General features: G+C 28.9%; 58 protein-coding genes and 2 tRNA genes (2 of these 60 only partly in view). 25 read left to right on the top strand and 35 right to left on the bottom strand.

The annotated features are described in order from the left end of the window. Positions 1–978 carry the 5' end (the start) of a pyruvate dehydrogenase (acetyl-transferring), homodimeric type gene (gene aceE / locus ACTTAS_RS07145; RefSeq protein ID WP_440678886.1) on the bottom strand. 2,064 nt of this gene lie to the left of the window's left edge, so the window shows 978 of its 3,042 coding nt (coding positions 1–978); its start codon is at positions 976–978; the stop codon falls past the left edge of the window. Positions 979–1,125: 147 nt separating this feature from the next. Between aceE and ACTTAS_RS07140 the strand changes: the two genes are divergently transcribed. Beyond that, positions 1,126–1,202 (top strand) — tRNA-Arg (locus ACTTAS_RS07140). A gap of 117 nt (positions 1,203–1,319) precedes the next feature. After that, the gene (locus ACTTAS_RS07135) at positions 1,320–1,745 is read left to right on the top strand and encodes a PaaI family thioesterase (protein ID WP_440653399.1); all 426 of its coding nucleotides are present in this window, start codon (positions 1,320–1,322) and stop codon (positions 1,743–1,745) included. Position 1,746: 1 nt separating this feature from the next. On the opposite strand, the gene ACTTAS_RS07130 is transcribed toward ACTTAS_RS07135, so the two are convergent. The 4 genes from ACTTAS_RS07130 to ACTTAS_RS07115 all read right to left on the bottom strand — a co-directional run bounded on the left by ACTTAS_RS07130 (position 1,747) and on the right by ACTTAS_RS07115 (position 8,418). Beyond that, positions 1,747–4,068, bottom strand: a complete 2,322-nt coding sequence (locus tag ACTTAS_RS07130; protein ID WP_440678885.1) for a TRAP transporter permease — start codon at positions 4,066–4,068, stop codon at positions 1,747–1,749. Between the two features lie 72 nt (positions 4,069–4,140). Further along, the gene (locus ACTTAS_RS07125) at positions 4,141–5,145 is read right to left on the bottom strand and encodes a TAXI family TRAP transporter solute-binding subunit (RefSeq protein ID WP_440678884.1); all 1,005 of its coding nucleotides are present in this window, start codon (positions 5,143–5,145) and stop codon (positions 4,141–4,143) included. An 84-nt stretch (positions 5,146–5,229) separates the two neighbouring features. Beyond that, positions 5,230–6,456 (bottom strand): pyridoxal phosphate-dependent aminotransferase, encoded by a 1,227-nt coding sequence (locus ACTTAS_RS07120; RefSeq protein ID WP_440678883.1) that lies wholly within the window; start codon positions 6,454–6,456, stop codon positions 5,230–5,232. Next, entirely contained in the window at positions 6,457–8,418 is a 1,962-nt protein-coding gene (locus ACTTAS_RS07115; RefSeq protein ID WP_440678882.1) for an acetoacetate--CoA ligase, read from the bottom strand. It abuts the gene before it with no gap. Between the two features lie 174 nt (positions 8,419–8,592). On the opposite strand from ACTTAS_RS07115, the gene ACTTAS_RS07110 reads away from it, so the two are divergent. Genes ACTTAS_RS07110 through ACTTAS_RS07095 form a run of 4 tightly spaced genes read left to right on the top strand, consistent with a single transcriptional unit; the run spans position 8,593 to position 12,676 of the window. After that, positions 8,593–11,070 carry a helicase-related protein gene (locus ACTTAS_RS07110; RefSeq protein WP_440678881.1) on the top strand — a complete coding sequence of 826 codons (2,478 nt, stop codon included), beginning with the start codon at positions 8,593–8,595 and terminating at the stop codon, positions 11,068–11,070. A 4-nt stretch (positions 11,071–11,074) separates the two neighbouring features. Beyond that, the gene (locus ACTTAS_RS07105) at positions 11,075–11,491 is read left to right on the top strand and encodes a TerB family tellurite resistance protein (protein WP_440678880.1); all 417 of its coding nucleotides are present in this window, start codon (positions 11,075–11,077) and stop codon (positions 11,489–11,491) included. After that, the gene (gene fdxA / locus ACTTAS_RS07100; RefSeq protein ID WP_075484280.1) at positions 11,488–11,814 is read left to right on the top strand and encodes a ferredoxin FdxA; all 327 of its coding nucleotides are present in this window, start codon (positions 11,488–11,490) and stop codon (positions 11,812–11,814) included. The genes ACTTAS_RS07105 and fdxA overlap by 4 nt, the downstream gene beginning before the upstream one ends. Then, positions 11,771–12,676: a CarD family transcriptional regulator gene (locus tag ACTTAS_RS07095; RefSeq protein ID WP_440678879.1), complete on the top strand. Its 906-nt coding sequence runs from the start codon at positions 11,771–11,773 to the stop codon at positions 12,674–12,676. Before fdxA ends, ACTTAS_RS07095 begins: the two co-directional genes overlap by 44 nt. Before the next feature lie 359 nt (positions 12,677–13,035). On the opposite strand, the gene ACTTAS_RS07090 is transcribed toward ACTTAS_RS07095, so the two are convergent. Together ACTTAS_RS07090 and ACTTAS_RS07085 are read right to left on the bottom strand one after the other, a co-directional pair. Next, entirely contained in the window at positions 13,036–14,733 is a 1,698-nt protein-coding gene (locus ACTTAS_RS07090) for an AMP-dependent synthetase/ligase (RefSeq protein WP_440678878.1), read from the bottom strand. Between the two features lie 6 nt (positions 14,734–14,739). Beyond that, positions 14,740–14,824: transfer RNA gene (locus tag ACTTAS_RS07085), tRNA-Leu, on the bottom strand. Positions 14,825–14,881: 57 nt separating this feature from the next. Between ACTTAS_RS07085 and ACTTAS_RS07080 the strand changes: the two genes are divergently transcribed. Genes ACTTAS_RS07080 through ACTTAS_RS07070 form a run of 3 tightly spaced genes read left to right on the top strand, consistent with a single transcriptional unit; the run spans position 14,882 to position 16,479 of the window. Continuing rightward, complete coding sequence (locus ACTTAS_RS07080) at positions 14,882–15,487, top strand: YqaA family protein (RefSeq protein WP_440678877.1); 606 nt, start codon at positions 14,882–14,884, stop codon at positions 15,485–15,487. Next, positions 15,480–15,962 carry a disulfide bond formation protein B gene (locus tag ACTTAS_RS07075; RefSeq protein WP_440678876.1) on the top strand — a complete coding sequence of 161 codons (483 nt, stop codon included), beginning with the start codon at positions 15,480–15,482 and terminating at the stop codon, positions 15,960–15,962. Before ACTTAS_RS07080 ends, ACTTAS_RS07075 begins: the two co-directional genes overlap by 8 nt. After that, a complete protein-coding gene (locus ACTTAS_RS07070; protein WP_262590095.1) occupies positions 15,946–16,479 on the top strand; it encodes a demethoxyubiquinone hydroxylase family protein in 534 nt (177 codons plus the stop codon). Before ACTTAS_RS07075 ends, ACTTAS_RS07070 begins: the two co-directional genes overlap by 17 nt. Here the strand turns inward: ACTTAS_RS07070 and ACTTAS_RS07065 are convergent. After that, complete coding sequence (locus ACTTAS_RS07065; RefSeq protein ID WP_262590094.1) at positions 16,476–17,045, bottom strand: HNH endonuclease; 570 nt, start codon at positions 17,043–17,045, stop codon at positions 16,476–16,478. The genes ACTTAS_RS07070 and ACTTAS_RS07065 overlap by 4 nt on opposite strands. Positions 17,046–17,092: 47 nt before the next feature. Then, positions 17,093–17,743: an alpha/beta hydrolase gene (locus ACTTAS_RS07060; protein WP_440655733.1), complete on the bottom strand. Its 651-nt coding sequence runs from the start codon at positions 17,741–17,743 to the stop codon at positions 17,093–17,095. Between the two features lie 49 nt (positions 17,744–17,792). Between ACTTAS_RS07060 and ACTTAS_RS07055 the strand changes: the two genes are divergently transcribed. Next, on the top strand, positions 17,793–17,996 hold the full coding sequence (locus ACTTAS_RS07055; RefSeq protein ID WP_262590092.1) for a twin transmembrane helix small protein: 204 nt from the start codon (positions 17,793–17,795) through the stop codon (positions 17,994–17,996). On the opposite strand, the gene ACTTAS_RS07050 is transcribed toward ACTTAS_RS07055, so the two are convergent. After that, on the bottom strand, positions 17,993–18,502 hold the full coding sequence (locus ACTTAS_RS07050; protein WP_440633243.1) for a TlpA family protein disulfide reductase: 510 nt from the start codon (positions 18,500–18,502) through the stop codon (positions 17,993–17,995). The two genes, ACTTAS_RS07055 and ACTTAS_RS07050, sit on opposite strands and share 4 nt — an antisense overlap. A 24-nt stretch (positions 18,503–18,526) precedes the next feature. Here ACTTAS_RS07050 and argH point away from each other — a divergent pair, with 24 nt between their 5' ends. The 4 genes from argH to ACTTAS_RS07030 are packed head-to-tail and all read left to right on the top strand — an operon-like array spanning position 18,527 to position 21,973. Further along, positions 18,527–19,918: an argininosuccinate lyase gene (gene argH, locus ACTTAS_RS07045; RefSeq protein WP_440678875.1), complete on the top strand. Its 1,392-nt coding sequence runs from the start codon at positions 18,527–18,529 to the stop codon at positions 19,916–19,918. Continuing rightward, entirely contained in the window at positions 19,915–20,046 is a 132-nt protein-coding gene (locus ACTTAS_RS07040; RefSeq protein WP_440633241.1) for a hypothetical protein, read from the top strand. The genes argH and ACTTAS_RS07040 overlap by 4 nt, the downstream gene beginning before the upstream one ends. Beyond that, positions 20,046–21,260 carry a diaminopimelate decarboxylase gene (gene lysA, locus ACTTAS_RS07035; protein WP_440678874.1) on the top strand — a complete coding sequence of 405 codons (1,215 nt, stop codon included), beginning with the start codon at positions 20,046–20,048 and terminating at the stop codon, positions 21,258–21,260. The genes ACTTAS_RS07040 and lysA overlap by 1 nt, the downstream gene beginning before the upstream one ends. A gap of 11 nt (positions 21,261–21,271) precedes the next feature. After that, positions 21,272–21,973 carry a lysophospholipid acyltransferase family protein gene (locus ACTTAS_RS07030; RefSeq protein WP_440678873.1) on the top strand — a complete coding sequence of 234 codons (702 nt, stop codon included), beginning with the start codon at positions 21,272–21,274 and terminating at the stop codon, positions 21,971–21,973. Here the strand turns inward: ACTTAS_RS07030 and dnaN are convergent. The 4 genes from dnaN to mutM form a co-directional block, all read right to left on the bottom strand. Further along, positions 21,970–23,082, bottom strand: a complete 1,113-nt coding sequence (dnaN, locus tag ACTTAS_RS07025) for a DNA polymerase III subunit beta (RefSeq protein ID WP_440648217.1) — start codon at positions 23,080–23,082, stop codon at positions 21,970–21,972. The genes ACTTAS_RS07030 and dnaN overlap by 4 nt on opposite strands. Then, entirely contained in the window at positions 23,072–24,490 is a 1,419-nt protein-coding gene (gene dnaA, locus ACTTAS_RS07020; protein WP_440678872.1) for a chromosomal replication initiator protein DnaA, read from the bottom strand. The genes dnaN and dnaA overlap by 11 nt, the downstream gene beginning before the upstream one ends. A 316-nt stretch (positions 24,491–24,806) precedes the next feature. Beyond that, a complete protein-coding gene (rpsT, locus tag ACTTAS_RS07015) occupies positions 24,807–25,067 on the bottom strand; it encodes a 30S ribosomal protein S20 (protein ID WP_262590084.1) in 261 nt (86 codons plus the stop codon). 48 nt (positions 25,068–25,115) lie between these two features. Then, positions 25,116–25,979 carry a bifunctional DNA-formamidopyrimidine glycosylase/DNA-(apurinic or apyrimidinic site) lyase gene (gene mutM / locus ACTTAS_RS07010; RefSeq protein WP_440678871.1) on the bottom strand — a complete coding sequence of 288 codons (864 nt, stop codon included), beginning with the start codon at positions 25,977–25,979 and terminating at the stop codon, positions 25,116–25,118. Between the two features lie 29 nt (positions 25,980–26,008). Here mutM and ubiE point away from each other — a divergent pair, with 29 nt between their 5' ends. The 6 genes from ubiE to ACTTAS_RS06980 are packed head-to-tail and all read left to right on the top strand — an operon-like array spanning position 26,009 to position 31,115. Continuing rightward, positions 26,009–26,713 carry a bifunctional demethylmenaquinone methyltransferase/2-methoxy-6-polyprenyl-1,4-benzoquinol methylase UbiE gene (gene ubiE, locus ACTTAS_RS07005; RefSeq protein WP_440635127.1) on the top strand — a complete coding sequence of 235 codons (705 nt, stop codon included), beginning with the start codon at positions 26,009–26,011 and terminating at the stop codon, positions 26,711–26,713. Beyond that, positions 26,713–28,281, top strand: coding sequence for a 2-polyprenylphenol 6-hydroxylase (gene ubiB, locus ACTTAS_RS07000; protein ID WP_440678870.1), 1,569 nt, complete (start codon positions 26,713–26,715; stop codon positions 28,279–28,281). Before ubiE ends, ubiB begins: the two co-directional genes overlap by 1 nt. An 8-nt stretch (positions 28,282–28,289) precedes the next feature. Beyond that, entirely contained in the window at positions 28,290–29,495 is a 1,206-nt protein-coding gene (coaBC, locus tag ACTTAS_RS06995; RefSeq protein ID WP_440678869.1) for a bifunctional phosphopantothenoylcysteine decarboxylase/phosphopantothenate--cysteine ligase CoaBC, read from the top strand. After that, a complete protein-coding gene (gene dut, locus ACTTAS_RS06990) occupies positions 29,495–29,932 on the top strand; it encodes a dUTP diphosphatase (protein ID WP_440678868.1) in 438 nt (145 codons plus the stop codon). The genes coaBC and dut overlap by 1 nt, the downstream gene beginning before the upstream one ends. Then, positions 29,929–30,684, top strand: a complete 756-nt coding sequence (locus ACTTAS_RS06985) for a HesA/MoeB/ThiF family protein (protein ID WP_440678867.1) — start codon at positions 29,929–29,931, stop codon at positions 30,682–30,684. Before dut ends, ACTTAS_RS06985 begins: the two co-directional genes overlap by 4 nt. Further along, the gene (locus tag ACTTAS_RS06980; RefSeq protein WP_440613543.1) at positions 30,675–31,115 is read left to right on the top strand and encodes an SH3 domain-containing protein; all 441 of its coding nucleotides are present in this window, start codon (positions 30,675–30,677) and stop codon (positions 31,113–31,115) included. Before ACTTAS_RS06985 ends, ACTTAS_RS06980 begins: the two co-directional genes overlap by 10 nt. Here the strand turns inward: ACTTAS_RS06980 and ACTTAS_RS06975 are convergent. From ACTTAS_RS06975 to ACTTAS_RS06960, 4 genes are all read right to left on the bottom strand, one after another. After that, positions 31,112–31,705, bottom strand: coding sequence for a DUF3501 family protein (locus ACTTAS_RS06975; RefSeq protein WP_440613544.1), 594 nt, complete (start codon positions 31,703–31,705; stop codon positions 31,112–31,114). The genes ACTTAS_RS06980 and ACTTAS_RS06975 overlap by 4 nt on opposite strands. Before the next feature lie 2 nt (positions 31,706–31,707). After that, positions 31,708–33,039, bottom strand: coding sequence for a (Fe-S)-binding protein (locus ACTTAS_RS06970; protein WP_440678866.1), 1,332 nt, complete (start codon positions 33,037–33,039; stop codon positions 31,708–31,710). Positions 33,040–33,199: 160 nt separating this feature from the next. Next, complete coding sequence (locus ACTTAS_RS06965; protein ID WP_262590070.1) at positions 33,200–33,616, bottom strand: rubrerythrin family protein; 417 nt, start codon at positions 33,614–33,616, stop codon at positions 33,200–33,202. Positions 33,617–33,722: 106 nt separating this feature from the next. Beyond that, positions 33,723–34,151, bottom strand: a complete 429-nt coding sequence (locus tag ACTTAS_RS06960) for a Fur family transcriptional regulator (protein WP_262590069.1) — start codon at positions 34,149–34,151, stop codon at positions 33,723–33,725. Positions 34,152–34,245: 94 nt separating this feature from the next. Between ACTTAS_RS06960 and fabA the strand changes: the two genes are divergently transcribed. Genes fabA through ACTTAS_RS06945 form a run of 3 tightly spaced genes read left to right on the top strand, consistent with a single transcriptional unit; the run spans position 34,246 to position 36,746 of the window. Further along, positions 34,246–34,746, top strand: a complete 501-nt coding sequence (gene fabA, locus ACTTAS_RS06955) for a bifunctional 3-hydroxydecanoyl-ACP dehydratase/trans-2-decenoyl-ACP isomerase (protein WP_440678865.1) — start codon at positions 34,246–34,248, stop codon at positions 34,744–34,746. Then, positions 34,746–35,957, top strand: coding sequence for a beta-ketoacyl-ACP synthase I (gene fabB / locus ACTTAS_RS06950; RefSeq protein ID WP_440678864.1), 1,212 nt, complete (start codon positions 34,746–34,748; stop codon positions 35,955–35,957). Before fabA ends, fabB begins: the two co-directional genes overlap by 1 nt. Before the next feature lie 3 nt (positions 35,958–35,960). Beyond that, entirely contained in the window at positions 35,961–36,746 is a 786-nt protein-coding gene (locus ACTTAS_RS06945; protein WP_262590066.1) for an enoyl-ACP reductase FabI, read from the top strand. A gap of 76 nt (positions 36,747–36,822) precedes the next feature. Here ACTTAS_RS06945 and pnp read toward each other — a convergent pair whose 3' ends face one another. The 12 genes from pnp to ACTTAS_RS06885 form a co-directional block, all read right to left on the bottom strand. Further along, the gene (pnp, locus tag ACTTAS_RS06940) at positions 36,823–38,895 is read right to left on the bottom strand and encodes a polyribonucleotide nucleotidyltransferase (protein ID WP_440678863.1); all 2,073 of its coding nucleotides are present in this window, start codon (positions 38,893–38,895) and stop codon (positions 36,823–36,825) included. 57 nt (positions 38,896–38,952) lie between these two features. After that, complete coding sequence (gene rpsO / locus ACTTAS_RS06935; protein ID WP_075485648.1) at positions 38,953–39,201, bottom strand: 30S ribosomal protein S15; 249 nt, start codon at positions 39,199–39,201, stop codon at positions 38,953–38,955. Positions 39,202–39,213: 12 nt separating this feature from the next. Further along, positions 39,214–39,582 carry a 30S ribosome-binding factor RbfA gene (gene rbfA, locus ACTTAS_RS06930; protein WP_075485631.1) on the bottom strand — a complete coding sequence of 123 codons (369 nt, stop codon included), beginning with the start codon at positions 39,580–39,582 and terminating at the stop codon, positions 39,214–39,216. Next, a complete protein-coding gene (gene infB / locus ACTTAS_RS06925) occupies positions 39,582–41,798 on the bottom strand; it encodes a translation initiation factor IF-2 (RefSeq protein WP_440678862.1) in 2,217 nt (738 codons plus the stop codon). The genes rbfA and infB overlap by 1 nt, the downstream gene beginning before the upstream one ends. A 10-nt stretch (positions 41,799–41,808) precedes the next feature. Beyond that, positions 41,809–43,362, bottom strand: coding sequence for a transcription termination factor NusA (nusA, locus tag ACTTAS_RS06920; protein WP_440678861.1), 1,554 nt, complete (start codon positions 43,360–43,362; stop codon positions 41,809–41,811). Between the two features lie 97 nt (positions 43,363–43,459). Next, complete coding sequence (gene metK / locus ACTTAS_RS06915) at positions 43,460–44,629, bottom strand: methionine adenosyltransferase (protein WP_440678860.1); 1,170 nt, start codon at positions 44,627–44,629, stop codon at positions 43,460–43,462. Beyond that, the gene (gene lnt / locus ACTTAS_RS06910) at positions 44,622–46,160 is read right to left on the bottom strand and encodes an apolipoprotein N-acyltransferase (RefSeq protein ID WP_440678859.1); all 1,539 of its coding nucleotides are present in this window, start codon (positions 46,158–46,160) and stop codon (positions 44,622–44,624) included. The genes metK and lnt overlap by 8 nt, the downstream gene beginning before the upstream one ends. Before the next feature lies 1 nt (position 46,161). Next, positions 46,162–46,623, bottom strand: coding sequence for an rRNA maturation RNase YbeY (ybeY, locus tag ACTTAS_RS06905; protein WP_440678858.1), 462 nt, complete (start codon positions 46,621–46,623; stop codon positions 46,162–46,164). After that, positions 46,616–47,611 (bottom strand): PhoH family protein, encoded by a 996-nt coding sequence (locus ACTTAS_RS06900; RefSeq protein WP_262590057.1) that lies wholly within the window; start codon positions 47,609–47,611, stop codon positions 46,616–46,618. Before ACTTAS_RS06900 ends, ybeY begins: the two co-directional genes overlap by 8 nt. A 3-nt stretch (positions 47,612–47,614) precedes the next feature. Further along, positions 47,615–48,940, bottom strand: a complete 1,326-nt coding sequence (gene miaB / locus ACTTAS_RS06895; protein ID WP_440678857.1) for a tRNA (N6-isopentenyl adenosine(37)-C2)-methylthiotransferase MiaB — start codon at positions 48,938–48,940, stop codon at positions 47,615–47,617. 6 nt (positions 48,941–48,946) lie between these two features. Further along, a complete protein-coding gene (locus tag ACTTAS_RS06890; protein ID WP_262590055.1) occupies positions 48,947–49,357 on the bottom strand; it encodes a Fur family transcriptional regulator in 411 nt (136 codons plus the stop codon). A gap of 9 nt (positions 49,358–49,366) precedes the next feature. Continuing rightward, a complete protein-coding gene (locus ACTTAS_RS06885; protein ID WP_440678856.1) occupies positions 49,367–49,753 on the bottom strand; it encodes a peptidase M22 in 387 nt (128 codons plus the stop codon). 7 nt (positions 49,754–49,760) lie between these two features. On the opposite strand from ACTTAS_RS06885, the gene ACTTAS_RS06880 reads away from it, so the two are divergent. Then, positions 49,761–50,762 carry a polysaccharide deacetylase family protein gene (locus ACTTAS_RS06880; RefSeq protein WP_440678855.1) on the top strand — a complete coding sequence of 334 codons (1,002 nt, stop codon included), beginning with the start codon at positions 49,761–49,763 and terminating at the stop codon, positions 50,760–50,762. Here the strand turns inward: ACTTAS_RS06880 and ACTTAS_RS06875 are convergent. Genes ACTTAS_RS06875 through murJ form a run of 4 tightly spaced genes read right to left on the bottom strand, consistent with a single transcriptional unit; the run spans position 50,759 to position 54,964 of the window. Beyond that, positions 50,759–51,826, bottom strand: coding sequence for a glucosaminidase domain-containing protein (locus tag ACTTAS_RS06875; RefSeq protein ID WP_440678854.1), 1,068 nt, complete (start codon positions 51,824–51,826; stop codon positions 50,759–50,761). The two genes, ACTTAS_RS06880 and ACTTAS_RS06875, sit on opposite strands and share 4 nt — an antisense overlap. A gap of 6 nt (positions 51,827–51,832) precedes the next feature. After that, positions 51,833–52,372, bottom strand: a complete 540-nt coding sequence (locus ACTTAS_RS06870) for a NifU family protein (protein WP_440678853.1) — start codon at positions 52,370–52,372, stop codon at positions 51,833–51,835. A 56-nt stretch (positions 52,373–52,428) separates the two neighbouring features. Beyond that, positions 52,429–53,430, bottom strand: coding sequence for a tryptophan--tRNA ligase (trpS, locus tag ACTTAS_RS06865; protein WP_440678852.1), 1,002 nt, complete (start codon positions 53,428–53,430; stop codon positions 52,429–52,431). Positions 53,431–53,434: 4 nt separating this feature from the next. Then, positions 53,435–54,964 carry a murein biosynthesis integral membrane protein MurJ gene (gene murJ, locus ACTTAS_RS06860; protein ID WP_440678851.1) on the bottom strand — a complete coding sequence of 510 codons (1,530 nt, stop codon included), beginning with the start codon at positions 54,962–54,964 and terminating at the stop codon, positions 53,435–53,437. A 118-nt stretch (positions 54,965–55,082) separates the two neighbouring features. Between murJ and ACTTAS_RS06855 the strand changes: the two genes are divergently transcribed. Beyond that, positions 55,083–57,371 (top strand): NADP-dependent malic enzyme, encoded by a 2,289-nt coding sequence (locus ACTTAS_RS06855; RefSeq protein WP_440678850.1) that lies wholly within the window; start codon positions 55,083–55,085, stop codon positions 57,369–57,371. On the opposite strand, the gene ACTTAS_RS06850 is transcribed toward ACTTAS_RS06855, so the two are convergent. Continuing rightward, a protein-coding gene (locus ACTTAS_RS06850) for a BON domain-containing protein (RefSeq protein ID WP_440678849.1) crosses the window boundary here: on the bottom strand, positions 57,368–57,671 show its 3' portion. The gene runs 293 nt beyond the window's last position; the window shows 304 of its 597 coding nt (coding positions 294–597); its start codon lies beyond the right edge, outside the window; the stop codon is at positions 57,368–57,370. The genes ACTTAS_RS06855 and ACTTAS_RS06850 overlap by 4 nt on opposite strands.

The raw sequence follows: 57,671 nt of genomic DNA, 5'->3' as shown, positions 1-57,671 counted from the left end.
ATAAATTGCAAGCATTGGTCCTAACCCCATTGAAACAGTAGGAAATTGCCAAAAATTTGGCATTAGCCAAGGGTGAGGGTATGAAGATAATCCTCCAGGTTTTACTTCCTGTCTAAAACTATCTAATTGTTTCTCAGTTAATCTACCCTCTAAAAATGCTCTAGCATACATTCCAGGTGCGCTGTGTCCCTGAAAATATACTAGATCACCTCCAAATTTATTGTTTTTTGCTCTCCAAAAATGATTCATTCCAACATCATATAAAGTTGCAGCAGATGCAAAGGTTCCTATGTGTCCACCTAATTCTGGAAATTTTTTGTTAGCTCTTACTACCATTGCAGCTGCATTCCATCTGATCAGAGATCTTATTCTTCTCTCAATATTTTGATCTCCATTTGACTTTATTTCAGCCTCAGGAGGAATGGTATTTATATACGGAGTATTTTGGGTGTAAGGAATATTTGCTCCTTCACGATAGGCTTTGTTAATTAATTCCTTAATTAAAAAATGAGCTCTTTGATTTCCATCTTTTGAAATTACTGCAGATAAAGACTCTAGCCAATCTTGAGTTTCTAAAGGATCTGTATCTAATCCATTTGTAACTTGAATTATAGATTGTTTTTTTTCTTTAGCTGGCTCTGAAACATTCACCGGCTCCTCTTTATTTACAGCCATTGCTTCCTCAGCTTGTTTAATAATATTTTCTGTATCTTTAGGAAGATTGCTCTCTGGAAGACTTTTGGTTGAATTGCTTAAACTTAAAAGTAAATCACCTTTTGAAACTTTATCACCTACTTTGACATTAACGGTATCAATTTTTCCTGAAATAGTTGATGGGATTTCAACACTAGATTTATCACTTTCAATTGTAACTACTGGATCATTTTCCTTGATTGTATCTCCAGGCTTCACAAGTAATTCTATCACCTCAACATTCTCAAAATCACCGATGTCAGGAACAAGTAGTTTTTCGCTCATTATTTAAAAGGCTTATACACTCAAATAAAATATATTTTTATGTTATTTTATCACATTAATTAATCTTTTTATGCAAAGCTGTGTTTTAATTGAACAAAATTTGTTAATAAAACCTGAAAATACAGTATCTTTAATAAAATTAATTTTGGACCGCTGGCCAAATTGGATAAGGCGCTCGGCTACGAACCGGGAGATTCCAGATTCGAGTTCTGGGCGGTCCACCAAAAAAGGATAAAAATGATTAATTGGCTTTTAAAAGCATCTTTACAAAAATCAGTAATTTACTTTTTTATAATTATCGCATTGTTATTATTGCTATTAACAATTGTATTGTAAATTTTATGAGTAATGAATTTGAACAAATAAGCTTAACACCTGGTTTTATGAAACACAATGGAGGTGTTTTGTTTAGAAACATTTCTGAAACTGAATATGAATTTAAATCTACTATAAATGAAAATCACTTAAATGCTGCTGGTATAACTCATGGAGGCTATCTATCAGCATTAATAGATGCAGGTGCCGGAACCGCTGCTCACAGATCTGCGAGTAATGCTCCATGTGTAACTATTTCATTAGATATCAAGTTTATTGGTGCCTCAAAAGTTGGTGATGAAATTATTGGACATACAAAAATTTTAAAAAAAACTAATACACTAATATTTTTATTTTGTGAGCTTAAATGTAATAACAAAATTATCACATCAGCAACAGGTGTTTGGAAAATTTTAAAAGTTAAACCTTCAAACTTAGGTCCAGGTGGTTAATTTATTCTTTTCTTCTGATATTAAAATATCCACAAATAACTAATAAAATTAAAGCGATTGGATAAACTATATTTTTGGACGGTCTATCAAAGTTTTCAATTTTAAATTCACTAATATAATCACCCATTTCAAAACCATTTTTTTTTGCCTCTCCATTCCATTTTAAATTATCAACAATTATTTTTTCATCTTGCACCAATAAAGTAATCCCATAATCCTCTAGAGTAAAATGATCTTCAAAGGTATTTTTTGATATTACAAAAAGTTTATATCTTTCTCCATATAAACTGGGTCTTGTTACTTTAATTTGAATTTCTTTTTTTGAATCAAATTTTAATGAATTGATTTTATTAATTTCTTGATAATTATATTTTGGGTAAAATTTATTTAGAACAAAATCTGGAGACAATAAAGAAATAGAAATGATTAAAAAAATAATTATCTCATACCATTTAAGTCTATTTACAAACCAACCTTGAGTTGCTGATGTAAAAACTAAAATTCCGATTAATGATGTTATAATAACAATAAGCCCATGCCAGATATTTTCAATATCAATAAGTAAAAGTTCATGATTAAACAAAAAGACTATTGGTAATATTCCTGTTCTTAAACTATACCAAAATGCTTGAACTCCAGTCCTTAATGGGTCTCCTCCAGATATTCCTGCAGCTGCATAAGAAGCTAGTCCTACTGGCGGTGTTACATCTGCCATCAGTCCAAAGTAAAAAACAAATAAATGAACTGCTATTAGTGGAAAAATAAACCCAGATGCATTTCCAACATCAACTAAAACAGTTGCCATCAAAGATGCAACCACAACATAGTTTGCTGTAGTTGGTAAACCCATTCCTAACAACAAACATAAAATTATTGTTAAAAATAATAGTATTGTGACGTTATCTTTAGCAATAGATTCGATAACAATAATTAAGTTTGTACTTAAGCCTGTTGAGCCAACTGCACCTACTATGATACCAGCTGTAGCAATTGCTATACCAACTGCTACCATATTCAATGCCCCTTTTTCAAAACCAACGATTGTTTGATTAAACCATTCTTTAAAAGAATCTTTAGAGTAATTATTTTTAATAATTAAGTTAATTAGATTTACTAAAATTAAAGTAATTGTTGCATAAAAAATTGAATACGAAGCAGTAAACCTTAAATAAACAAGAGTATAAATTAAAACAAAAATAGGAATTAAAAAATGAATTCCAGATAAAAATGTTTTTTTCAAATTAGGAACATCGGCATCGTCCATTCCTTTGAGATTTAATTTTAGAGCTTCTAGGTGAGATATATAAAATAGAGCAATATAAGAAATAATTGCAGGTAAAAAAGCATGTTTAACTATTTCAAAATAAGTAACCCCAATAAAACTTGCCATTACAAATGCTGCGGCACCCATCACAGGCGGCATTATTTGTCCATTTACAGATGATGAAACCTCAATTGCACCTGCCTTTTCTTTAGAGAAACCTGTTTTTTTCATTATTGGAATAGTAAATGTTCCAGTAGTTACGGTATTAGCAATTGATGATCCTGAGATTAAGCCAGTCATTCCTGAACCTAGAATTGCAGCTTTGGCTGGTCCACCTCTCATTTTACCAACCATCGCAAAGGCTAAATCTAAAAAATATTTACCTCCACCTGCTGTTTCGAGTAAGGCACCAAATAAAACGAACAGAAAAATAAAATCTACAGAAACACCAATAGGGATTCCAAATATTGCCTCTTGATCCAACCATTGAAATCCTACTAATCTATTTAAAGACAAGCCTCCATGAGAAATTATCTCTGGTGCATACCTTCCAAAATATGAAAATAATAAAAAACTAGTTGCAATGATTACCAAAGGTAATCCAATTGCTCTTCTTGTGGCCTCTAAAAGTATTAAAATACCACATCCTCCTAAAATTAATTCCACTGGAAAATTGAATGTATCAGTGATTTTCAAACTTAAAAGAACACCACCCCTCTCTACTAATTGATCATAAAAAAAATAAATATAGAGACAAGAAAAAGCGCCCACAAAACTTATAATAATATCAAAAAATGAAATTTTTTTTCCTTTTGCTACTGGGTAGATTAAAAATGCTAAAGTTAATGCAAATCCTAAATGTATTGCTCTCGCAGGTAAACCTTTAAACATTCCAATATTCAACATAAATGGAAATGGTGATGCGTACCAAAGTTGAAATAAGGACCAAATGATAGCTATTGCAGAAACTACCTTTAAATGAAATCCAGTAATGTTTCTGGTTGGTGATAAATCTTCGCTTATTTTATTTTTTATATTGGTGCTAATTGAATTACTCATAAGAAATATTCATACCATAAAAAAAAGGCCCGGTAAAAATTACCAGGCCTTTTAAAAAGTAAAAAACTTAGATTACATTAATCCAGCTTCTTTATAATATTTAATTGCACCAGGATGTAGTGGAGCAGATAAACCATCTTTAATCATGTTTTTCTTTTCCAAAAATCCAAATGCTGGATGTTGTTTTTTGAAATCGTCAAAGTTTTCAAAAACTGCTTTTGTAACTAAGTACACTAGTTCTTCAGAAACATCTGCTGAAGTTACCACAGTTGCTTTAACACCAAATGTAGTAGCATCTTTTTTCTGTTTAGTATAAGTGCCTTTAGGAATTACAGCCTGTGCATAATAATCAGCACCATCAATTAAGCCTTGAACTTCTGGTCCAGTCAAATTGATTGGAGATGCTTTAGCAGCACAAGTTGCGGCTTGTTCCATTGCACCATTTGGAAATCCAACCGAATAACCAAATGCATCAATTTTACCATCACATAAAGCTTTCACTTGCTCTGAAGAAGTTAACTCTGTTGTTGATTTAAAGAAACTATTATCAACACCCATAGCTTTCATTAGCTCTTCCATGGTTCCTCTCTGACCAGAACCAGGGTTACCAATGTTTACTACTTTACCTTCTAAGTCTGCAAAATCTTTAACTCTTGCTTTTTTTCTAGCCCAAATTTGAAAAGGTTCGTTGTGAACTGAAAACACAGCTCTCAAATCACTAAACTGTTTTCCTTCCCATTTGCTTGAACCATTCACTGCGTGATATTGCCAGTCAGATTGAGCTACACCAAATTGAAATTCTCCAGCTGCTATTTGTCCAATATTGTAGTTTGAACCACCTGTCGATGGAGCAGTACATCTATACGCTTTAGCTGTACCTTTTTTTCTACCGTGCTCAGCACTAATTGCTGATTTATGAAGCATTTTACATATAGCGTTACCTGTTTGGAAATATACTCCAGTAGGTCCACCAGTTCCTATCGTGAAGAACTCAGCTGATTTAGCAACTGTAGTTAAGGACAGTGATGCAAATAAAATCAGTAAAGCACTTGATAGGGATGTGATTATTTTTTTCATTATTTTTCCCTCTCTATAATTGTATGTCGTTATTTTTTATAAATTAATCTTAACAAAAAATTATAATAGATGTATAGGTTGATTTTAAAGATTTTCTGACCATTTTTTTAAATTATCAACACCTTCTACAACCTTTGGTGCCAACTTTTCGATTATATTAAAATCAATAGATTGATCTTCCTTAATACTATTCATGAATTTTTCTCCATCAAAATCAGTAAAGCTTAATCTTGCAAGCATTTTACTTTCATTAAATCCAAAATCTGATCCAGGTAATAATGCAACACCTGTTTCTTTTAAAATATTTTCACACATTTCTGATGAAGTTTTAAATTTAGAATCTAAAAATTCAGGCATTAAATAGAAACCTCCTTGAGGTTCATTAATTAAAATTTTGTTTGATTTTAAATTTTGATAAACATAATTGCCGACAGCCTTTAAAATATTTCTAGATTTATTAATGTATTTACTATGATTGTTTTCATATGCTTTTATTGCAGCATATTGGATAGGCGCACTTACTGCTGAAAAGGTTTCACTGGCTAAAACATTAATCATGTTTTTTATGTCATTTAAGCTCTCTGGGACAATAAAATATCCCAATCTCCAACCACCAGCTCCACACCATTTACTTAGGCCAGTACTGATAATTGTTTTTTCAGGACAAAAATTTGAAATAGACTTATAATTTTTTGTAAAAGTCAGTTCTGAATATATCTCATCAGATAAAATTATAAGATTATGTTTATTTGCAACATTAGAAATCTCTTCCAAATTTTCACAAACTTGTCCTGAAGGATTATTGGGGGAATTTAAAAATAATAAATAATTTTTATTTTTATCTTTTAATATTACTTCCTCTATTTCTTGAGCTGTAGGGAACCAATTATTTTCTCTTTTTGTTTGTAAAATTTGAATTTTGTTTCTTCCTAATATTGCTTGTGGTGCGTAAGAAACCCAACTAGGTGCAGGCAATATAATTTCACCATCGAATATTACATGAAGTAAAAACATCAACTCTTTAGAGCCTGGTCCTATGATGACATTCTTAGAATTATATTCATAATTTTTTTTCTTTGATGAGTATTTTGCAACAGACTGTCTTAGTTCTGAAAGACCTTGCATGGGCAAATATTTGTTTTGATACGCATTATTTTTAAGCTCCTCTACTACGTCTTGTGGAACTTTAAAGGGTGATTGTCCAAAACCAAATTTAAATATTTTTTTTCCTTCATCTTCAAGTTTTTTTGAAGCTTCATTGATTGCTAGCGTAGAAGATGGTTTTAAATCTTTAACTATATTTTTTAACATTTAATAACTTAACTGTTTCAAATTTTTGTATTGTTTTAAAACTTCTGGGTTTGCTAAAGCTTCTTTATTTTTAACAACACTTCCTTCTATAGTGCTTTTAACTGCAAGCTCAACAATTTTACCACTTTTGGTTCTTGGAATATCTTTTACAACAATTACTTTACTAGGGACATGTCTTGGTGATGCATTTATTCTTATTTGAGTTTTTATTCTATTAAGTAAAGAATCATCAAGTATGTATTCATTACTCATTACAACGAAAAGAATTATTCTTATATCATTATCCCAAGATTGACCAACTACTAGTGCTTCTTTAATTTCTTTAAACTTTTCAACCTCAGAATATATTTCAGCAGTACCAAGTCTTACACCTCCTGGATTAAGGGTAGTGTCAGATCTTCCATGTATAATAAAACCATCGGTATTTCTTCTTTCAGCATAATCACCATGATGCCAAGTATTTTTATATCTATTGAAGTAAGCTTTTTTAAATTTTACGTCATTTTTATCATTCCAAAATTTAAGAGGCATTGATGGAAATGGATTTTTACAAACTAGTTCACCTTTAGAATTTTTTAAAGATTTACCACTATCATTAAAGACATCAACATCTAAACCTAAGCCAGAATTTTGTATTTCACCAATATTTACAGGCTGATATATATTTCCTAAAACAAAACATGATACAATATCTGTACCACCCGAAATAGATGAGAGATGAACTTTCTTTTTAATATTTTTATAAACATATTTAAAACCTTCACTTGATAAAGGAGAACCTGTTGAACATATTGTTTTTAGTTTTTGAAGTTTATATTTAAATTTAAGATTAGGTTCTAATTTTCTTAGAGCATCAATATATTTAGCACTAATTCCAAACAGAGTAATTTTTTCTCTTTGTGCTATTTTTAAAAGTAAATCACTTGATTTATACATTGGAGAACCATCAAAAAGTACTATTGATGCCTTTGAAGCTAACGAGCTTACTAACCAATTCCACATCATCCAGCCACAAGTGGTAAAATAAAACACGTTATCATTTTCTTTTATATCGCAATGTAATTGGTGTTCTTTCTTATGTTGAAGAAGAACTCCACCAGTTCTGTGGCAAATACATTTTGGTTTTCCAGTTGTTCCACTTGAATATAAAATAGTCAACTCGCTTTCGAAATCATACTTTTTAAAATTTATTTTTTCAGATTGATTTTGAATAATCTCACGCCATTTAATTAAATTTATTTTCTTATATTTACTTTTATTAGTGACATATTTTTTTCCAGGATAATTAACAATCACAACATTTTTAATTGATGGAATAGATTTTAAAATTTCAGATAATCTCTCTAATACATTAATTTTTTTCCCATTGTAAAAATACTGGTCTGTAATGAACAAAACTTTTGGATTAATTTGAGAAAATCTTTCAACAACACCTTTAATACCAAAATCAGGACTGCATGATGACCAAATGCTTCCTAAAGTACTCGCTGCTATAAACGCCTCAACTGTCTCGATAGTATTAGGCATATAAGCTGCAACTCTGTCTCCTTTTTTAATTTTAATTTCCTTTAAAAACTTTACAATTTTGCCTGTACTTAAATTTAATTCTCTCCAAGATTTTTCTTCTCTAAAGCCATTTTCGCTTATAAATGTGAGTGCCTTATCATCATTATTTTTTGACAATAAATTCTCACCAAAATTTAACTTACTACCTGGTAAGAATAAATTTTTATAAAATATTTTAGATTTTTTAATTTTTTTTTTACTTTTCAACCCTTTAATTTGTGAAAATTCCCAAAAATAATTCCAAAACTCAGGAGAATTTTTAACAGTCCAATTCAAAAAAGTTTTGTAATTTAAATTAAATTTTTTTTTGATTTTATTTGAAATAAATTTCTCAAAAGCATAAAGATTTGAATTTTTTTTCTCTTTTAAAGATGCTTCCCAAAGTTTATTGGTCATTTTTATTTTATTAAATTACTATTATAGAATTAATCTCAATTATGATATTCTCATTAATATTAATATAAAAATGAGAACTTTTTACCCTCCGATTCGGTCATGTTTTAGTCTATTTTTGTTCTTTAGCACTAACAATATCTGGTAGGTAAAAAAAATTATACACCAAAGATAGAAATGCCTAAAAATAAAATTACAGCTGTTCTTGGTCCAACAAACACAGGTAAAACTCATCTTGCAATTGACACAATGCTATCTTTTGACAGCGGAATGATTGGGTTCCCATTAAGATTATTAGCAAGAGAGGTTTACGATAAAGTAATAAAAAAAATTAGTATAGACAAAGTTGCTTTAATTACTGGTGAAGAAAAAATAATTCCTACAAACGCAAAATATTATTTATGCACAGTCGAATCAATGCCTATTGAAAAACATTTAGAATTTGTGGGCATAGACGAAATTCAAATGTGTGCAGATCATGAAAGAGGTCACATATTCACAGATAGATTATTAAATTTAAGAGGTGAAAAACTTACGATGCTAATGGGTTCTAGTACTATTAAAAATATCATATCTAAATTAAATGAGGATTTAGAATTTATTAATAGAGATAGATTGTCAAAACTCACTTATGCCGGACATAAAAAGATATCAAGGATAAATAGAAAAACTGCAATTATAGCTTTTTCAGCGGAGGAAGTTTATGCAATAGCAGAATTAATAAGAAGACAAAAGGGTGGGGCAGCTATAGTTATGGGTTCATTAAGTCCTAAAACGAGAAATGCTCAAGTAGAACTTTACCAATCTGGAGATGTTGATTTTTTAGTAGCCACTGACGCTATTGGAATGGGAATAAATATGGATCTAGATTATGTATATTTTTCAAATCTTAAAAAATTTGATGGAAAAAAATTAAGAAAATTAAATTTATCTGAAATAGGTCAAATAGCAGGAAGAGCTGGAAGATATTTAAATGATGGTGGTTTTGGTATAACTGGTGATTGTAAAGAAATTTCACCTGAAGAAGTGGAATTAATTGAAGGACATAAATTTGAAGAAATAAGAACTTTATTCTGGAGAAATTCTGATCTTAATTTCAATAATCCAAATTCACTGATTAAAAGTCTTGAAGAAAGACCCCAGATGGAATGGTTAAGAAAAGTTCACGAATGTGAGGATGAAAGAGCGCTAAAATATTTTATAAAAGATGAAAAAAATAATCTAGAATTTAACGAAAGAACTCTCAAATTATTATGGGAATGTTGTCAGATACCTGATTTTGTTAAAAAAACCTATGGCAATCATTATGAAGTGATCAAAAATGTTTTTAAATTTTTAAACAGTGAAAAAGGTCTAATTTCAGAAGATTACATGAGATTGCAGCTCATGAAACTTGATAAATTAGAGGGAAATGTAGATTCTTTATCAAATAGAATTGCAAATGTAAGAACTTGGTCTTATGTTTCAAATAAAAATAATTGGGTAGAAAATCAAAATTATTGGATAGAAAAAACAAAACATTTAGAAGATAGACTTTCTGACAGACTTCATGAAGAACTTACCAAGACTTTTATCGACAAAAGAGCAAGCATACTTGCAAGAGGTTTAAAACAAGACATGGAATTCAAAACTGAAATATTACAGAACAATGACGTTAAAATAGATGATCAGTTTATTGGTAAAATCAAAGGTTTGAAATTAGAATTAGATTTAAAAAAAGGCTCTCTTGAAACTGATATCAAGTCATTAAAAAAAGCTGCTAGACAATCAATTGGACCTGAGTTTGATAAAAGAATTCAATCAATTATAGATACGGGATTAATAGATTTAAAAGAGGATTTTAAAATATATTGGAATGAATTTCCAATTGCTAGACTGTTACCAGGAAATGATTATTTAAGTCCCAATTTTACTTTAGTTGTTGATGACATTATTGAACAAAATCCAAAACAAAAACTAAATGATTTTATTCAAAAATGGCTAAACTCTAAAATAAGCGATGTCTTGAAAAGTTTAATAGATTTAAAAAACATTAAAGAAGATAAGTCTTCAATTAAGGCTTTGGCTTATCAGCTTTATGAAAATAATGGTGTTTTAAAAAGAGAACAAGTTTCTGATTATTTAAAAAATCTTGAACAAATAGATAGAAAAGTACTTAGAGAATTGGGTGTAAAATTTGGAAGATACCATGTATTCCTTTATCAGCTTATAAAACCAGATGCTGTATCTTTAAGAACCTTATTGTGGAAAAATTTTCATCAAAAATTCTATAATTTAAAACCACCAACTTTTGGATTAAATTTTTTAGAAGATAAAGATTCTAAAAATAAAAACTTTATGCTTCTCTGTGGATTTGAAAAATTTGATAATTTTTTTGTAAGAATAGATATTCTTGAAAGACTCTTTGTACAAATTATTAATGCTACTTCAAAAGAAAATAATGAAATAAAAATGATACCTGAAATGTTAAATCTTTTAGGGTGCAGCAAGGAGAACTTTAAAAAATTATTACAAAAAATGGGTTATAAAACTTATGAAAAAGAACAAGACATGTTTTTTAAATATAATCCTGTTAAAAAATTTAAAAAGATACAGAACAAAAAAGTTTCAAATGAAAATCCATTTAAAGTTCTTAAAAATCTCAAGTTAGGTTAATTTTATGTTTTTTAAAAAGACAGATAAAAAAGAAGAGAATAATTTTATAGTAAAAGTTTGTGCTTTATTAATTCATGCTGCAAAAATAGATGAAAATTATACTGACAAAGAAGAGGAAATAATTAAAAAAACACTTCTAGAGTTGGGTCTTGAAAGTGAAAAAATCACAAAAACTATACAAGATGCAAAAATTATTGAGGAAAATTCAAACCAAATTTTAGACTTCACAAGAGAAATTAAAAATTTACCTGAAAAAGATAAAATTAAAATAGTGGAAGCTCTTTGGTCAATTATTTATTCTAATGAAGATGCAGATATGTATGAAACAAATCTTATGAGAAGATTAGTGGGACTTTTATACATTGACAGTAAAACTATGGGAGATATTAAGCATAGATTAAAAGAGGAAAGTAAAGAGTGACTTATATTGTAAACGATAATTGTATTAAGTGTAAGCTTACTGATTGTGTAGACGTTTGTCCGGTTGATTGTTTTTATGAAGGTAAAAATATGCTTGTAATTAAACCGGATGAGTGTATAGATTGTGGCGTTTGTGAGCCAGAGTGCCCCGTTGATGCTATAAAAGCAGATACAGAACCTGGAAGCGAAAAATGGTTAGAGATCAATAAAAAATATTCAGAAATCTGGCCAAACATAAGTGAGAAAAAAGATCCCCCTGCGGATCACGAAAAATTTAAAAATGAGCAAAATAAGTACGAAAAGTATTTTAAAGAAAATCTTTAAAGGTAAATCAGATAAAGAAATGACAAAAAAAGTTAAAAAGAAAAAAGTAACTAAAGTTAAAAAAGTTGTAAAAACTAAAACTAAAAAAGTCAAAAAAGTAGTGGTAAAAAAAGCTAAAAAAGTATTAAAAAAAATTCCAAATAAATCTCCTAAAATAAAAAAAGTTTCAAAAACTACTGAAACGCCAGATGAACCGAAAGTAGATAATTTAAGAATATCAAAAACTAATGAGGTTAAACCTGAGATAAAAAAAGTTAAAAAACAAGAAAGCGAAAAAAGAGAATTTAAAATTAAAGATTATGTTGTTTATCCAAAACATGGTGTTGGTCAAATTACAGAATTTAAAAAAATAAATATCGGTGGTATTGATGTTGAAACATACGTTATCAAATTTGAAAAAGATAAAGCTAATGGTATGGTACCCGTTAACAAACAGTCTCACTTAAGACCTTTAGCAACAATCAATCAAGTAAACAAATGTATTTCTATATTAAAAAGTAAGCCAAAAATCAAAAGATCAATGTGGAGTAGAAGAGCACAAGAATATGAGGCGAAAATTTCATCAGGTAAAATTTATGAATTAGCTGAAGTTGTAAGAGATCTAAACAAAGGTGATGACCTTATGGTTGATCAATCTTATAGTGAAAGACAACTTTTTGAAAAAGCTTATGAAAGAATGCAATCAGAATTTCAGATAATTTTAAATTTATCACAAGAAGACACTCAAAAAAAATTAGATAAAGCATTAAAGAGAAATGTTGGTGGACAAACACAAGCTATTAGCGCTACTCCTAAAACTCCGACTGCTGATTTACCTGTCGAAGAACCTATTTCTGAAACCGACGAACCTTTAGACGAATAAAAAAAAACGCCTCTCACACAAAAAGTTATGAGAAGCGTTTTTTGTAAAGAATACTAAGTTACTATTTTCTTCTTTTCTTAGCTTTTTTAGCTTTTTTCTTAGCTTTTTTCTTAGCTTTTTTCTTAGTTTTCTTTGCTGCTTTTTTTCTTTTCTTAGGCATCTTTAGCTCCCTTTTTAGTTTAACGAATCAAATTGATTCGCTGTTAACTTATTTTTATTTTTTTATACAACTTATGTCAAATCATTAATTAAAAGCGAATTTTAAAAAAAATATTTTTTATTTTTTATTTTTTATAAAAAATTTTTTTATTAATTTAGTTAATGTTTATGCGGTAAATAAACTCTTAATTTAAAGAAATTTAATAAAGTTTTTCTATTTCACTTTTATACTTTTCAATAATTTTATATCTTTTTAACTTTAAAGTTGGTGTCATTAATCCATTTTCAATTGTAAATTGTTCTTTAATTACAAAAAACTTTTTAATTTTTTCTATCTTAGATAAGTTTTTATTTATTGTTTCTATTTCTTTTGAAACGTTTTCATCTGATGCATTACTTTCATTATTATTTAAAACTAAAATAGCTATTAAATATGGTTTGTTATCTCCATAAACTAATGCTTGCTCTACAATTTCAATCTTAAGTAAATCATTTTCAATTTTCACAGGAGAAATATTGTCACCACCTGGTGTAATTAAAATATCTTTTTTTCTATCAGTGATTTTTAAATATCCATTTTCAAAATGTCCTATATCTCCAGTATATAACCAGCCATCCTTTAAAACTTTTTCTGTCTCTTCCTTTTTATTCCAATAGCCTAACATAACATTTTCACCTTTAACCAGAATTTCACCATCGTCAGCAATTTTCACTTCATTACCACTAAAAGTAGGACCTACTGTATCTATCCTTATATCTTTTATTGGGTTGCAGCTTACAACTGGAGAAGTTTCAGTTAACCCATAACCTTGCAAAGTCGGTAAACCTATCGAATTTAAAAAAACACCCACTTCTTTATCTAGCGCGCCTCCTCCAGAAATGAATGCTTTTAGAGAACCTCCAAATTGAGCTTTTATTTTTTTTCTAACTATTTTTTCGCAAATTATATTTTGAACTTTTTCAAAAAAAGTAAGTTTTTGATTTGTTAGCACTTTTTCTCCAAGATAAAGCATTTTATTTATTAGAGATTTTTTAAAACCAGTAGCTTTATTAAAAGTCGAATTAATTTTTTGATACAGATTCTGATAAAATCTTGGAACAGCTGTCATAATATCTGGACTACATTCTCCCATATTTTTAATTAACTTATCTATACTTTCTGCATAGTAAACTTCGGCTCCTATTGCTATTTGGACAAACTGAACGGTGTGTTCATAAGAATGCGATAATGGTAACCAAGTTAAGAATTTAGGTTTGTAAGATATTATCTCTTTTAAAAGTGAAATAGAGCCTTCACAATTATTTAAAATCCCTCCATGGCTGAGCATTACTCCCTTGGGGTTACCTTGGGTTCCTGATGTATAAATAATACAAGCTACATCTTTTCTAGAAATTTCTAATTTTAAAAAATCGATCTCTTCACAATCGTTCTTTAGAAAAATATCTTTAATACATATAGTATTTGATTGACTGTCAATTTGATCAAAAGTGATAACCTTTTTTATAAATGGCTTTGTAGAAATTATATTTTTAATTTTATTATATTGAACTTGATCTGAGACAACTATTACTGATGGATTACAATCATCAATTAAATATTCATAATCTCTTTCGGTGTAAGTGGTATAGGCTGGCACGGTAATTCCACCTGCTAACATTATCGCTAAATCAGATATCATCCATTCAGGTCTATTTTCTGAAATTAATAAACATCTATCTTTTTTTTGAATTAAAAATTTAAGCTCGTCGCTTAATTTTAAAATATTCAAATAAGTATCTCTCCAAGAAAATTTATCGTTTGGATTTTTTAAGGATTTAAGAAAAATTTGATCTGCTTTTTCTTTTGTATACTGATTATAAAATAGTTCTAAAAGATTATTATAGTTTTTTATATTCATAAACTTTGGTGGGCGAAGAGAGAATCGAACTCTCACTTCTTGCGAAACACGATTTTGAGTCGTGCGCGTCTACCAGTTCCGCCATTCGCCCATTAAATTAAATTATAATTAAATAGTATAAGAACTAAAATTATATTAAAACCAAAAAATGTTCCAAAGTCTTTATAAAAAGTGTTTAAATTTAGCTGCTCACAAAAGTTCAAATTTGTACTTAGGAATTGTTTCCTTCACTGAAAGTTCGTTTTTTCCTATACCTCCAGATGTAATGATTATTCCTATGGTGATTGCTAAAAAAAAAGAATATTTTAAAATATTTTTAATCGCATCTTTATTTTCAGTTTTAGGAGGAATTTTTGGATATTTACTAGGTTATTTGTTTTATGATTTGGCTATTAATGTAATTGAATTTTATGGTTATGAAAATAAAGTAGAAAATTTGAAGACAAGTTTTTCTCAAGGATCAGGTTTTTTTGCCTGGCTAAGTATTCTTTTTCTAGCAGGATTTACTCCACTTCCCTATAAGGCATTCACTATTGCTAGTGGTGTTGTTGGTTTTAGTTTACCTATATTTATTGTTGTGAGTTTAATCTCGAGAAGTCTCAGATTTTTTATTGTTGCTTATTTATCTTATAAATTTGGTGACTTATTTACTGAATTCATGGAGAAGCATGGTTCAAAATGGTTCACTATAATTGGAATTTTAATAGTTATAGTATTAGGAATTATATTTTTAATTTTTAAATTTAATGCTTAAAAATAAATCATTGTTTCTTAACCTGATTTTATTTGTCAGTTTCGTTGCTTTATTGTCAGCGTTCTTTATTGAATATATTTTGGGTCATCAACCATGCAATCTTTGTATCTTAGAGAGAATTCCATATTTAATTGCAATAGTAATTATACTCTTGAATTATAAATTTTCTCAGTTTGAAAAAATATTTTTGGTTTTATTGGTAATTGTTTTTTTAACAGCTACTATCTTATCAGTTTATCATTTTGGTATTGAACAAGGGTTTATCGAGGAATCTCTAGTTTGTGACCTAAAAAATGGCTCTGAAGTAACATCCAAAGAAGAAATTTTAAAACAATTGCAAGAACAAAAAGTGAGCTGCAAAGATGTAACATTTAAAATTTTTGGATTATCACTTACAACTTACAATATTGTAATTTCTATACTAATTACAATCAATGCATTAAAAATTTATTTAAACTATGCCAAAAGTAAGTAAAAAAAAAATTGAAGAATTTATAAGGGTAGATCATGCTGGTGAGCGTGGAGCAGTTAAAATATATGAGGGTCAATTGTTAGCTTTAAATACATTTGTCAAAGATGAAAATTTGAAAAAAATCATAGAAGATATGAAAATTCATGAAAAGGAACATAGTGAATTCTTTGAAAATGAAATTAAAAAAAGAAACATTGCTCCTACAAAACTTTTGCCACTGTGGGATTTGCTAGGTGTTGGTTTAGGATTTGGTTCTACTTTGTTAGGGAAAAAGGCAGCCATGCTATGCACAGCATCTGTAGAGGAAGTAATTGATGAACACTACTTAAATCAAATTAATCAATTAGATGAAGATGAAAAATTTCTCAAAAACAAAATTACAAAATTTAGAGAAGATGAGCTTAATCATAAAGATATCGCTTATGAAAAAGGTGCAACTAAAAAAGGACCTTATAGTATTTTAGATAAAATAATTAAAACTGGTTCTAAAATTGCAATTAATATTTCTGAAAAAATTTAAGTTTCTAATTCAACATCCCAATACAAATAATCCATCCAACTTTTATGTAAAAAGTTAGGAGGAAAGTTCTTGCCATTTTTATGTAAATCTTCTGTTGAAGGTCTGAATGGATATTGATTTAATTTCATTCCTGAATGTTTTAATAATTTTCCACCTTTTTTTACATTACAAGCTGAACAAGCTGTAACAACATTGTCCCAATTTGTTTCTCCACCTTTAGATCTTGGAAGCAAATGATCAAAAGTAAGTTCCTCATTACTTCCACAGTATTGACAAGAGAATTTATCTCTTAAAAAAACGTTAAATCTAGTAAAACTTGGTTTCGTTTGAGGAACAATATAGTCTTTTAAAGCTATAACACTTGGTAGCTTCATATTAAATGAAGGGCTTCTGATAGTTCTATCGTAATGGCTTACAATTATAACTCTATCAAGAAAAACTGATTTCACAGTATCTTGCCATGACCATAATGATAGTGGGTAATAGCTTAGGGGTCTGTAATCAGCATTAAGAACTAATGCAGGACATTTTTCTAATGATACATCTTGTTCAATAAAGTTGTTCACATTAAAACATTAACTTAGTTTAGCATCATAATCAATATGATCAGATGTTAAATTTTTTTTAAAATATAATTTAATGCTGTACTTGATGCCTCGATAGGAATGTGATGGTCGCAATTTTTTATTAATAAAGTTTCAACAGGAATATTATTTCGAATTAAAAAATCTTTAGCTTCAAGTAAATGTGTTGATGGAACAATTTGGTCGACATCACCATGTATTAGTAATGTATCTGTGCTATTTTTGATTCTATCTTTCAAATTAATTTGATCTATTATTTTCCCTGAAAATCCTACGACACATAAAAATTTTTCATTTGAGGTAAGACCAACATTCAAAGACATCATGCAGCCCTGGCTAAAGCCTGATAAACAAATTTGTTGATTTGATAAGTTGTATTCAATTTTAACTTCCTCAATAAATTTTTTAATAACATTTTCAGCTTTAATTGACTCTTCAAGAATATAAGACTGATCTTCTTTGGTTAAATCAAACCATTGATATCCTGATGGATTAATTGCACACTTTTCATGTCCATTAGGACAAATAAAAATAGTGTTTGGCAGATGTCTTTTCCAATTTAAAGTTAACATACTTATGTCTTTTCCATCTCCACCATACCCATGAAGTAAAATTATCGCATTCTTAATTTCTGTTCCTTCTTCTGGCTTGATGATGATTGAATTAAGGCAAAATGTCATAGATGATTTATTATGTTTTTTATTTTTAAAAACACACTACAATAATAATATGTTTTCTGGAATATTAGTTAAAATTTTATCTATAGCTCTTTTAATAGCTGTTGGAATAGTTTTGGTTTTGGGTATTGGTACTTTATTTAAAGGTGGAGAAACAAGTAAAAAATATTCAAATAAACTAATGCAGCTTAGAGTTCTACTGCAATTTGTGGCTATACTTGTTTTGGTAGCTTTCGCATATTTTTTTAAAAACTAATTATATTTCTCAATCCACTTTAAAAAATCTTTGTCATTAAAGTCTATGTCACCAAGAACCCTTGCAAATTCCTCACCTTCTTTATTTATAAATATTGATGTTGGAACTCCTCTTAGAGAAAATGTTTTAGCTAAAGTTACTTCTGGATCAAAAAAAGGTTCCAAATTTTTTAAGTCTAATTTCGCAAAAAATTCTTCAACTTTATTTAGTTTTTCTTTCCCAATATTAATAGGAAAAACTTTTAAATTATTAAGTGATGAATTTGCTTGCATATTGTCTAATGAAGGCATCTCTTCTTTGCACGGAGGACACCAAGTAGCCCAAAAATTTAAAACTAACAATTTTCCTTTGAAATCATTAATTTTAATTTTTTCATTTTTCTTATTTAAAAAAAATACATTTTCATACGTTTTTGGAACTTTATGAATAACAATATTTTTAATGTTCGGTAAATCACTAGCTTCTGCAGTTGTAATTAAAAAAATAAATAATGCTAAAATTCTCATATTAATTAGGTATAACTAAATATCATGGCAAAAAATAAAAACAACCAAGCAATATGGAACACGCGAATACAAAAGGAAGCGTCAAACTTATTTCAAAAAGTTGGTAATTCTATTGATATAGACAAGAGACTTTATAAAGAAGACATCCAAGGATCCATTGCACACGTTGAAATGCTTTTTAGACAAAAGATAATTTCCTTTAAAATAAAAAATAAAATTATTTATGGTCTAAATAAAATTTATAAAGAAATAACTTACAAAAAATTTGAATTTAATAAAAAATATGAAGACATTCATATGAATATTGAGAAAAGATTATTTCAAATAATTGGTGATGAAGCTGGATACATTCATACAGCTAGATCAAGAAATGATCAGGTAATAACTGATTTTAAAATTTGGATTAAAACTGCAACAAAAGATATTAATAATAATATAGATAAAGTAATCAAAAGCACAATTAAACTGGCTGAAAAAAATATAGAGACTATCATGCCAGGGTTTACTCATCTTAAAAATGCTCAAGCTATATCATTTGGCCATTATTTAATGGCTTATGTAGAAATGTTTACTAGAGATAAAAAAAGATTTTTAAACAATTTAAATTGTTTAGATGAAAGTCCATTAGGTGTAGCAGCTCTATCAGGCACTTCGTTTAATATAGATAGAAATTTTACATCTAAAAAACTTGGATTTAAAAGACCAACTAATAATTCAATAGATACAGTTTCGGATAGAGACTTTGTACTAGATTTTCTTTACGCTATTTCAGTATGTTCAATGCATATTTCCAGAATTGCAGAGGAATTAATTATATGGAATTCAGATGGATTTAACTTAATTAACTTATCAGATAAAGTTGTTACAGGCTCTTCGATTATGCCTCAAAAAAAGAATCCTGATCTCTTAGAATATCTAAGAGGAAAAACTGGTACTTCTTACGGAAATTTTTTTTCTATGTTAACGATACTAAAAGGCTTGCCACTATCCTACTTTAAAGATTTACAGGATGATAAGGAATTGGTTTTTAATTCTAATGATACTTTAATAAATTGCTTAAAAATATTTGATGAAGTTTTAAAAAATTGCAGTGCAAATAAAAAGAAGATGCTTGAACTTGCAAATACAGGTCATATTACAGCAACAGATCTAGCTGATTATTTAGTTAGAGAACACAACATGTCATTTAGAAAGGCATATCAAAAAACAGCTGCTATTGTTAACATAGCTGAAAAAAGAAAGAAAAATTTAAACGAATTAAGTTTAAATGAACTTAAAAAAATTGAGCCAAAATTGACAGAAAAGGTTTTAGAAATTTTCAATTTAAAAAACTCTATAAATTCAAAAAAATCATTTGGGGGAACTTCTTTTGAAAATATTAAAAAAATGATAACTAAATATAAAAAATTAAAATGATAAAAAAAATCACATTTATGTTAGTTATGTTGCTACTGTTATTTTCATGTGGCAAGAAAGGTGACCCTGTATACAAAGAGGACAAAAAACAAGTTTATTTAAATCTATTCTCTAAAAATAGAGTGTAATGAAATACATAAATAAAAAATTATCTATTGATAAAGTTAACTTTTTAAAAATTGCAAAAAAATATGGTACTCCAACATATTGCTATTCTTACTCAAGGTTAAAAAAAAATATTTTAAATTTTAAAAAAAATTTTAAATCAATATCACCATTGATATGTTTTGCAGTTAAATCAAATACCAATGTAAATTTAATAAATGAGATATCAAAATTTGGTTTTGGAGCTGATGTAGTATCTGTTGGTGAAATGATGATGGCTCTTAAAGCAGGTATTAGTCCAAAAAAAATTGTCTTTTCAGGAGTTGGTAAAACTACAAATGAAATAAGTTACGCAATAGATAAAAAAATTTTACTAATAAACGCAGAATCGAAAAGTGAAGTAGTGGAAATAAATAGAGTGGCTAGACAAAAAAATAAAATTGTAAAAATTGGTTTAAGATTAAATCCTAATACTGATGCAAAAACATTAAGCCAAATTTCGACTGGTAAAAAGGAGAATAAGTTTGGTGTAAATGAAAAAACATTTTATGAAATAATTGAATATTGCAAAAGTTCACAAAATATAGATCTTAATTGCCTAAGTGTTCATATTGGAAGCCAAATTTTAGATCATAAGCCTTATGAAAAGATGCTTAAAGTAGTCGATAATATTTTAAAGAAAACATCTCATACATTTGAATACATCGATTTAGGTGGTGGTATGGGAATTTCTTATTCAGATAAAAATAAAAAACTTAATTATAAAAAATATAATTTAGCTATTAAAAAATTTTTAAAAAATAAAAAATGTAAAATTATATTTGAACCAGGAAGATCTATAATAGGAAATTCTGGAACATTGATTACAAAAGTAATTTATATAAAAGACAGTGAAAGTAAAAAATTCATTATATTAGATGCAGCAATGAATGATTTAATGAGACCAGCATTATATGGTGCAATTCACAAAACTTTACCTGTTATTAAATCCGGAAAAGTTTCTAAAAAAACTTATGAATTTGTAGGACCTATATGTGAAACTACAGACAAGTTTGTAACTGTTAAAAACTTTCAGGAACTTCAAGAAAAAGACTATGTTGCAATATGTGATGTTGGTGCTTACGGAATGTCACTAAGTTCAAATTATAACTTAAGAACAAAACCATTAGAAATATTAATTAAAAACAACAAAATAAAAATAATTAGAAAAAGACAAAAGCATAAAGATTTAATTTAGCTTTTGAGACAATGATAAGAAACATTTTATTTTCAATAATTTTTTTTACTGGAATTATTTTTATTTCTATAATTTTTTTACCTTCTTTTTTCCTACCAAGAAAAATAGTTTTAATTGGTGGCAAATTAATGGGCTATTGGACTAGTGTTTGCTTAAGGTTTATCCTTTCAGTAAAAATCCTTATCAAAGGTGAAGAAAATATAATCAAAGAGGATAAATTTTTTATTGCCGCATCTCATCAATCAATGTTTGAAACTTTTTATTTGCAAACTATTTTTAATTCACCAGTTTTTATTTTAAAAAAAGAGCTTCTCCAAATTCCAATATTTGGTTGGTATTTAAAAAAAATAGGATCAATTTCAATAAATAGAAATAAAACAACTAAAGATAATTTGGGTTTTTTTAATGATATTTCAAAAACAATATCACAATCAAATCGTCCATTAATTATTTTTCCTCAAGGTACCAGGGTATTACCTGATGATAGAACTCCATTTAAAAAAGGAGCCTCAAGGATATATGAAGAATTAAAAATAAATTGTTTACCAGTAGCCATAAACTCTGGTTACGTATGGCCAAAAAAAGGTGGAAAAAATAGTAATAGAACAATTACTATATCAATATTAAAACCTATTTCAGCTGGACTAGAAAAAAATGAATTTTTAAAAACTCTAGAAAAAAATATCTATCAAGAATTAGATTTAATAAATTAACCCTTCATTGGCATCACAACATAAATACTGTCAAAATCGCCTGGATCTTTTATTAAAGCTGGTGAACCCGTATCATTAAAGAAGATTTCGACTCTATCACCATCTAACTGTGAAGCTACATCAATCAAATATCTGGAGTTAAAACTTATTTCTAAGTCATGATCAAATTTAACATTTAATGTTTCTTTTCCGTCTCCACTATTAGTATTATTTACCGAAAGGTTAAGAGTATCATTTGATAAATTAAATTTTACACCATCTTTTTTATCCAGAGATACAGAAGCCACTCTATCAACTGAGTTTAAGAAAAGTTTTAAATCAATTTCTAATTTTTTTTGATTATTTTTAGGTATTACTTGAATATAATTCGGGAATTTTCCATCGATAAGTTTTGAAATTAAAATACTATTATTCAGTTCAAACTTAATTTTTGACTTTAGATTTGATACTTTTACATCACCATCATAACTATCTAACAGTGAACAAAGTTGAAAAATTGTTTTTTTAGGAAGTATAATAGGGTCAAATTCAATTTTTTCATCTAGCCTGATTTTTGAAATCGACATTCTATGACTGTCTGTAGCAACAGCTGTTAAATAATTTTTATCTTCAACTTCGGTTTGGTGAAAATAAATACCACTTAAATAATGTCGAGTTTCATCATTTGAAACAGAAAACTTACATTTATTTAGAAGCTTCAATAATTGTTTTGATTTTATAATAAATTCATTTTCATTAAAATTTTCATCAGTCAATGGGAACTCTGTAGCACTAATACAATTCAAATTAAAAATGGATTTTTCCGATTCTACTTGTAATTTACTTACATCGGTAAGAGTAAGGTTAATTTTTTTTCCTGATGTTAATTTTCTGATTATGTCATACATAATTGACGAGGTTGTTGTTGTTTTTCCTTCTTCTAGAATTTCAACATTATTTAGCTGGTGTATAAAAATTAAATCAAGATCTGTAGCAGTAATTGTTAATTTAGAATTACTAGCATCTAATAAAATATTAGATAAAATTGGTAACGTGCTTCTCTTTTCAATTACACCCTGACAATAATTTAGTGCTTGCTGAAGGTCTTGTTGGTTGACGTTAAATTTCATTTTCTTTGTTATTGTATAATATCTGATTTTTAAGTTTATTGATATTATCTACCATTTCTGGATCTTTTTCTTTGATTTTCTCAATTGTTTTAACAGAATGGATAATTGTTGTGTGATCTCTATTCGAGAATTCTCTACCTATTTCTGGTAATGATTTTGAAGTTAAAATTTTAGTTAAATAAATTGCTGTCTGTCGAGGTCTTACAAGATATCTTGATCTTCTTGAAGAAAGCATTTCATTTTTGCTTATCTTAAAAAACTTACACACAATAGTCTGTATTAAGTCAATTGTTACTTTGTTTTCTGAGATATTTAAAAGATCTTTTAATACCACTTTAGTTTCAGTTAAATTTGGAACTTTGTTATAAATTCTTGAAAAAGATACTATTCGATTAACTGCTCCAACTAATTCTCTAACACTTCCTGAGATCTCATTACTGATAAAATCTTGTATATCTTTTGATACTTGAAGCTGATCTGAATATAAATTGTTTAATTCTTCTGTTTTTTTTTGAACTATTTTTTTTCGTAATTCTAAATCAGGTTTTTGAATGTCAACAACCAATCCACCTGAAAATCTAGATTTAATTCTCTCTTGAATACGCATTAATTTATTAGGTGCTCTATCAGCAGATACTATAATTTGCGATCCTTTATCTAACAAAGCATTGAATGTATGAAAAAATTCTTCCTGCATTGCTTCTTTGCCGCTAATAAACTGGATGTCATCTATTAATAAAATATCAGTATTTCTAAAATATTCTTTAAACTTAACCATATCATTTGATTTAATTGATTTTACAAACTGATACATGAAACGTTCAGCTGAAATGAACATCACTTTATTTTTTTTCTTCATCTCATAACCAATAGAATTTAATAAGTGAGTTTTCCCCATTCCTACACCACCATAAATATAGAGTGGATTATAATGAGAGATAGTTTCTGTAACCTTTAAAGAAGCTTCATATGCAAGTTTATTGCTTGATCCAGTTATAAAGTTATCAAATCGTTTATTTGGATCTATTCGGTTATACTGAAGGTACGAGTCTTTTATAAATGAAACATTTTCATTTTGGGTATTTTCAATATTTGTTGTGTCTTTTAAATCCTTATCAACTTTTTGATCAATAATTTTAAATTCAATTCTAATTATATCTTTTTTATATAATTTAATTATTTTCAGAATTTGGTCTAAATACCTCGAAGTAATCCAGTCTCTGATAAATCTAGTTGGAACAGATAAAAGTAAATAATTATTATGCTCCTCAAGAAATGATATTTTTTTTAACCAACTTTCATAAATTTCCAAACCTAATTTATTCTTCATTTCAGATTGAATTTGTTGCCAATCGATCTCCTCTGAAACAAAATTATTAATATTTTTATTTGTAAAAGATTTATTCATAACTTAAGGGAAGATCTCAGTTAGAACGATTTAAAAAATTTTGCAACAAGTATTAAATTTAAAATTAAAAAAAAATTAAATCTGCAATTGTAAAATTTATTGTCACAATCATTTTTTTTTATGGACATAAATTTTTAAATTAGTTTTAAATTTTCTTAAAAATAAAATTTTTGATTGAATCAAATACAGATTGAATCAAACATTGATTGTATTGTGTGAGATCAAAGATTTACTAAATCTAAATATGGTAATTTGAAAATATTTAGATCTTATATAATGTGTGTGTGAAATTTATCTTCGAAACAACTTAAGGTTTTTAAATTGCTGCAATCTTTTTAGTTATTCTTGAAACGTTTCTTGATGCATTTTGTTTTTTAATTACACCAGTCTTTGCAATTTTCATCAACTCAGAGTTTAATTTAGGTAAGAATTTTAACGCTTCATCTTTCTTTTTAGTATCAATTAAAGCGTTCATTTTCTTTAATGCATTTCTAAATCTACTTTTTCTAGCTTTATTTACTGCTGTTTGCTTAGAAATACGTCTTATACGTTTAATAGCTGATTTTGTATTTGCCATGCGCAGGGGTATAGCTTGAGAACTGAAAACGGTCAACTAAATATTTGGCTAATTTTGGCAGGAATTACAAAAAAAAGTAGATCTATTTGATACAATTTTTTTCTGTATAGTATCGGTACATCCTATAGTTTTACATCTTAATCCTTCTTGCTGATATACTTTAAATTCTTTTTGATAGTTTCCAGAAGATCCCAAGGTATCCTTAAAATCTCTAATACTTGAACCACCTTTTTTAATTGCTCTTAATAAAATTTTTTTTGAATAGTAAATAATTTTTTTACATTCTTCTCTAGTTAACAAATTTGCTTTTTTAAATGGATAAATCTTACTTAGAAATAAAATTTCACTTGCATAAATATTCCCAATTCCAGAAACAAATTTTTGATCTAATAAAAATGTTTTAATATTTTTATTCTTTCCTTTGAAGTAATTAAAAACATAATTCAAATTAAAATTTAAATTGAATGGTTCTGGTCCCAAATATTTAAATCTATTTTCTAATTTTTCACTATTTTCTACTAACTCAAAAAAACCAAATCTTCTTGGGTCATTATAAATTACTTTCAAAGAATTAAATATTAATTCAATATGATTATGTTTTTTTGGTAATATAGGAGAATGATAAAAACTAGCATTAGTAAATTTTAATTTTTTTTTACTATCAATGATGTGTATGGTTCCAGACATACCCAAATGTATCAAACAAAACTCTCCACTTTTAAAATTCAATATTAAATACTTGGAAAATCTATCTACTTTAATAATTTTTTTATTCATTAAAAAAGAACTAAAATTTTTTGGAAGTGGAAACCTAAGATTTTTATTTCTAATAATTACTTTTTTAATACTTTTTTGTTTAATTTTTTTGTCTAAAGATTGTCTAACAATTTCTACTTCTGGTAATTCTGGCATTTCTCACTATATTCAATATATATTTTTTTATGCAACAATATCTTCAAAATAAAAAAGGCCTTGTGGAAGGTGTTTTTGATCAAGTTTATAGTAAATACGACTTGATGAATGATTTCATGTCACTGGGCATTCATAGATTTTGGAAAAAAAGTCTAATCAATATAATGAAACCATCTCCAAATAGAAAGTTAATAGATGTTGCTTGTGGAACTGGAGATATCGGTAAATTATTTTTGAATAGTACAAATCAAATGTCAGAAGTCACTTGTGTAGATCCAAATAAAGGTATGATTAGTCAAGGCAAACAAAAATTATCTAATTATAAAAATATAAAATGGATCAATGCAGCTGCTGAGAAGCTTCCACTTCAAGACAACGAATTTGATTATTACACAATAAGTTTTGGTCTTAGAAATACAAAGAATTTAGATAAAGCCCTATCCGAAGCTTATAGGGTATTAAAACCAGGTGGAAGATTTTTATGTTTAGAATTTTCAAAAATTCAAAACTCTAACCTAGATTTTGTTTATAAAAACTATTCAAAAATAATTCCTCATATTGGTCAATTTATTGTTGGCGATAAAAAACCATATGAATATTTAGTAAAAAGTATTGAAGAATTTATTAATCAGGAAGAATTAATTGACTTAATGAAAAAGCATAATTTTACAAAATGTAATTATAGGAACTTTTCAGGTGGTATAGTTTCTATCCATAGTGGTTGGAAAATATAATGCTAAGAAAATTAATTACTTTATTTAAATTAGGAAGAAAGATTGCAAAATCTGATATTTTAGATATTGCCTCTAAATTTAAAAAACCACCGGTCGCGATTACAATTTTATTTCAGCTATTAGCAATATCTTTTGAAAAAAAAGAATTGAGTAATCATGCCCAAGATGATGGTGAAAGACTTTCAAAATCATTAGAGTCGATGGGTACAACTTTTATAAAATTAGGTCAATTTTTAGCTACTAGACCTGATATTATAGGAGAAGAACTTTCTACAAAGCTGGAAAAATTACAAGATCGTGTACCACCATTTTCTATTAATCAGGCAAAAGAAATAATTAAAAATGATTTAGGCAATGATGCTTACAATTCTATTATTGATTTAAGTGAGCCAGTTGCTGCTGCATCAATAGCACAAGTTCATAAAGCTAAAATAAATGACAATGGTACAATTAAAGATGTAGCAATAAAAATTATAAGACCAGACATAAAAAAAATATTTAATGAAGAAATTGATGCGATGATGCTATTTGCATTTATCATTGAGTCGTTTTTAAAAAAAACTAAAAGATTAAAACTTGTGGAAGTTGTTTTTTTGTTGAAAGAAATAACTAACCTAGAAATGGATTTAAGGTTTGAGGCAGCAGCCGCAAATGAATATGCAGAAAATACAAAAAATGATGCTGGATTTAAGGTTCCTGAAATATATTGGAACTTTACTAGTGAGAATGTAATGACATTAGATTGGATAGATGGAGTATCTATTCGTGAAACAGAAGAGCTGAAAAAAAGAAATTTAAATACTAATAAAATTGCTGAGGATATTATCCAACATTTTTTAAGACATGCAGTAAGGGATGGTTTTTTTCATGCTGATATGCACCAAGGAAATATATTTATTGATGAGAATGGTCTAATAGCTCCAATAGATTTTGGCATAATGGGTAGATTAGACAAAATGAGTAAACGTTTTTTAGCTGAAATTTTATTTGGATTTATACAAAGAGATTATAAAAAAGTTGCTGAGGTTCACTTGGTAGCAGGATTAGTCCCTAAAAATGTGCCAATAGATGATCTTGCACAAGCATTAAGGTCAATAGGAGAGCCAATATTTGGTCAAGAGGTTAAAGATATTTCAGGTGGAAAATTATTAAAACAGCTTTTTGATGTTACAGAAAAATTCAATATGCAAACTCAACCTCAATTGTTGATGTTACAAAAAACAATGGTTGTAGTTGAGGGTGTTGCAAGAAAATTAAATCCTAACACTAATATTTGGACAACCTCTAAACCAGTTCTTGAAAGTTGGTTAAGAGAAACAAAAGATCCCATAAATAATTTTAACGAAACACTTAAAAATAGTACTGAAGTAATTAAAAGATTACCTGAGTTACCTGAAATCATGGACAAAGCAAATCAAGCTCTAACATTTTTAGCTAGCGGACAAATTCCTCAAAACTCCAATTCTTATACAGCTTTAAACGATAAAAAATCTGAAATGATAGCATTTAGAAACCAATCTATTATTGGTTTATTACTTCTTGTAATTTTTGGTCTTATAGTATTTTAATTCTGCAAATGAAAAATCTTAATAACAAAAAAATTCTTTTTATTATTTGTGGTGGTATTTCAGCTTATAAAAGTCTTGAAACGATTAGATTATTAAAAAAAAATGGTGCAGAAATAAAAACTATACTTACTTCTAGTGCTAAAGAATTTGTAACTCCATTATCAGTAGCATCATTATCTCAAGGTAAAGTTTATAGTGATTTGTTTAGCTTAGAAAACGAAACTGAAATGGATCACATTTCACTTTCTAGATGGGCAGACGTAGTTATCGTTGCACCAACTACAGCAAATACAATTTCAAAATTAGCACTAGGTACTACAGATGATTTGGCTTCTACTGTAATACTTGCTTCAAATAAACAAATTTATTTAGCACCAGCGATGAATGTTAGAATGTGGGAACATAAATCTACAAAAACTAATTTAAAAAAATTAAAAGATTTTGGTTATAAGTTTATTGGTCCAGAAACAGGAGATATGGCATGCGGGGAATACGGAGAAGGTAAGATGTCAGAACCATTAAAAATTGCAGATGAGTTAAACCAATTTTTTTTAAACCAAAGTCAAAATAAAAAATTTAAAGCTTTAGTTACTGCGGGTCCAACAAATGAGTATATCGACCCTGTGCGTTTTATAACAAATAAATCAAGTGGCAAACAAGGATATGAACTAGCTAAATGTCTATCGAAAAAAGGTTTTGATACAACACTGATTTCAGGACCAACTAATCTAGAAGTAGAAAAAGATATTAAACTCATTAAAGTTGAAACAGCGGATGAAATGTTTGCTGCTACACAAGAGAATTTACCTGTAGATGTAGCAATTTTTTCAGCAGCAGTATCAGACTTTAAAGTAAAAAATAAATCTCAAACAAAAATAAAAAAAGAGGAAGCATTAAATTTAAATTTAGAAAAAAATATTGATATTTTAAATTACATATCAAATCATAATTCTATGAGACCTGAAATTGTGATTGGTTTTGCAGCAGAAACAAACGAAGTTTTAAAAAATGCAGAAGAAAAATTAAATAAAAAGAATTGTGATTGGATAATTGCTAATGATGTTTCTAAAAAAAATATTGGATTTAACTCTGATTATAATGAAGTTGTAATCCACTACAGAAATAAATATTTAAAAAGTGAAGTCCTACCATACAAAAGAAAATCTGAAATTTCTGAAGAAATAGTTGATAGAATAATTGATCAATTAAATTAATGGCAAAAATCCTTGTTAAAAAATTAGATCCTTCAATAGAGCTACCTGCCTACAAAACAGAAGGGGCTTCGGGAATGGATCTTATGGCATTTATAAAAGAACCTATTATACTTAAATCCCAAAATTCTTGTTTAGTTCCAACTGGAATTGCCGTTGCTTTTTCAAATGAATTTGAAATTCAAATACGACCTAGATCAGGTTTAGCAGCAAAAAATAATATTAGTGTTTTAAATACACCAGGAACAATAGATAGTGATTACAGGGGTGAGATAAAAGTAATACTTTACAATCATGGAAAAGAAGATTTTTTAATAAACAATAAAGACAGAATAGCTCAAATGGTTCTCGCACCAGTGATAAAAATAAATTTTGAAGAAACAGATGAGCTTCCAGAAACAATTAGAGGCGAAGGCGGATTTGGCTCAACAGGAAGATGAGCAAAAAATTAAACAAAAAACAAATCGAACGTTTTTCAAGACAGATCATATTAAAAAATATTGGTATTTTAGGTCAAAATAAAATTACAAATGCAAAAGTATTAATAATAGGCATGGGTGGTCTTGGGTGCCCAGTAGCAGAATTCTTGACTAGGTCAGGGGTTGGCTCATTAGGAATTGTAGATCACGATCGAATAAGCCTTTCAAATATTCATAGGCAGAGTTTATTCAATGAGAAAGATTTAAATCAATTAAAAATCAAAATAGCTAAAAAAAAATTAAACAACATTAATTCTTTAACAAAAATAAAAATTTTTAATTACAAATTAAATAAATCTAATTTTCAAAAAATTATTAAAGATTACGATTATATTGTTGATGGAACTGATAATTTTGAAAGTAAATTTCTAATTAATGATTTAAGTTTAAAGTATAAAAAGTTTTTGGTAACTGGTGCTATAAGTAAATTTGATGGTCATATCTTTACATTTAATTTCAAAAATAAAAAGGAACCATGCCTTCGATGTTTTTATCAAGAGGAAAAAATATCAGATGAAATACTCAATTGTGAATATGAAGGAATCCTGGGAACTGTAGCGGGAATAGTTGGCACGATGCAAGCTAATGAAATTTTAAAAAATATTTTAAATATAGGCCAAAGTTTAAATAATTATATTTTAATTATTGATTTATTAAATTTAAATTTTAGAAAAGCAAAAATTAAAAAAAGAAAAAACTGTCTATGCAATTAATTATAAGAATAATTTTAATTTTTATCTTATCAATTTCAATAAGTTCAGCTGATGAAATATTTGTTTCTTTAAAAAAAAATAAAGTAAACGTTAGGTACGGTCCAAGTTTTGATTCAGATGTGAAATATGTTTACAAAAAAATTAACCTTCCTTTAAAACAAATAGATAAAAAAGAAAACTTTAGAAGAATTATAGACCTTAAAAACAATGGTGGGTGGATACACATATCTCAATTAAAAAAAAATAATTCTGCAATAGCAACAAAAGATAAAATTTTATTTAAAAACCCTACATCTTTTGCAAAACCAATAGCTCTTATTAAGGAAGGTAGGTTATTAATATTAGAAAAGTGTGAACAAGAATGGTGTCAGATAACATCTGGAAAATTTCAAGGTTGGGTTAAAACAGATAATATCTGGGGATTTAATTAACTAAAATCAGCAGCAAGTGACTTTTTGTTCTCTAAAGACAGCTTGGTAGTATGGGAATATTCTTTATGATCTATTCCTATTTCAACTTCAATTTCTTCAGATTTAAATTTAGCTATTTGGTCATCTGAAAAATTAAAATGAATAAATTGAACTGAAGAAGCTTTTCCTTCAGCTGATGTTCTATCAACATCTTCCTCTGGTATAGCTTTTATTTTTTCTCCATTAATTTTCATAAACACTGTTTCTTCTATTCCACCCACTTTTCCTAGGAAAGCTGCACGTGATATAGGATTGTCTATTTCAAACATCAAAGTAGCTGTTAATTCTTTACCATTTGGTATTAGAGGATTGTATGCTGACAACTCATCTTTAAGTTGTTCATCTCCACCTTTTTCAATATATAACATTTCTTGAACTTGAGCTAACATTGTCTCGTAACTTTCAAAATAAAAAGTTGCATAAGGACCTAATGCAATTCTTCTATTTTTTTTAAAATCAACAATATTTTTTCTCAGTTCTCTTCTATTTTTTGTGTAGACATCCAATGGCATGATGTCTTCTTTTTGTATCTCTCTTTTTTCTCTTGGCATAATCATAATTTATAACTTTTAGCCATCAATTCGATAGGATGTAGTGCCTCATCATTGGAGATGTTAGTATCCACTTCAAGCTGCTTCAAGTGCTTACCTGCTAAAGGACAATCAGAAGCCATGTACTTGTTATTTTTTGTTTTAATTTGTCTTGCAGTTGGTCTTCCTACTTTATTGGCCAGATCATGTGTTTCTTTCATCACACCAAAAGTTCCACCATGCCCAGCACATTTCTCTACAACATCAATTTTAACATTCGGGATAAGTTTAAGCATATCTCTGGCTTTGATACCCATGTTTTGTGCTCTTGCGTGACACGCATGGTGCACTGTCACTCCACCATCTATTTCTTGTAAACCATCTGCTAATCCCTCATTGTTTGCAATATCAACAACATACTCATCAATATCCATAACGTTTGCAGATAATTTTTTTATTTTATCATCATTAGGTAAAAGCAATGGCCATTCAAATTTTAACATTAAACCACAACTAGCGGTTAATGTAACAACTTTGTAACCTTTGTTAATCCATTCAACTAAATCTTTAGAAACTTTTTTAGCCTGTTCCACAACTTTAGGAAGATCAGCTTGCTCTAAGAATGGCATTCCACAACATCCGGGATAGGCTTCTTGAACTTCTACACCATTTTTCTTTAGAACTTTTAAAGCTGCAACACCCGTATTTTTTTTATTAAAGTTAACAAAACATGTAGAATAAATTACAACTTTTCTATCATCAGTTTTTGTCTCGTAGTTTATTTTGTCATTATTTTTCTTAAAAAAGTTAGAAAAAGTTTCTGAATTGTATTTTGGAAGTTGAACCCTTTTATCGATACCAGCTACTAACTCTAATATTTTTCTAAACAACTTATTTTTTATATCTGATGCCCAATTAATTATTTTAGAAAATAAAACCCCAATTTTTGCGTTTCTATCTATTTGGGCTAATTGCATTGGAACACTTGGTAATTTACCTAATTTTTTCTGTGCCGTTCTGTACCTCAACATTAAATGAGGGAAATCAAGATCAAAATCATGAGGAGGTACATAAGGACATTTGGTCATAAAACACATGTCGCAAAGAGTACAGGCATCAACAACCGGAGCAAATTGCTCACTTTTTAAACTTTCTACGTCTTCATTTTCAGACTCATCAATCATATCGAACAATTTTGGAAAGGAATCACAAAGATTAAAACATCTTCGACATCCATGGCAAATATCAAACACTCTTCGCATTTCTGCATCTAATTTTTCAGTATTTAAAAAATCTGGATGCTCAAAATCAATAGGGTGACGAATTGGGGCGTCTAGACTTCCTTCTTTGCTCATACGATTATATTAGAAATTATAATTAATGATAAAGAAACTAATACCACTGGTTCATTAAACCAATCTTTTATTAATTGTAAAAGTTGCTCTTTCATTTTTTTTTGATTTTAAAAATTTTGTTAAATTTAGTGGGCGGTAAACGCCCACTAATGAATATTATTTAGGCAATAGACTCTAAAGTTTTTTGAAATTTACCAGCATGAGATTTTTCAGCTTTTGCTAAAGTCTCAAACCAATCTGCAATTTCCTCAAAACCTTCTTCTCTTGCAGTTTTAGCCATACCTGGGTACATGTCAGTATATTCATGCGTTTCTCCCTCAATTGCTGAAGCTAAATTTGCTTTAGTTTCACCAATTGGTTTCCCAGTAGCTGGATCTCCAACTTGTTCAAGGTATTCTAAGTGACCATGTGCGTGACCAGTTTCACCTTCTGCTGTTGATCTAAATACTGTAGCTACATCATTATAACCTTCGATGTCAGCTTTTTGTGCAAAATAAAGATATCTTCTATTTGCTTGACTCTCACCAGCGAATGCTGCTTTTAAGTTCTCTTCTGTTTTACTTCCTTTTAAAGACATTTTTTTCTCCTTAATTTAACTTTATAGACCATATAGTGTCTAAAACTTTAATGTCAATAGTTTAGAATTATTATAATCTAGATTTTATATAATTGATTTAATTGAATTATTTTTGAGTTTGATTATCACTCGCAACTTTAACCAAAACTTCAACTGAATTTATTTTTTTTCCTGTAATATTTTTTTTAATATTTACTGGATCTATATCATTTTCATCACAATCTATTAGCTGATGAGTATCTTCATCATAAAAATGATGATGAACAGATGTGTTTGTATCAAAATAACTTTTATCGCTGTTAATCGAAATTTCTTTTAAATATCCTTTTTTCTGAAATGCATGAACAGTGTTGTAAACTGTTGCTAAAGAAATTTTTTCATTCATCTCCTCAGAAATCATTTTTACGAGATCATTGATTGTAAAATGAAAAGTTTTTTCTCTATTAAATAGAACTTCACACATTTTAACCCTTTGTTTAGTGGGTCTAAGTCCTAAATCTCTTAATTTTTCAACAAAATTACAGTTTTTTACCATTGTATTTTATAATTATTCTAATGTATGAATAAAAATATAAAGTTTTATTATATTATATTAGCATTAAATCAAGTAATAAGGTCTCTCAAAAAATATGAAAAAAAATTCTTACTCATATGATGATCTAATAAGTTGTGGAAATGGTGATCTTTTTGGACCAGGTAATGCAAAATTACCGCTTCCTCCAATGTTGATGTTTGATAGAATAACTGAAATCAACGAGAATAATGGAGCTTTCAGTAAAGGCTACTTAAAGGCTGAATTAGATATAAAAAATGATCTATGGTTTTTTGACTGTCATTTTAAAGAGGATCCAGTCATGCCTGGGTGTCTAGGTTTAGATGCTATGTGGCAACTAGTTGGATTTTTTCTGGGCTGGTTAGGAAATCCTGGCAAAGGTAGAGCTCTAGGAGTTGGTACTGTAAAATTTACTGGTGAAGTTTTACAAAATGTTAAAAATGTAAGGTACGAAATAGATATGAAAAAAATTATGTCGCCAGGTGGAACGACTGTTGGTCTTGCTAATGGAATTGTACTTGCTGATGACAAAAAAATATATTCAGCAGAAAGTTTGAAAGTGGGGTTATTTAAATAATGAGAAGAGTAGTAATTACAGGATTAGGAATTGTCTCTTGTTTGGGAAACAACCAAGAGGAAGTTCATCAATCATTAATTAATTCAAAATCAGGAATTTCTTATGCTGAGGAATATAAAGAATATAATCTTAAAAGTCATGTTCATGGCAAACCAAATATAAAATTAGAAGATCATATAGATCGAAAAACAATTAGATTTATGGGTTCAGGTTCAGCTTATAATTATATTGCAATGAAAGAAGCTATTGCGGATTCTGGATTAGAAGAATCTGAAGTTAGCAATTTTAAAACTGGAATCGTTATGGGTTCTGGTGGTCCATCAATTGAAAATGTTATTTTGGCTGCGGATAAAACTAGGGCTAAAACTCCAAAATTAATGGGACCATTTATTGTTCCAAGAACAATGGCAAGTACAGCTTCTGCAACACTTGCTGTTCCATTTAAAATTAAAGGAACCAACTACACAATGAGTTCTGCCTGTGCAACAAGTGGCCACTGTATTGGTAATTCAATGGAATTAATTCAAATGGGCAAACAAGATGTTGTTTTTGCAGGTGGAAGTGAAGAAGTTCATTGGGCTATGACGGCAATGTTTGATGCGATGACTGCTTTATCATCAAAATATAATGACGCTCCTGAAACAGCATCAAGAGCATATGACAAAACAAGAGATGGTTTTGTAATTGCAGGTGGTGCAGGTGTGCTAGTGCTTGAGGAATATGAACATGCTAAAGCAAGGGGTGCTAAAATATACGCAGAATTAACTGGTTATGGAGCAACTTCAGATGGATATGATATGGTAGCTCCATCAGGAGAGGGTGCTATCAGATGTATGCAAATGGCAATGTCTACTGCTAAAAATAAAATTGATTATATCAATACTCATGGAACTTCTACTCCAGTTGGAGATATCACGGAACTAAATGCAGTTAAAAATACTTTTGGAGACAATATCCCAAAGATTAGTTCGACAAAATCTTTATCAGGACATCCACTTGGTGCAGCTTCAGTTCATGAAGCAATTTACTGTTTGATAATGATGAAGAATAATTTCATAGCTGGCTCTGCAAACATAAATGAGATGGATGAAGAAGCTAAGAAATTTCCTATAGTTTCAAAAACTGAAACGGGAGCAACTTTAAATACAGTAATGTCAAATAGCTTTGGTTTTGGTGGAACTAATGCAGCTTTAATTTTTGAAAAGGTTTAATTTATGAGTTTAATGAAAGGCAAAAAGGGATTAATCATGGGTGTTGCAAATGAGAGATCTATTGCCTGGGGTATATCTCAAAAACTTGCTGAAGCAGGAGCAGAACTAGCATTTACATATTTAGGCGATGCTTTGAAAAAAAGAGTTGTTCCTTTAGCAGAAAAATTAAATTCAAACGTTACATTTAGTTGTGATGTTGAAAAAAAAGAAGAGGTTGTAAAATTATTCGAAGATATCAAATCCCAATGGGGTGAAATTGACTTTGTAGTTCATGCAGTTGCTTTCTCTGATAAATCAGAGTTATCAGGTGAATATTTAAATACCACTAGAGAAAACTTTTTAAGAAGTATGTTAATCTCATGCTTTTCATTTACTGAAGTAGCAAAAGAAGCCTCAAAGGTAATGAAACAAGGCGGAAGTTTATTAACTTTAACTTACGAGTCTACTAAAGCAATTCCAAATTATAATGTAATGGGTGTTTGTAAATCAGCTTTAGAAGCTAGTGTTAAGTATCTAGCTCGAGATTTGGGTGCCAAGGGTATGAGAGTAAATGCAATAAGTGCAGGCCCTATTAAAACATTAGCAGCTTCTGCGATTGGAGATGCAAAATTCCTATATAAATGGAATGAAGACCATTCTTTTCTCAAAAGAAACGTAGATATCCATGATGTTGGAAATTCAGCATTATATCTATTAAGTGATCTTGCAAACGGAGTTACTGGTGAAATTCACTATGTAGATGCAGGATATAACAAAGTTGGAATGCCTGACCCAAAGAATATTAGCTAAATTTAGTTAATTTTAGTTAAAAAAAACCCCCAGAAGTCTCATTCAGGGGGTTTAGGATTTAAATTTAAGCTATTAATTATTCAGTAGCTTGTTTCATAGAAAGTTTAACTTTACCTCTATCGAAACCAATCACTTTAACTTTTACTTCATCGCCTTCTTTAACGACGTCAGTAACTTTAGCAACTCTTTTGTCTGCAAGTTCTGAGATATGAACAAGTCCATCTTGTTTTCCTAAGAAATTAACAAATGCACCAAATTCCATAATCTTCATTACTTTACCTGAATAAATTTTATTGAGTTCAGCTTTTGCGGTTATGTCTTTAATCATCTGCATGGCGATGTTTCTAGACTCTTCATCTGGAGCAGCAACTGTTACTACACCTTCGTCATTTACATCTACTTTCGCACCTGATTTTTCAACTATCTCTCTGATTGTTGCACCACCTTTTCCAATGACAGCAGCAATGTCTTTTTTATCAACATTAACTTGTTCCATTTTTGGAGTATGTTTTCCAACATCAGATCTTGAAGCTGATAATGCTTTGTTCATTTCTCCTAAGATATGAACTCTTCCATCTTTAGCTTGGCTTAATGCTTGCTCCATGATTTCAAATGTAATACCTGTAATTTTGATATCCATTTGAAGAGAAGTAATTCCATCTTTAGTTCCAGCAACTTTAAAGTCCATGTCACCAAGGTGATCTTCATCACCTAAAATGTCTGATAATACACTAAAATCATCACCTTCTTTAATTAAACCCATTGCAATACCTGCAACTGGCTCTTTAATTGGCACTCCAGCGTCCATTAACGCTAATGACGTTCCACAAACAGTAGCCATAGAAGAAGAACCATTAGACTCAGTTATTTCTGAAACTACTCTAAAAGTATATGGAAATGCCTCTTTCGTTGGTAATGAAGAGTTAATCGCTCTCCAAGCTAATTTACCATGTCCGATTTCTCTTCTGCCAGTTCCAATTCTTCCAGTTTCTCCAACAGAAAAAGGAGGAAAATTATAATGAAGCATAAATCGTTCTCTCTGAAGCCCATCTAAACTTTCAATTCTTTGTTCGTCATCAGAAGTTCCTAGAGTTGCTACAACAATTGCTTGGGTTTCTCCTCTAGTAAATAATGCAGAGCCATGAGCTCTAGGTAAAATACCCACTTCACACGCGATAGGTCTTACATCAGATAAACCTCTTCCATCAATTCTATTTTTATTTTTTAGAATATCAGTTCTAACAATAGATTTTTCTAGGCTTTTTAGCTGACTGTTAACATCAAGATCTGTGTAGTTTTCATCTTCCTCATAAAGTTTTTTAGCTTTATCTGTAATTTCGGAAATTTGATTTGATCTATCTTGTTTATCTCTTGTAGCAAAAGCTTTTTTAAGATCTTCAGTAAAAGTTTCCTCAAGTTTTTTCTTAACTTCAGATAAATCTTTTTTCTCAACTGTCCATTCAGGTTTTCTACATTCTTTTGCAAGCTCCTCAATCATTTCAATCACTGGAACAAAACCTTCATGACCAAATTTAACTGCATTTAACATTTCTTCTTCAGTTAAACCGCTTGCTTCTGATTCAACCATAAGCACAGCATCTTTCGTACCTGCTACAACTAAATCTAATTTCGATTTTTCTAATTCTACTTTAGATGGGTTTAAAACATATTTTCCATCAATAAATCCAACTCTTGAGGCTCCCACAGGTCCCATAAATGGCATTCCTGATATAGCTAATGCTGCCGATGAAGCAGTGATTGATAAAATATCTGGTTCGTTTTCTTTGTCATATGAAATTACAGTTGGTAATAATTGTACTTCATTTTTAAACTCATCAGGAAACAAAGGTCTGATTGGTCTATCAATTAATCTAGAGATTAATGTTTCACTCTCAGTTGGTCTTGCTTCTCTTTTAAAATACCCACCTGGAATTTTTCCAGCTGCATAATATTTCTCTTGGTAATTTACAGATAATGGAAAGTAATCCATATCAGGATTTACTTTTTTTGCTCCTACTACTGTTGCTAGTACGACTGTCTCTCCACATGTTGCGATTATTGCTCCGTCTGCCTGTCTTGCTACTTTACCTGTTTCTAAACTTATTTTCTTTCCCGCTACTTCAATTTCCTTCTTGTATACTTTAAACATTTCATTTCCATTTCGTTTCGTTCGTTTCGTTCCATTCCGTTCTATCTATCTTGACTTCTATTTTCTTAAATTCAATTTCGACAGTACATTTTTGTAAGAATCCATTTTGTTTTTCTTAAGGTATTCTAACAATTTCTTTCTTCTATTTACCGCTCTCAACAATCCAACTGATGAATGTTTATCCTTCTTGAATTGCTTAATATGCTTAGAGAGAGTTTCAATTTTCTCTGTTAGCAAAGCAATTTGGATTTCTGAAGATCCAGTATCTTTATCATGCATTGCTAATTCTTGTGCCTTTTTATTCATGCCTCTTTCTTCCTATTTATTTGTTTGTTTTATTAAGTTTTCTATTTTTTCCGCATACTCAAAAGACTCATCTTTTCTAAAAAGTAATTTTGGTAAAAATTTCATAACCACTTTTTGTGATAAAATTTTTCTTATTAAAAATGAGTATTCTTTCAAAACATTAATTGTTTCCTCAGCATCTTTTCCTCCCAATGGAAGAACATATGCTTTAGCAATTTTTAAATCAGGACTCATTCTAACCTCTGTAACTGTTATAGTATTTGTTTCTAAGTTGGGCACCTTAGCCTCATTTCTTATAAAAATCATGCTTAAAGACTGCTTAATCATCTCTCCGACTCTAAGCTGTCTTTGCGATACTGGTTTTCCTATTCTATCAGCCATTAAATCGATCTCTCTGTAGATGTAACACTAAATGCCTCTATTGTGTCGTTTTTTTGGAAATCCATATAATCTTTAACAGTAATTCCACATTCTTGACCATCACTAACCTGTTTTACTTGGTTTTTCTCTCTGAAAATTGTTGAAACTTTCCCTGTGTAAATTATTGCGCCGTCTCTAATAATTCTTACATCAGAATTACTATTTATTTCACCTTCAGTAATTTTTGAACCTGCAACTTTTCCAGCACCTGAAACTTTGAATATCTCAAGAATTTGTGCTGTTCCAGTAATTGTTTCTTGAACATCAGGAGATAATAGTCCAGACATTTTTTGTTTAACATAGTCCAACACCTCATAAATAATATTGTAAGAAGAGATTTTTATTTTTTCATTTTCAGCAAGTTTTTTAGCCTCTTTGCTCGGTTTTACATTAAATGCTATAAGAACAGCATTAGATGCTTTAGCCAATGTAACGTCAGTTTCTGTTACCATTCCTATATCTGCTAATATTATTTTTGGCTTAACTTCTTCGTGTTTAATTTGAGCAATTGCATTTTTGATAGCCTCAGATGATCCTTGTACATCAGATTTAATAATTAAATTTAATTCCTCTGAAGATTTATCTGAAAAGGCAGAATCTTGTGTTGCAAACGTTAATGGGTTTTTTCCATCTTTGCTTTCTTGAGCTCTATTTTCACTTAGAGTTTTAGCTTCTTTTTCAGTGTCTAAAACTATAAAATCATCTCCGGCTTTAGCAGCACCATTTATACCCAAAACTTCTATGGGAGTTGAAGGTGGAGCCTCGCTAATATTTTGACCTTTATCATTAATAATTGCTCTGACCTTTCCCCATTTTAAACCACTTACAAAAAAATCACCTTTTTTAAGAGTACCTGTCGTTACAATAATATTTGCAACCGGTCCTCTTCCAACATCTATTTTTGACTCTAATACAATCCCTGTAGCTTTAGATTCATAATCTGTTTTAAGATCTAAAATTTCAGCTTGTAAAATTATAGACTCAACTAACTTATCTAAGTTTTGTTTTGTTTTTGTAGAAACCTCAACCATTAAAGTGTCTCCAGATAAATCTTCTGCGATTAACTCGTGTTCAAGTAGTTGGTTTTTAATTTTCTGCGGATCAGCTTCTGGAAGATCACACTTATTTATTGCAACTACTATTGGAACATTTGCTGCTTTTGCGTGTTTAATAGACTCAACTGTTTGTGGCTTCACTCCATCATCAGCTGCAACAACCAAAACCACTACATCTGTTAATTTAGAGCCTCTAGCTCTCATTTCTGTAAAAGCTGCGTGACCTGGGGTATCTATAAAAGTTAATTTATTATTTTGACTTTCAATTTGGTATGCTCCGATATGTTGAGTAATTCCACCAAACTCTCCTGAAACAACATTAGCGCTTCTTAAAACATCTAAAACAGAAGTTTTACCATGATCAACGTGGCCCATAACCGTAACAATAGGTGGTCTATTTTTTAAATTTTCTACTCTAGTAGCCTTTATTTTTTGAATAATTTCCTCTGCTTTTTCTTCTCTTATTGGATTATGTCCAAATTCCTTAACTAGAAATTCAGCTGTATCAGCGGCTAAAGTTTGATTGATTGTTACAGTTACTCCCATTCCAAATAAATATTTAATTACATTGCTAGACTGTTCCGCCATTCTATTTGCTAACTCTCTAACAGTAATTGCTTCTGGAATATTGATGTCTCTTTTTACTGGTTTTGAATTTTCTTGTGCCTCTTCTTTGGAAGAGTTTTTCATCTCTTTTTGTCGAGCTCTTTTAACTGATGCTAAACTTCTTTCTCTTGCTTCTATTTCGTCACTTAATGCTCTTGAAACAGTTAATTTTAATTCTCTTTTTTTTGTTCCAGCTTTTAAAGTTTTTTTATCTTTTTCACTATCTCCCTTAAGTCTTTTGGTAGCTCTTTGCTCTGCCAGTTTTCTTCTTTCAAAATCGCTTGTAATTGGAGGAGATTTTGGTGCAAAAGACGGTTTTGATGGTGCACCCCTATTAAATGAAGTGGTAGATTTTGGTTTTCCTACACCAGGTCTAAACGATCCACCTCTATTAGTGAATTTTCCACCTTGTTTTTCAATAACTCTAGAATTTTTTCCTTGAGTTTTAGCTATCTCAATATTTCTTATAGATTTCTTTGCAGAGCCGGATATTGTTAATTTTGTTTTTTTCTCCATTGCTCATCTCTCAATCTTTATAAATTATATTTCTAGCAGACATAATTAATTCATCTGCCTCTTCTTTAGATAAAGCAAAATCTTCTAAATAACCCTGAATTTTAACTCTCTCTCCTTTAATTACGTCATAGCCACCAGTAAGTTCATCAGATGCAAGATCTGCAAAATCTTCTAACGTTAATATTTTTTGTTCACCCAATGTAACTAACATTCCTGGGGTAAGACCCTTAAGGCTGATAAGAGCATCTTGTAGACCTAGCTCTTTAATTCTTTCAGATATATCTTCTTGATCTTTTTGATGAAACTCTTTTGCTCTTTCAATTAACGCAATTGCGGTTTCTTCCTCAATTCCCTCTATTTTAGTTAAATTTTCTGGCAAGCTGTCTTTAATATCGTCTATTGTTGAAAAACCTTCAGCTACTAATAACTGACCTAAAGTTTCATCTAATTCTAAGTTTTTAACAAAGTTATCTGTCTTTTCTTTAAATTCTAATTGTCTTCTCTCGGAATCTTCCGCATCAGTCATAATATTAATTTCATAATTTAACAACTTAGTTGCCAATCTTACATTTTGACCCCTTCGACCAATCGCTTTACTCAAATTTTCTTCTGTTAGAATTACATCAAGTTTTTTTCTTTCTGCATCTACATTCACTCTCTGAACTTCTGCAGGAGATAATGCGTTTGATACTAATATTGCAGCATCCTCTGCCCAATTCACAATATCAATTTTTTCTCCTTGAAGTTCATTTACGACTGCCTGAACTCTAGAACCTCTCATACCAACACAAGCTCCAACAGGATCTAGTGATGTATCAACTGCTTTAACGCAAATCTTTGCTCTACTTCCAGGATCTCTTGAAGAAGATTTAATTTCAATTAATCCATCATAAATTTCTGGCACTTCTTGAACAAAAAGTTTCTCCATAAATTTTGGATGAGCTCTAGACAAGAAGATTTGTTGACCTCTTGGCTCTCTTCTTACATCATAACAATAAGCTTTTACTCTATCACCAGCTTTAATATTTTCTCTGGGAATTAATTCATTTTTTTGAATGATTGCTTCTGTTCTACCTAGATCAACAATAACACTTCCAAATTCTAATCTCTTAACAATACCACTTAAAATTGTATCTTTTTTATCAATGAAGTCATTAAATTGTCTTTCTCTCTCTGCTTCTCTAACATTAAAGCTTATCACTTGTTTTGCAGTTTGAGCAGCTATTCTACCAAAATCAAAAGATGGTAATGGCTGAAGAACTTCATCACCAATTGATTTATCTTTATTATTTTCATTAAGACTTATCGCATCTTCTAATTTTATTTCTGTATTTGCATTTTCAGGATTTTCAGAAATAACAAGTTTTCTAAACAATTCTATGTCTCCATTATCTCTATTAATTGAAACTTTAATTTCATTTTCTTGACCAAACTTAGATTTAGCTGCTTTAGCAATTCCTGTTTCCATAGAACTAATTATAAGTTCTTTATCTATCGATTTTTCCAAAGCTACTGCTTCGGCAATTCTTAATAATTCCAATTTATCTGCTCTTTTATTTAACATTTTTTATCTGCTCCAAAAAAAAATGGGCCAAAGCCCATTTTGATAATTCAACAATGTAAAGGCAATATAGTAAAGTTTTTTTTTAATTCAACTGAAACTATTTAGAAAAAACATTGATTTTATCTGTTTTTTCCCACGAAAATGATCCATCATCTCCTGAAGTTCTACCAAAGTGACCATAGGCTGCTGTTTTTTCATATATAGGTCTATTAAGGTTTAACATCTCTCTAATTCCTCTAGGACTGAGATCAAAATTTTCATTAATCTTTTCAACAACAAATTTGTTTTTATCTAAATCATTATCAAATAAATCAACATAAATAGATAAAGGTTTTGAAACTCCGATTGCATAAGCTAACTGTATCAAACATTTATCTGCTATTTTTGAAGCAACAACATTTTTAGCAATATATCTTGCCGCATAAGCAGCAGATCTATCTACTTTTGTAGGATCTTTACCTGAAAATGCTCCTCCTCCATGGGGTGCTGCTCCACCATAGGTGTCTACAATAATTTTTCTTCCTGTTAAACCACAGTCTCCATCTGGACCACCTATTACGAAATTACCAGTTGGGTTTACATAAAACTCTTCCTCATTAAAGTCTTTAAGAAATTTTTCAGGAATTGATTTTAACATATACGGTCTTAATAATTCTCTTACCTGTGCTTGATTAACATCAGAAGAATGTTGAGATGATATAACAACAGATTTTACTTTAGTCGGTTTACCATCAACATATTCGAATGTAACTTGGCTTTTTGAATCTGGTTCGATATTTTTTAATTTACCAGATTTTCTATCCTCAGCCATAAGTCTTAAAATTTTATGCGAATAATGAATTGGTGCGGGCATAAATACATCTGTTTCATTACATGCATAACCAAACATTATACCTTGGTCTCCAGCACCTTCATCTTTGTTTCCAGATGAGTCCACACCCATTGCAATGTCAGCAGATTGAGAATGCAAATGACTTTCTATTTTTGTTGCTTCTTTCCAGGTAAATCCTTCCTGATCATATCCAATATCTTTTATACAATTCCTTACTTTTTCGATTAAATCATCTTTTTTAATCTCAGGTCCCCTTACTTCACCTGCAAGTACAACTTTGTTTGTTGTCGTTAAAGTTTCACAAGCAACTCTTGAATAAGGATCTCCAGAAATGTAACTATCAACAACCATATCAGAAATTCTATCTGAAACTTTATCTGGATGTCCCTCTGAAACCGACTCACTTGTAAATAGGAAATTTTTTAAATTACTCATTTTTAATTTTATTAAATGAAAATATTAAAAAAATATACAATAAAATTATTAAACCAAAAATTTTATTTCCATATTTAGAAAAGATTGTTGGTTGAATTTTTCTCATTTTCGTAAAATTAATATATCCAACTTCATTAAAATTAATTTTTTCCTCAACGATACCGAGAGGATTTACTATCGCAGCTATTCCGTTATTAGCTGATCTAATTACATATTTTCCACTTTCGATGGCTCGAAATACACTGTGAACAAAGTGTTGTTCTGGTCCTATTGATTGACCAAACCATCCATCCTCTGAAATATTTACTATTATATCAAAGTCATGATTTTTATATAATTTTCCAGAATAAATTATCTCATAACAAATTAATGGTAAAAATTTTATTGAAAAATTATTTTGATTTAACTCTATAATTTCCCTTTTTTGACCTTTTGAGTAGGATTGATAATTGTTTGTTAAAGATTTAAGGCCTAAATTTTTTAATAAATTTTCCATAGGTAAAAATTCGCCAAACGGTACAAGATTTATTTTATTATAATAATTTAATAAATTAAGATTATGATCATAAACAGATAAAGAATTGTAATACTTAACTTGATCATTAACTTTTGATTTGTTGTTGATCCCTAAAATAATTAAGTGATTTTCATTAAAACTTTCATTAAATAAATAATCATAACTTTGAATTTGATCCTGAGATATTCCAGGCAATATACCCTCTGGCCAAATGAAAATTGTTTTCTCTTTCTTATTTGGTGAACTAATATTTATAAGATCTTCTATTGTTGATAAAGGCCCCTCTCCTGAATAAAATCTATCTAAAGAAATATCAGTACCAACTAATCTTATTTTATAATCAAGTTTTTCAATATCACTATTATAAAAATCCTGCTTATTTGAATATCCAAAGAAATAAAATAATAAAAATATTGAAGGTAAAATTAAGCAAAAAATTAAATCTTTTTTGTCATTCCGTAAAATAAAGAGTGCAGGACTTAGAAACAAAGTTATACAAAATAAGTTGAAAGAGTATGTGCCAATTAAAGATGTTATGCTTAAAATTTCTAAATGATTTGAAAAACTATATGCAATCAAGTTCCAAGGAAAACCTGATAAAATTGAACCTCTAATGAATTCTAGAAAGCCAAAGATTACAGAAAACAATAAAATTGAACTCAAAGTTTTATTTGGTTTAAAGAAAATAAACAAATAACAAACAAAACCGTAAAATAATGCAATAAAAGAAGGAACTAAAATTAGAGCAAATGGAATTAAAAATTTAAAATTTTCATCAAATGTTAATGAAATAGAGATCCAATATATATTTGTTAAAAAATACCCAAATCCAAATAACCAGCCATAGAAAAAAAATAATTTATGTTTGCTCTCTTTTTTTTTAATCAAAAAAATAAAGAATAAGCTAAAGGATAGAAAATTAATTATTAAAAAATTGAAAGGTGGTAAACTTAATGAAGTTATCGCTCCAAGGAACAATAAATAAACTACATCAATATATAAATTTTTTTTCAATTTACTTAATTTTTGAGATAACTGATTTATAGATTTTTTCTTCTTCTTTTAACATTTTTAAATAATCTTTATTTTTTACATGATCAAATCCTAACAAGTGTAAAAAACCATGAATAAATGTTTTAATTATTTTTTCTTTAAATTGTTTATCCGTTTGTGATTTTGGTTTATTCATAAAATTAAAACTAATAATCATATCTCCTAAGTAAGTTTGCTTTGATATTTTTAATATTTTGCTAGATGGGAAAGATAAAATATCAGTAGATTTATTTTTATTTCTAAATTTCTTATTTAAAATTTTAATATTTTTATTATTTGAAAGAAGTAAAGATAAACTTATTTTTTTATTTAAAAATTTATATTTTTTTGGAAAAGCATCACAAATACTTTTAAAAAAAAAATCTTTTTTTTTAAGTTTTTTAGACCAAGCCTTCTCTTCTGAGAAGACGTTTAAATTAATCATTTTTGGAGTAGGCTTTTACAATTTTAGAAACCAATGGATGTCTAACTACATCTGAATGATCAAAGTCTACAACTGAAATTTCATTTAGATGCCCCAATAATTCTTTTGATCTAACTAATCCTGACATACTTTTGTTAGGAAGATCTATCTGAGTAGGATCTCCATTAACTACAATTTTTGAATTTTCACCAATCCTTGTTAGAAACATTTTTATTTGTGTATCTGTTGCATTTTGTGCTTCATCTAATATTGCAAAAGAATTTTTTAGTGTTCTACCTCTCATAAATGCCAAAGGAGCAATTTCGATATCACCAATTTCAATCATTCTTTGTATTTTTTCAAAATCGAATAAGTCGTACAAAGAATCATATAAAGGTCTTAAATACGGATCTACTTTTTCTTTCATATCTCCAGGTAAAAAGCCAAGTCTCTCTCCTGCTTCAACAGCAGGCCTAGATAGAATAATTCTTTCTATTTTTTTTTCTAACAACATAGTCAAACCAACTGCAACAGCTAAAAAAGTTTTTCCTGTTCCAGCTGGACCTGCTGAGATTACAATATCACTTTGTCTTAAAGCTCTGACATAGCTTTTTTGTTTTTCGGATCTAGGAATAATTGATTTTTTTGGTGTTTTTATAATGTCAGTTACATTATTATTTTTAACCTTCTCTTTAATCATAAATTGATCAACTGATGATATAAGATCTTTATTTTCAATTGAACCATTATTTATAAATTGATTAGTTAAAAATTGAATTGCATTTTTTATTAACTCATTTTTTTGTGGATCTGATTTTATCATTATTGAATTTCCCCTAGAATACAAACTAGAGTTAGTCATCTTTTCTAATTCTTTTAAATTTTTATTAAATTCTCCGGCAACACCCATGAGTAATTCATTGTTGTGAAATATTACACTTAATGAATTATTGTCTGAGTAAACAAATTTTAGAGTGGTATCGATTTTTTTTTTAATTGTATTATTCAAAGATTATGCCACCTTTTGATCTGGGTTGCTTAACAATTCTCCAAACAATGTGGTTCTATTACTATTTGTAATTTTCACTTTCACAATTTTTCCAATATGTTCTCTTTTACCATTAAAAATTACTGATGTCATATATTCAGTTCTGCCAAAAGCTTTGGATTTATCTTCGGTTAAATTTTCAACCAACACATCAAGTGTTCTATTTTCTAATTTTTTGTTCATTTGGGTTTGATTTTCAGATAATAAATTTTGAATAAATTCTAACCTTTTCATTGAAATTTTTTTATCAATTAAATCCAAACCTTCTGCCTTTGTTCCAGGCCTTGGACTAAAAATAAATGAGTAAGAATTTATAAAATTAACTTTTTTAATTAAATCGACTGTACTTTGGAAATCTTCTTCAGTTTCGCCAGGATAACCAATAATAAAATCACTAGAAAATTCAATTGATTGATTAATTTTTTTTAATTCGTCATAAACTTTTAAATAATGATCTATTTTATGTTTTCTATTCATCAACTTTAAAATCCTATCGGATCCACTCTGAACTGGAAGATGGACTAAAGGCATTAACTTTTTAGAGACTTCATATACTTTGATTAAATCATCAGTCATATCTTTTGGATGCGAAGTTGTGTATCTAATTCTTTTTACATCTTTAATCTTTTCAATTTCTAAAATCAAATCAGATAATCTTTTACTTTTATCATTGTAAGCATTTACATTTTGTCCCAAAAGTATGATTTCTTTTGCTCCATTATCTGACAAATAATTTGCCTCCTCAATTATTTGATTGAATGGTCTAGAATATTCTGGTCCACGAGTATATGGAACCACACAAAAATGACAAAACTTATCACATCCTTCTTGAATAGTTAAAAAAGACGAAACTTTACCTGCTTCATTCTTTATTTTACTAAAATATTTAAATTTTGAAACAGCATCGAAATCTGTTTGTTCAATTTTTTTTCTTTTTTCAATATGACTCAGAATTGTTTCGTTAATCTTATGATAGGCTTGAGGGCCAATTACTAAATCTATATAAGGCTCACGTTTAAGCATCTCTTGGTTTTCTGCTTGAGCAACACACCCTGCAATTATTACTAATGGCTTTTTTTTGGCTCTAAAGCTTTTTTTAACTCTTCCTATTTCAGAATAAACTTTTTCTTTTGCTTTATCTCTAATGTGACAAGTGTTTAATAAGTAACAATCAGCCTCTTCTAGATTGTCACTTTTTTGATAACCGATTTTCTTTACTGAATCAAAAATTCTATTTGAATCATATTCGTTCATTTGACAACCAAAAGTTTTAATGAAAATTTTTTGCATTCTAATTTAGGATTTTTTTTTTATCCCATAAAGTTCAAGCTTATGATCAACTAAAGTGTAACCATATTTATCTGCTACTTTTTTTTGAAGTTTTTCGATTTCTTCATCAACAAATTCAATTATTTCACCTGACTTCACATCTATTAAATGGTCATGATGTCCTTCATTGAGTTCTTCATACCTAGCTTTTCCACCTTTAAACTCATGCTTAGTAAGTATTCCAGATTCTTCAAATAATTTTACTGTTCTGTAGACGGTAGCAATACTTATCTTATTATCTATCTTCGAAACTCTATTATAAAGTTCATCAACATCAGGATGGTCGGTAGACTCGGACATGACCTGAGCAATTATTTTTCTCTGATCTGTCAATTTCACACCTTTTGCTAAACATTTTTGTTCAATTGTTTCAGACATAATTTAATTTTAACTTATATAAATAGGGTTAATCAAATTTTTTTTAATTTTAAATTTATCGCACAAATAAGGGACATTTTCATATTTTACATCTTTTTCACCTTTAAAATCTTCTAAACTATAGCAATAATAATCAATATTTTTTGCTAATTTGAGAGCCTTTACAACAGAAATAGAATTTCTAATCCCCGCAAAACTTCCTGGACCTCTGTTAATGTATATTTTGTTGATATCTTTTAATTCAAATTTTTTTAATTCTAAAAATTCTTTTATAATTAAAGTTAATTTTTCATAATTTATTTTAGTATTCTCATGCGTAATATTGTAAATATGATCATTAGCTATGATCATTAAAAAAATTTTATCTCCAGCTACATCAATTATAAGTTTATTCATTTTATCTATGTTTTTTAGTTTTAGTTCTAAATCAGATGAAAATAATATCAAATTTTATTCAGAAGATAATGGGATTTTATCAATAATGTATCATCGTTTTAATGAACATAAATACCCATCAACTAATATTAATATGGAGGTATTTAAGAAGCACTTAGAAATTGTTAAAAATTCTAAATACAATTTTCTTAATCCTAATGAATTTGATTCAAAATTTAAAACTTCAAAATCAGAAAAAGTAGTTTTGATAACAATTGATGATGCATTTGAATCATTTTACAATGAAGCTTGGCCACATTTAAGAGATAACAAAATTCCATTTATACTTTTTGTTTCAACAGAACCAGTTGGAAACAAGGGTTATATGACCTGGGATCAAATTAGAGAAATTGATGCAGTAGATTTTTCTTTAATTGGACACCATTCACATAGCCACGAATACCTAATAGAAGAAACTGAAGAAAATTTCATTTTAGATATTGAAACTGCAAACAAAATTTTTAAACAGGAACTTAATTATATTCCTGGTCTATTCTCTTATCCATTTGGTGAATATTCTAAATTTATGAGAGATTATATTTCTCAAAACTTTAAATACGCTTTTGGTCAACATTCAGGGGTTATTGATCTTAATAAAAATAAATTTGAATTGCCAAGATTTCCGATAAATGAAAAATATGGAGAGCTTAAAAGATTTAAATCTATAATTAATTATTATCCTTTAGAATATAAAACTTTATCTCCAAGTGAAAAACAGCTTACAATAAATAATAATCCACCAAATTTTAAAGTTGAGTTTTTTAAAGAACAAAAAAATTTAACCAATATCACATGTTATTCCAACGAAGGAGACAAGTGGGATAGATCTAAAACTAATTTATCTAATCAAATCTTAACTATTGATTTTAGAGAACCTTTTAAACCTAGAAGAGGCAGGATAAACTGTTCTTTAAACGATAATGGCAAATGGAGATGGTTTGGAGTTCAATTTCCAATTAAGAAAAACTAAATTAAGCTTTCTAAATCCTTACTAGATGGAAATAATCTTGCCTCATCAAAATCTTTCAATTTATTTTGACTGATTATTTTTTGTAGTACTTCAATGTACTGACTTCCAGTTTCTGCATATTTATCTAAATGTTTAGATAAAATTAAACTATCAAGTGGTTTACCATCACTTCTCAATTCACTTCTAGCTTTTCTCAGATTTATGTAGGATTTATGAGTATTTAAATTTCTTAAGTATGCTCTTATAGATAATTGTAAACTATTAAATTTCATTACTTTATGGGTTTCGCCTTTCTCAGCTTCTTTGGGCTTTAAACCTTCACCTGACCATGTCCATTGACCAAACAAAGCATTTCCTTTTCTTGCAAATCTTGAAGTTCCCCAACCTGTTTCTTTTGCTGCTTGTGCAATTGCTAAGGAAGCTGGAATTTCATCCATTCTTACCTTTAATGATGAAAAATCATTTTGCCTAACACCATATTGCTTAAATTTTTTTTCAAGCCATTTTTTTTCGATATCAGTATTGCTACTTTTATTTAAAATCGTAAAGAGTCTTTTTCTATCTATTCTAATTTTAGTATTTTCTTTAACAATCAATGGGAGGATAATTTTAATAAACATCTCTTTTTTTTTCTTTGAACTAGAGATTTCATTTATTTCATTTGGAAGAAGTCCTATATCGATAGGCTTTACAAGTTTATTTTCCCTTACATCTTTTAAATTATAGTTTACCTCTTTAAATAATGAATTAATTTCTGAGGTTGTATACCTGACCAAATTAATTTCTGAACTATTTTCCTCTAAAATATCATAGAGTAAATCCATCTCATCTACTTCACCTGAGACATCTTCTTCAATTAAGCCATTTGTATTAAGTTTTTTTAATAAAAGATTTTTAGAATTATTTGTAAATTCTTTATGATTAAAATTTTTTTCAGCAAAGTTAATAAAAATTGGTGTTACATAAAAAAATGAGATTAAAAAAATCCCACTTAACATAAATCTAGAAATAGAATTAATACTTTTATTTTTACTAAATTGAAATTTGATTAATTTATTTTTCATAAACTTTTATATTGCAACAACTTCTTTTACCTCTGGAAGATAGTGGCATAGAAGATTTTGTACTCCTTGCTTTAAAGTCATTGTTGAGCTTGGACAGCCTGAACAACTTCCTTGTAGTTGCACTTTTACTATTCCGTCTTTGAATTCTTTAAATTTTATATCACCACCATCTCTTGCAACTGCAGGTCTAATTTTTTGGTCTAAAATTTTTACAATTTTTTCCTCAATTTCACTCAAATTGATATTTTTTTCCTCTTCATTTTCATCAATGACGTATTCTTTACCATCTAAATAAAAATCGTTTATTAATGAAATAACAATATGTTTAATTTCGTCCCATTTAATTTGGTCATTTTTGTTTACTGAAATAAAATCCTGTCCCAAAAAAATACCCTCAACCCCATTGACTGATAAGATATTTCTGACCAAATCATTATTTATTTGATCTTTATTTGTGATTTCGTAGGGACCACTATTTGATACTTTCTTCCCAGGAAGAAATTTCAAAGAATTAGGGTTTGGCGTTATTTCTGTTTGTACGAACATACTGTAAATATATATAGAGCTTATTTCTAAAATTTAAACTTGATATTTAAATTATATTAAAATCCTAGTATTTCTTTAATTCTATCTATCTTTTTTGATGCAATTAAGTTTGCTTTTTCAACTCCTTCTAGAAGGATTTTATCTAAATAAGGTTGATCATTTAAAAGTTTTTTTATTTCTAAAGATATAGGTTCAATCTTTTTAACCAATAAATCAGAAAGTTGATTTTTAAATTCAGAAAAATTTTTACCTGAAAAATTTTCGACTGTATTTTGTAAAGTTGAATTATTTAAACTAGAGTATATGCCAAGAAGGTTTCTTGCCTCTAACCTCTCATTTAATTCTTCGACACTACTTGGCATTGGTAACGGATCAGTTTTTGCTTTTTTTATTTTATTTACAATTGCATCTCTGTCATCTGTTAAATTAATTCTGCTTAAATCTGATAATTCAGATTTACTCATCTTTTTTGATCCATCTTTTAAACTCATAATTCTAGAAAATTCTTTTTGAATTAAAGGTTCAGGTACTTTCAAAAAGTTATCTTGATCAAAATCGTTATTAAACTTTTGAGCAATATCTCTACATAGCTCAAGATGTTGTTTTTGATCATCACCAACAGGGACATGAGTCGCATCGTACAAAAGAATATCTGCTGCCATTAAAACAGGGTAAGAGTACAGTCCAACGCTTGCTTTTTCTTTATCTTTACCTGCTTTTTCCTTGAATTGTGTCATTCTATTTAACCAACCCATTCGAGCAACACAGCTCAAAATCCAAGCTCCCTCTGAATGAGCTGCTACACCAGATTGATTAAAAATAATACTTTTTTTAGGATCAATTCCACTTGCTATAAAAGTAGCTACGGTCTCTCGAATGTTGTTTTTTAGCTCTTTTGGGTCTTGTTTAACTGTAATTGCGTGCAGATCAACCACACAAAATATACAATCATTATCAACATCACTATTAAGGTCTACAAAGTTTTTGATTGCACCCAAATAATTACCGAGGTGAAGATTGCCTGTTGGCTGAACACCAGAAAATATTTTTTTACCCATATTTTTAATAGTTTATTTTAATATCACTAATTTTAAAAGCTTTGATGAAATAACAAATAAATATGTAAAAGAACAGTGCAAATAATACGCTTAAGATTAAATAAATTGATTTAAAACTATAATTAAATGAAAGTTGATTTTCAAAAGAGTTTAATAAAAAATTAAAGAATAATCCCATTAAAATTGATGCAAAGATCATTTTAAAGAAATTTAAAAAAAAGTTATTTTGAAAATAGAATAATTTATTATTTCTTAAGTATATAAATAGCACTATTGCATTTAACCACGATGAAATTGAAGTTGCGATTGGAATTATAATAAAACCTATTTTGTTAAAATAATAAATACTGATTAAAATATTTAAAAGAACCGAAATTAATGAAATATAAAACGGTATTTTTGTATTATGATTAGCAAATAAAAAACTTGAAAAAACTTTTATCAAAGCAAAAGCGGGTAAACCTAAAGCAAAATAAAATAAAGCAAGACTTGAATTATTAACAGATTGTATATTAAAATTACCATAACCAAACAACGCCGAAATTATTTGCTCTGAACCAATCATTAAAGCTATTGTTGCTGGAATACTTAAAAATAAACTAAGCTCTAAAGCTTTGTTTTGAATGAGAGAAATTTTTTCTTTATTTTTAGAGTCTATAAATCTTGAAAGTTGTGGCAGAATCACAACTCCAATGGCAATACCAGCTATCGCTAAATTAATCTGATAAATTCTGTCTGCATAATAAAGATAAGAAACTGCGCTAGCTTGAAAGGAAGCAATAATTGTTCCAACCAAAATATTGATTTGCGTCACGCCAGATGAAAAAATGCTTGGTAATAGTTTTTTAAAAAAAAACTTTACTTTTTCATCACTTACTATCTTAAAATTAAATTTAAATGAAAAAAATCTTTTAACAAAATAATATAAAAAAATTAATTGTAAGAATCCTGCTAAAGATACACCATAAGATAAATAGTAAACAAGCTCATCTCCTAAAGCTTTAGAAAAAAATAAAACAATAATTAAAATAACATTTAATAGAATTGGTGCTGCTGAAGCTGCAGCAAATTTATTATGAGAATTTAATATTGCAGAAAAAAAAGATGCTAAACTAATAAATAATAAAAAAGGAAAAGTAATCCTTGTTAAACTGATAGCTAAATCCATTTTTTCAAGATTATCTATGAAACCTGGGGCAATAATTGATACAAATCCAGGCATAAAAATCTGAACGACTATTGTTAAAATTAAGAGACCTAAAAATAAAAGATTAAAAATATTATTTGCAAAATCGTTTGCAGATTTTTTTCCTTTGTTCATTTCAGAAGTATAGCTAGGTACAAAGGCAGCATTGAAGGTTCCTTCTGAGAATAATCTTCTAAATGTGTTTGGAATTCGAAATGCTACAAAAAAAGCATCTGCCAACAAACCTGTTCCAAGAAATATTGCAATTAATATGTCTCTTATATATCCAAGCAGTCTGCTAATGATGGTATAAAAGCCAAATGTGCCTGTTGACTTAATTAAGTTCATAAATCATATTAGTCTTAATTTTACCCTAATTGTATACTTATTATCAGAATATATAGATCAAATATTCCAAATAATAAAAAATATAAAATAGATAAAGTTTGTATTCAGTTTAATAAAAATGAAAAAAACAAAGATTGATCATTACACAGATAAAGAAGCTTTAGATTTTCATAAAGATAAAAAACCTGGCAAGATCGAAATAATTTCTTCAAAGAACATGACTACTAAAAGAGACCTTGCTCTTGCTTATTCTCCAGGGGTTGCTGCCCCAGTTAAAAAAATAAGTGCGGATCCAGAAGCAGCTTATGATTATACGAGCAAAGGAAATTTAGTAGCAGTAATTAGTAATGGTTCTGCAATTTTAGGATTGGGCAACTTAGGAGCATTAGCCTCTAAACCAGTTATGGAAGGAAAGGCAGTACTATTTAAAAGGTTTGCAGATATAGATTCGATTGATTTAGAAATAGACTGTAAAGACGCTAATGAAATTATCAATTCAATTAAAAACTTTGCTCCGAGTTTTGGAGGAATAAATTTAGAAGATATAGCCGCACCAGATTGTTTTATTATTGAACAAAAGCTCAAAGAAATACTAGATATTCCAGTATTTCATGATGATCAACATGGAACGGCAATTATCACAACAGCTGCTTTACTGAATGCACTCGACATAAGTGGAAAATCAATCAAAGATATAAAAATTGTGGTTAATGGTGCGGGTGCATCTGCTCAGGCTTGTACAGAGTTATTTATTAACTCGGGTGTTAAATCTGAAAATGTAATAATGCTAGATCGAAAAGGTGTTATCTACAAAGGAAGAGCGGAGGGTATAGATCAATGGAAATCAAGATTTGCAATTAATACAGATTTAAGAACTTTAAGTGATGCAATTAAAGGGGCTGATGTATTCTTGGGATTATCTTCAAAAGGTGTTTTGAAAAAAGATATGGTTAAAAACATGTCTAAAAATCCAATTATATTTGCATGTGCAAATCCTGATCCAGAAATTACACCAGAGCAAATAAATGAAGTAAGAAATGATGCGATTATTGCAACTGGAAGATCAGATTATCCCAATCAAGTAAATAATTTAATTGGATTTCCTTACATATTCAGAGGTGCACTAGACGTAAGATCAAAAACAATTAATGAAGAAATGAAAGTTGCTGCTGCTAAAGCTATAGCAAAACTTGCTAGAGAAGATGTGCCAGACGAAGTTGTTGCAGCTATGGGAGGAGAAAGACCTCACTACGGTAAAAATTATATTATCCCATCAACTTTTGATCCAAGATTAATTAGTGTTATTCCAGCTGCTGTAGCTAAAGCTGCTATTGAAAGTGGAGTTGCTAGAAAAAAAATTGATAATTTTGAAATCTACAAAGAGCAACTTAAGCAGAGATTAGACCCAACAGTAACAATAATGCAAGGTATAAACTCTTTTATTAAAAAGAATCAAAAAAGAATTGTTTTTGCAGATGGGGAAGATGAAAATACTTTAAAAGCTGCAATAGCATTTAAAAATTCAAAACTTGGTATTCCAATTTTAGTTGGTAAAGAAAGTAAAATTAAAGAGCAAATTAAAAATATCGGTTACAGCGAAAATTTTGATATTGAAATTACCAACTCAAAAGATGAAGAAAAAAGAAAAAAATATGTAAATCATCTATTCAAGAAACTTCAAAGAGAACAAGGTTTATTAGAAAGAGATTGTGATCGAATGGTCCGAAACGATAGAGTAGTCTGGGCTACTAGCATGGTCGCTTGTGGAGATGCGGATGGTGCTGTTACTGGAAATACTAGACGTTTTGGAGCATCCCTTGAAAAAATAAAACAAGTTGTAGATGTTAGAAAAGGCGAAATAATGTTTGGACTAAACATGGTTGTTAATAAAGGAAAAACAATTTTTATTGCAGATACAAGCGTTCACGAATACCCAACATCAGAAGAAATGGCAGAAATTGCAATTTCAGCTGCTAGAGTAGTAAGACTTTTTGGGATCGATCCAAAAATTGCATTTGTATCACACTCCACATTTGGACAACCTTTGACGAGTAGAACAAAACACATTCGTACAGCGGTAGATATTTTAAAAGATAGACAAGTTAATTTTGAATTTGACGGTGATATGCAGCCTGATGTTGCCCTCAATCCTGATTATGAAGAATTATATCCTTTTGCAAAAATAGTAGGTAAAGCAAATATCTTGATAATGCCTGGACAACATAGTGCAGCAATATCTTATAAACTAATGAAAACTTTAGGTGATACTAAAGTTATAGGGCCCTTATTGATTGGACTTGGTTTGCCGATTGAAATTGCTCCTCTTAGATCTTCAACATCGGAAATCATTAATTTAGCTTCAATTGCTGCTTATTCGTCTGAGGTAATTGAATATAAAATAGATTAATTTTTTTGAACTCTCAAATCTTCGAGTAGCAAAATACTTGCAACAACATCTTCTACATCTAGAATTTCTTTTGCTTCACTAATAACCATTTCCTTTTCTTCATCAGTTAAAGCTATCCCATAAACATAAATTATCTTTTTATAAGTATCTATTTGATAATTTGTTGCTTTAATATTTTTATTTACTATCAAGGCAGTTCTTAATTGAGACGTAATAAGTATATCTTTTGCTGATTGTTTAAAATTAAATTCCTCTTTTATTTTAATATCATTTCTTACTGATCTAGCACCTTTTGTTTCC

Source organism: Candidatus Pelagibacter sp. HIMB1611, assembly GCF_052047715.1.
In the GTDB taxonomy this organism is placed as follows: Bacteria; Pseudomonadota; Alphaproteobacteria; order Pelagibacterales; family Pelagibacteraceae; genus Pelagibacter.
The sequence above is the reverse complement of the archived record's forward strand: the minus strand, read 5'-3'. Positions and strand labels throughout refer to the sequence as shown.

What these genes read in the sequence shown, in the direction of transcription:
- argH (WP_440678875.1), top strand. Translation starts at nt 18,527, where the DNA reads ATGGCAAAAAATAAAAACAACCAAGCAATATGGAACACGCGAATACAA.
- miaB (WP_440678857.1), bottom strand. Translation starts at nt 48,940, where the DNA reads ATGCAAAAAATTTTCATTAAAACTTTTGGTTGTCAAATGAACGAATAT.
- ACTTAS_RS06870 (WP_440678853.1), bottom strand. Translation starts at nt 52,372, where the DNA reads ATGTTCGTACAAACAGAAATAACGCCAAACCCTAATTCTTTGAAATTT.
- dnaN (WP_440648217.1), bottom strand. Translation starts at nt 23,082, where the DNA reads ATGAAATTTAACGTCAACCAACAAGACCTTCAGCAAGCACTAAATTAT.
- ACTTAS_RS06965 (WP_262590070.1), bottom strand. Translation starts at nt 33,616, where the DNA reads ATGTCTTTAAAAGGAAGTAAAACAGAAGAGAACTTAAAAGCAGCATTC.
- ACTTAS_RS06960 (WP_262590069.1), bottom strand. Translation starts at nt 34,151, where the DNA reads ATGGTAAAAAACTGTAATTTTGTTGAAAAATTAAGAGATTTAGGACTT.
- rbfA (WP_075485631.1), bottom strand. Translation starts at nt 39,582, where the DNA reads ATGGCTGATAGAATAGGAAAACCAGTATCGCAAAGACAGCTTAGAGTC.
- ACTTAS_RS07080 (WP_440678877.1), top strand. Translation starts at nt 14,882, where the DNA reads ATGTTCCAAAGTCTTTATAAAAAGTGTTTAAATTTAGCTGCTCACAAA.
- rpsO (WP_075485648.1), bottom strand. Translation starts at nt 39,201, where the DNA reads ATGAATAAAAAGGCACAAGAATTAGCAATGCATGATAAAGATACTGGA.
- ACTTAS_RS07090 (WP_440678878.1), bottom strand. Translation starts at nt 14,733, where the DNA reads ATGAATATAAAAAACTATAATAATCTTTTAGAACTATTTTATAATCAG.
- ACTTAS_RS07105 (WP_440678880.1), top strand. Translation starts at nt 11,075, where the DNA reads ATGTTTTTTAAAAAGACAGATAAAAAAGAAGAGAATAATTTTATAGTA.
- dut (WP_440678868.1), top strand. Translation starts at nt 29,495, where the DNA reads ATGGCAAAAATCCTTGTTAAAAAATTAGATCCTTCAATAGAGCTACCT.
- ACTTAS_RS06885 (WP_440678856.1), bottom strand. Translation starts at nt 49,753, where the DNA reads ATGAATAAACTTATAATTGATGTAGCTGGAGATAAAATTTTTTTAATG.
- mutM (WP_440678871.1), bottom strand. Translation starts at nt 25,979, where the DNA reads ATGCCAGAATTACCAGAAGTAGAAATTGTTAGACAATCTTTAGACAAA.
- metK (WP_440678860.1), bottom strand. Translation starts at nt 44,629, where the DNA reads ATGAGTAATTTAAAAAATTTCCTATTTACAAGTGAGTCGGTTTCAGAG.
- ybeY (WP_440678858.1), bottom strand. Translation starts at nt 46,623, where the DNA reads ATGATTAATTTAAACGTCTTCTCAGAAGAGAAGGCTTGGTCTAAAAAA.
- ACTTAS_RS07070 (WP_262590095.1), top strand. Translation starts at nt 15,946, where the DNA reads ATGCCAAAAGTAAGTAAAAAAAAAATTGAAGAATTTATAAGGGTAGAT.
- ACTTAS_RS06875 (WP_440678854.1), bottom strand. Translation starts at nt 51,826, where the DNA reads ATGAAAAATAAATTAATCAAATTTCAATTTAGTAAAAATAAAAGTATT.
- nusA (WP_440678861.1), bottom strand. Translation starts at nt 43,362, where the DNA reads ATGTTAAATAAAAGAGCAGATAAATTGGAATTATTAAGAATTGCCGAA.
- ACTTAS_RS07125 (WP_440678884.1), bottom strand. Translation starts at nt 5,145, where the DNA reads ATGAAAAAAATAATCACATCCCTATCAAGTGCTTTACTGATTTTATTT.
- ACTTAS_RS07075 (WP_440678876.1), top strand. Translation starts at nt 15,480, where the DNA reads ATGCTTAAAAATAAATCATTGTTTCTTAACCTGATTTTATTTGTCAGT.
- ACTTAS_RS07120 (WP_440678883.1), bottom strand. Translation starts at nt 6,456, where the DNA reads ATGTTAAAAAATATAGTTAAAGATTTAAAACCATCTTCTACGCTAGCA.
- ACTTAS_RS06980 (WP_440613543.1), top strand. Translation starts at nt 30,675, where the DNA reads ATGCAATTAATTATAAGAATAATTTTAATTTTTATCTTATCAATTTCA.
- ACTTAS_RS07050 (WP_440633243.1), bottom strand. Translation starts at nt 18,502, where the DNA reads ATGAGAATTTTAGCATTATTTATTTTTTTAATTACAACTGCAGAAGCT.
- ubiB (WP_440678870.1), top strand. Translation starts at nt 26,713, where the DNA reads ATGCTAAGAAAATTAATTACTTTATTTAAATTAGGAAGAAAGATTGCA.
- rpsT (WP_262590084.1), bottom strand. Translation starts at nt 25,067, where the DNA reads ATGGCAAATACAAAATCAGCTATTAAACGTATAAGACGTATTTCTAAG.
- trpS (WP_440678852.1), bottom strand. Translation starts at nt 53,430, where the DNA reads ATGGGTAAAAAAATATTTTCTGGTGTTCAGCCAACAGGCAATCTTCAC.
- ACTTAS_RS06855 (WP_440678850.1), top strand. Translation starts at nt 55,083, where the DNA reads ATGAAAAAAACAAAGATTGATCATTACACAGATAAAGAAGCTTTAGAT.
- murJ (WP_440678851.1), bottom strand. Translation starts at nt 54,964, where the DNA reads ATGAACTTAATTAAGTCAACAGGCACATTTGGCTTTTATACCATCATT.
- dnaA (WP_440678872.1), bottom strand. Translation starts at nt 24,490, where the DNA reads ATGAATAAATCTTTTACAAATAAAAATATTAATAATTTTGTTTCAGAG.
- ACTTAS_RS07135 (WP_440653399.1), top strand. Translation starts at nt 1,320, where the DNA reads ATGAGTAATGAATTTGAACAAATAAGCTTAACACCTGGTTTTATGAAA.
- ACTTAS_RS06890 (WP_262590055.1), bottom strand. Translation starts at nt 49,357, where the DNA reads ATGTCTGAAACAATTGAACAAAAATGTTTAGCAAAAGGTGTGAAATTG.
- ACTTAS_RS07060 (WP_440655733.1), bottom strand. Translation starts at nt 17,743, where the DNA reads ATGACATTTTGCCTTAATTCAATCATCATCAAGCCAGAAGAAGGAACA.
- ACTTAS_RS06985 (WP_440678867.1), top strand. Translation starts at nt 29,929, where the DNA reads ATGAGCAAAAAATTAAACAAAAAACAAATCGAACGTTTTTCAAGACAG.
- ACTTAS_RS07095 (WP_440678879.1), top strand. Translation starts at nt 11,771, where the DNA reads ATGAGCAAAATAAGTACGAAAAGTATTTTAAAGAAAATCTTTAAAGGT.
- ubiE (WP_440635127.1), top strand. Translation starts at nt 26,009, where the DNA reads ATGCAACAATATCTTCAAAATAAAAAAGGCCTTGTGGAAGGTGTTTTT.
- coaBC (WP_440678869.1), top strand. Translation starts at nt 28,290, where the DNA reads ATGAAAAATCTTAATAACAAAAAAATTCTTTTTATTATTTGTGGTGGT.
- infB (WP_440678862.1), bottom strand. Translation starts at nt 41,798, where the DNA reads ATGGAGAAAAAAACAAAATTAACAATATCCGGCTCTGCAAAGAAATCT.
- lysA (WP_440678874.1), top strand. Translation starts at nt 20,046, where the DNA reads ATGAAATACATAAATAAAAAATTATCTATTGATAAAGTTAACTTTTTA.
- ACTTAS_RS07115 (WP_440678882.1), bottom strand. Translation starts at nt 8,418, where the DNA reads ATGACCAATAAACTTTGGGAAGCATCTTTAAAAGAGAAAAAAAATTCA.
- ACTTAS_RS07030 (WP_440678873.1), top strand. Translation starts at nt 21,272, where the DNA reads ATGATAAGAAACATTTTATTTTCAATAATTTTTTTTACTGGAATTATT.
- ACTTAS_RS07130 (WP_440678885.1), bottom strand. Translation starts at nt 4,068, where the DNA reads ATGAGTAATTCAATTAGCACCAATATAAAAAATAAAATAAGCGAAGAT.
- ACTTAS_RS07040 (WP_440633241.1), top strand. Translation starts at nt 19,915, where the DNA reads ATGATAAAAAAAATCACATTTATGTTAGTTATGTTGCTACTGTTATTT.
- ACTTAS_RS07110 (WP_440678881.1), top strand. Translation starts at nt 8,593, where the DNA reads ATGCCTAAAAATAAAATTACAGCTGTTCTTGGTCCAACAAACACAGGT.
- pnp (WP_440678863.1), bottom strand. Translation starts at nt 38,895, where the DNA reads ATGTTTAAAGTATACAAGAAGGAAATTGAAGTAGCGGGAAAGAAAATA.
- ACTTAS_RS06970 (WP_440678866.1), bottom strand. Translation starts at nt 33,039, where the DNA reads ATGAGCAAAGAAGGAAGTCTAGACGCCCCAATTCGTCACCCTATTGAT.
- ACTTAS_RS06945 (WP_262590066.1), top strand. Translation starts at nt 35,961, where the DNA reads ATGAGTTTAATGAAAGGCAAAAAGGGATTAATCATGGGTGTTGCAAAT.
- fabA (WP_440678865.1), top strand. Translation starts at nt 34,246, where the DNA reads ATGAAAAAAAATTCTTACTCATATGATGATCTAATAAGTTGTGGAAAT.
- ACTTAS_RS07055 (WP_262590092.1), top strand. Translation starts at nt 17,793, where the DNA reads ATGTTTTCTGGAATATTAGTTAAAATTTTATCTATAGCTCTTTTAATA.
- ACTTAS_RS06880 (WP_440678855.1), top strand. Translation starts at nt 49,761, where the DNA reads ATGTTTTTTAGTTTTAGTTCTAAATCAGATGAAAATAATATCAAATTT.
- ACTTAS_RS06975 (WP_440613544.1), bottom strand. Translation starts at nt 31,705, where the DNA reads ATGCCAAGAGAAAAAAGAGAGATACAAAAAGAAGACATCATGCCATTG.
- fabB (WP_440678864.1), top strand. Translation starts at nt 34,746, where the DNA reads ATGAGAAGAGTAGTAATTACAGGATTAGGAATTGTCTCTTGTTTGGGA.